The following is a 56,396-nucleotide window of genomic DNA, read 5'->3' on the forward strand; positions in this document are numbered from 1 at the left end:
TGATTTTTCTTCTGGCACATTTTCAAGATATTTTAGAATGCCGCCTTTCAGGTGAAACACTTCTTCAAAGCCCATATCCTTGGCCAAAGCTGTCGATTTTTCACAGCGAATACCACCCGTGCAAAACATCGCCACTTTGGGCTTATTGTGCGTGCGTTGGAATTTCTCAAACCATTCAGGGAATTCGCGGAAAGTCGTCGTTTTCGGGTTCACTGCGCCTTTAAACGTGCCAATCTGCACCTCATAATCATTGCGCGTGTCGATCAAAATCACATCATCTTGTGCGATCAAATCATTCCAGTCTTCTGGATCAACATATGTTCCCACAATATTGCTTGGGTCCGTGCCCGGCACACCCATCGTCACAATCTCGTTTTTCAGGCGCACTTTCATCCGCAAGAAAGGCATCTCTTTGGCAAAGCTTTCTTTGTGCTCAGTGGCTTCAAGCCCAGGAATAGAGCGAATATGCGCAAGCACAGCATCAATACCCTCACGGCTGCCTGCGATAGTTCCGTTAATGCCTTCAGTTGCCAGAAGCAATGTCCCCTTCGTGCCCGCAGCCTCGCACGCGGCCAGCAAGGGCGCCTGCAGCTCTTCATAATTTGGAAGCTTAGCAAAGTGATAAAGTGCGGCGACGATAATCTGGGTCATTGTGTTTGTTTCAGTCTAAAATTGATCAGTTCAAAACATTCGGGCGAGAGCATCACTGCCCTCGCCCAAAACCTATTAGCCTCTATCTAACTTAAAAGCTAGAAAACCGGAATACCCTTATTTGTCACATGGAAATAGTGACAAGGATTAGTCAGTCAATTCTGGCTCTTCTGACTTCTTAGAAGATTTCGGTGTGTCCTCTTCATAAATGAAAGCCAGTTTTTTCGTGTCTTTGATATCCACATCAATGGTCACCACACCGCCTTTTTTCAGCTTACCAAATAGCAGTTCTTCAGCCATAGGCTTCTTTACATGCTCTTGGATAACGCGTGATAGCGGACGGGCTCCATAGTCTTTATCATAACCACGCTCTGCCAACCAAGCACGCGCTTTATCAGTTAGAACGATATCAACATTACGGTCAGACAATTGACCTTCAAGTTGAAGGATAAATTTATCAACAACGCGTGAAATCACTTCCTCACCCAATGGCGAGAATGGCACGATCGCATCCAAACGGTTGCGGAATTCCGGTGTGAAGAGCTTTTTGATTGCCTCTTCATCTTCACCTTCACGTTTGCCGCGCCCAAAACCAATGGCTTCTTTGGCAGCATCCGACGCACCCGCATTGGTTGTCATGATCAAAATCACATTGCGGAAATCAATCTTCTTACCGTTTGAATCTGTCAGCGATCCATTATCCATCACCTGCAAGAGAATGTTGAACAATTCAGGATGCGCTTTCTCAATCTCATCTAGCAGCAACACACAGTGAGGATGTTGATCCACACCATCTGTCAGCAATCCACCTTGATCATATCCAACATATCCCGGAGGTGCACCGATCAAACGCGAAACAGTGTGACGCTCCATATATTCAGACATATCAAAACGTAAAAGCTCGACACCTAGAATGGACGCCAATTGACGCGCAACTTCAGTTTTACCCACACCGGTTGGACCCGAGAATAAGTAAGACCCAATCGGCTTATTGGCTTCACGCAGACCAGCACGCGCCAGCTTAATGGCATCAGACACCGCAGCAATGGCTTCGTCCTGTCCGTAAACAACACGCTTTAAATCAGCCGAGATAGACTTAAGAGCCTGTTCGTCCGTTTTATTGACCTGCTTAGATGGAATACGAGCCATCTTCGCAATCACTTGCTCGATCTCTTTTGTGCCAATTTGCTTACGACGTTTTGATTCAGGTTGCAGCCATTGGCTTGCACCCGCTTCATCAATCACATCGATCGCTTTATCCGGCAATTTCCGGTCAGTGATGTGACGCGCTGCCAACTCCACCGCTGTCTTGATCGCATCATTGGTATATCTAAGGCCGTGGAAATCTTCAAAACGAGATTTCAAACCCTGCAAAATCTTGATGGAATCTGCCACAGTTGGCTCAACAACATCAATCTTCTGGAAACGACGCGCCAAAGCACGATCTTTCTCAATGTGCTGACGATATTCTTTATACGTCGTAGACCCCATACAGCGCAGCTCACCAGATTGAAGCGCTGGCTTTAGCAAATTGGACGCATCCATCGCGCCGCCAGATGTCGCACCCGCACCGATAACCGTGTGAATCTCATCAATAAACAACACAGAACGCGGCTGTTCTTCTAGCTCTTTAACAACCTGTTTTAAACGCTCTTCAAAGTCACCGCGATAGCGCGTACCCGCAAGCAAAGCGCCCATATCAAGAGAGTAAATAATGCTCTCCCCAAGGATTTCAGGGGCTTCACCATCGACGATACGTTTAGCAAGACCTTCGGCAATGGCAGTCTTACCAACACCGGGATCACCAACCAGCAATGGGTTATTTTTACGGCGACGACATAATACCTGAATACAGCGATCCACTTCTAGCTGACGCCCAATCAAAGGGTCCGTTTTGCCAGAACGTGCTTTTTCATTTAAATCAACACAGTAAGCTTGTAGCGCTTCACCGCCAGATTTAACTGTTTCGTCTTTATCTTCGCCAGCGCCATCCACAGGTCTTGAACGAGACATGCCCGGCTTTTTCGCGACACCATGTGAAATGTAATTGACCGCATCATAGCGTGTCATATCCTGAGCTTGCAGGAAGTAAGCAGCGTGGCTTTCACGTTCGGCAAAGATAGACACAAGCACATTGGCACCTGTCACTTCATCTCGACCAGAGCTTTCAACATGCAAAACCGCACGCTGAACAACGCGCTGGAAAGCCGCTGTCGGATGCACATGCTCATCATCGTCAACGACGATAGAATTAAGCTCTTCATCCATATAATCATTTAGGTCGCCGCGTAGCTTGTCTATATCCAGCTTACACGCGCGCATGACCTCCGAAGCATCTTCATCTTCTGTCAGCGCAAACAACAAATGCTCAAGCGTGGCATATTCATGCTTGCGGTCAGACGCAAGATGTAACGCTTTTTCAAGCGCACGTTCTAGGCTGGGGGTCATTGAAGGCATTTGGTAACCTCTACTCTTCGCGTTCCATCGTACATTGCAGAGGATGCTCACTTCTGCGGGCAAGGTCCATCACTTGCGCCACTTTTGTTTCAGCAACCTCATATGTGAACACTCCACACACACCCACGCCTGTATTATGGACATGGAGCATGACTTTTGTCGCTTCTTCACGAGTCTTGTTGAAGAAGTGCTCAAGAATGAGAACAACAAACTCCATGGGGGTGAAGTCGTCGTTCAATATTAAAACACGGTACAAAGACGGACGTTTTGTCTTTGTCTCTGTCCGCGTTGCGACGCCCGTCTCATCGTCGGGGCCTGTTGGGGTATTATCGTCTGACATAAACCTATCGAAATCTAACCAACATCACATTGCTCCAAACAAATAAAAAGCTCAGAGCGCTTTAATCATACACAATAGATATGAAGATACTCTCCCAATGTAAGAGGGAAGCCACAATATTGTGCAATCCCAATCTAAGACTTATTACCAAGTAAATCCAGCCATCGTTCAATTCGTTTGCGATTTACACCAAAATCTTTTCGCCCATATTTAGATCGCGAATAGATTGCGAGGGTTGAGCCGCCCTCATCTGCTTCTAAAAAACAAACGCTTATATAGTCTGGCCAGCCGACCAAAGGTGTTCTCTGGCGCAGCTCCATGCAAAATTCTTCATCCTCCAATACGGACAGCCTTGACTCATTTTCAATTGCGCGCACAAATTCGACCTTGAGCTGGGCAGGTGTTTTTCCAGCATAAACAGGAGCCGCCCCGTTAGGTTGCGCATTCTGACAATAGCCCTCGGGTGCCAATAAATAAGTGTTTGGCGTTTTCGGCAGTGTCATCGTTTTTAGATTTAACATTCAGATAACATTTCTTTGATCAATTTTGGCCTACAAATTATATTCAGTTAACCACACTTCAATGAATGCAGCCTAACATCAATCTTGAAGTACGTCGTTTTCGATAAACAGGATCATAACAGACATGGCATTTTCGTCCGCATTCTCTGGTCTAATCAAAAAGCTCATCACAGCTTTGGCCCTGTCTTTATGTGTTATCGCACCCGCGAGCGCAGAAAAATACGCATCCTATGTGATCGATATCGACACCGCTAAAGTGCTTCACTCTCGCAATGCGGATGATCCACGCTTTCCAGCCTCCATCACCAAAGTGATGACACTTTACATGGTGTTTGATGCGCTAAAAGCAGGCGAATTAATGCTAACGGACGAACTAAAAATTTCACGTGAAGCGTCTAAACAGCCCCCTTCCAAGCTTTATCTAAAGCCGGGCGAAACAATCAGCGTCGAAACAGCCATCAACGCACTCGTCACAAAATCAGCCAATGATGTCGCCGTTGTTATCGCCGAGCGTCTTGGTGGATCAGAAACACGTTTTGCAGCATTGATGACAGCCAAAGCGCGCCAGCTTGGTCTTAAAAACACACGCTTTAAAAACGCATCCGGCCTGCCAAACGCCGCCCAACTCTCAACAGCACATGATCTTGCGATATTGGGAGAAGCCATGTTGCGCGATCACGCTGATTATTATGACTATTTCTCCACGACAGAGTTTAAATACGGCAGAGCTAATTACAAAAACCACAACAAACTTCTTGAATCTGTTCGCGGCGTAGATGGCATCAAAACAGGCTATACCCGCGCATCTGGCTTTAACCTACTCGCATCTGCCGAGCGCGATGGACACCGCGTTATCGCTGTCATGCTAGGCGGCGCAACATCCAAATCACGCAACGCTCACGTCACCGACCTTTTAGAAGCTGCATTTGATGTTATCGCAACTGGCGAAGATGAAAAACCAAGCATCACAACCCGCATTGCTTTTAACGAATTGCGCGGCCTAACAACAGATGACCTCAATCATTATGCGCTTGATGAAATGGACAGCTTCAGCACCGATGAAATCGACCTAGAGCAAGGCTCCGCTGAATAGCATTTAATTCCCAACACTTGCCAAAACGAACAACTCTGAGTTTATGTGTTGTTTGAACCTGCCTAATATGCGATGAACTATGCGTGCAAATTAAGACTGCACGCATATTATGGGTTGGGGCATATGGTAAAGTATAGAAACGCGCTAGATGGCTTGCGGGCTATCTGTATTATTTTCACAATTTTCAATCACATTTCATTCGTACCAAGTTACATAGATGGCTCATTTGGCGTAGATATTTTTTTCGCTCTCAGTGGATGGCTAATCACTTGGCTTCTATTGCGCGACTCATCGCAAGACCAAAAAATCAATCTAAAATCTTTTTATATCAGACGTTTCTTTAGAATTGTCCCTTTATACGCCTTCACAATTTTCATCTATTTTTGTGCTTCCGAACTCTTGGCGCGCATAGGGCAACCAGAAAAACAAAATGAATTTTTCACTGCCCTTCCTTACATTGCCTCTTTCAATAGTGAGTTCAGACCAGTAGAGGCAGGCAACTCCTTTCTACACGCATGGACACTCGGCATAGAAGAAAAATTCTATATTATTTGGCCGTGTATTCTATTTTTCTTGCTCAAAAAACCTCTCTGGGCATTCACGGTATCCGCGCTTATCATTGGCGGCTTGCTCTTTGCGTCCAACGGCGAAAGCTTTTTTGTTCGCGGCTATTTTGGGCTGGCTTTTGGTGCTTTGTTGGCCATCATCGTAAAAAACAAACCACGCCTGATAGACATATTCAAAAAAAGCGAAATTGCTTCCATTTGTGTCGGCCTGATGGTCCTCACATACATAGCGTCACTCATATTTCCGATGGTCAATATCTGGAATTTAGCCATGTCGTTTTGTGGTGCCGGACTTGTTGCTAGTTTGTGGTTTAATGAAGATAGCCCAACTTCCCGAATATTATCCTTTTCTCCGCTTGCATGGGCAGGAAAACTCACATTTGCAATCTATCTCACACATGTGCTCGTCTTAAACGCTGTGGAAATTGGTATTGATAAACTCGGCTTAGAAAACTCAATGATGCTAGAGTTTACTCTCGCCTACCCGCTCTCAATTGCTTTTGCATACATACTGCACATCACAATCGAAAAACCTTGCATAACAATGGGTCGCAAGATTGCCAGCGGCCCTATTTTCCAAGCTGGATTTTCACCTCGCATATAATTAGAAGCATCGGATAACGCAAAACTTATCCCCGCCCCAGAAAACTTGCGCCATATTAAGCGCCTCAATCCTTGAGGGCGGCTCGCGACCGGACGTGTTGGGATTGGCAAAGTGATTTTTCAAATCGGGTGGCAATTACGAAAAGAGAGCCAAAAGCTCCAAGGCTTAAACACCCCAAAAGAAAAACCATGAGACGAGGCATGCTTATTTGCGGCCCAAACTATCGCTGGCATCCCGTGTTTGGATCGGGACCAGCAATTTAGACTAAGACTGCCAAAAATAAGCGTGCCTCGTGCCCTTACTCTGGTTATTTAAAATTCAATATCTGATACCTTCGCATGCTCTGTCATAACGAAGATTTCTGTGCAGCCACTGACAAATCGGCATCTTCCGCCTGCGCATCCAGCCATTCTTGCTTAAGCGTTTCACTTGTGCTGCCAGAGCCATCAGGCTGCCAGCCGGGCGGATTAAACATTCGCCTCACCCATCTATCAGGGCGCAATCCATCAGATATACAGTCTGAAACAAACTCCATCACCCCATGATAAGCCAGATAAAGCGGATTATAGGATTCCACATTCTTCACCAGACCATACACACAAGGATCGCTTTTCAATTCCGGTGTAAATGTACCAAACATCTTGTCCCAAATGATAAACACACCCGCATAATTCATATCCAAATATCGCGGATTGGTCGCATGATGCACACGGTGATGGCTTGGCGTGTTCATTATCGCTTCAAACCATTTGGGCATTTTATCAATCGCTTCTGTATGGATCCAATATTGATAAACCAAATTAAAGCTCATCGCGAATGCCATAAAAGCAGGATGCACACCCAGAAAAATCAATGGCGCACCAATCACAAATAATCCGGTAAATGGTCCCAGCCATGGTTGGCGTAATGCCGTTGTCAGATTGTAATGCTGTGAAGAATGATGCGTGACATGCGACATCCAAAACCAGCGCATGCGATGTCCAAAACGGTGTTTCCAGTAATAGACAAAATCCGTCACCACAAACACAATAATAAAGCTCCACCACGTCACTGGAAGCTCAAAAACTCGATACTCCCACACCACTAAAAGCGCAGCAATCGCCAAGAAACCCGTCACTGTATCAACAATAAGATTGCCAATTCCCAGAGAAACTGACGTGATTGCATCATTAGTTTCATACCGGCCACGCACGCGTTTGCTTCGCACTGCCCACCATTCCAGCACCAATGTCACAAGGAAAAAGGGAATTGCATAAACCGTCGGTGTGAAAAATTCTGGTATGGTTTATCCTCCGCTTGATAAATCGATCCTACAAATTCTTCCAAGGCACTCTGGATATTTGAACATCCTCTTTATTAGTCGCATATCCCACATAAAGATAATCGCCCCAGATCACGCTTTTGGGATAGCTATAGCCAATACTTTTGTATTTTCCCTCATAGCGCAAAGCCTGCAAATCATCGCCGCCGCGCAGCAGCCACGCTCTGTCAAAAACGACACCATCTTTGCTTAAAGATACAACCAAAGGCGACCTTATCTTGGTATTGCGCGGATTATTGACGCGGAACACATCACCATTTGGCAAATTGCCAGCACTCTGTTTCGAGCGAGAATCAGGAAACGCGGCAAGCTCGGGATCTGTCCAGCTCACGCCATCATTTTCACTAACAGAAACAATCGTTTGATAGCTACTGTCTTGATCCCGAAACACCATAACAAGATCCCCATTCGGGCGCAAAAACCAGCTCGGTTCAATTTCGCGGCTAACAGCTTTTGTCGTTGGCAAATTCTCAAATTCACCTTGCGTCCAACCCGTTATTCCCAATGGGTCATCCGTGTAAAACGGCTTCACATGCAGGCCTGGTGATGTGTGAAAAGCCGTTACAATCCGGCCAGTCCTTGTCGTATAAGGGTCCTGTTCAATAACCCCGTTTACCGGCACACCGTCTATATCAAGCACACGCTGCGGAGTGCTCCAGACCACACCATCTTTGCTGTAAATGTATTCAGTATATCCGCTTCTATCTTCATAGGTAAAACTTGGCCAAACATTGATATAAGCGATGAGCGTTTCACCATCTGTCCACCACCCACCACTGGTCACAATCGCATTGTCACGCGCTGGAGCTAAGATTGCAGGCAGAGACCAATTTTTTCCTTCATCTGAAACGCTGAATTTAACTTCTGTTTCAGGCCCATCTTCATCTTTGATAGAAGACTGCCATTGCGCATAAAGCTTGCCCTTAAACGGCAAAAGCACAACGCCATTATTATAGCGATAATCTGTTTCTTTTGGTTCAAAAATAGTAAATATTTCAGTGTCTTGGGCACGAACCAAACCTAGAGTTTCTGTATTTTCTTGATCAAAAAGTTCAGCTTGCACATGGATTAAAGGCGGCGTTGTCACACCCACTTTGGCACAATATGCCAATAAACCAACACAGATCAAACTTAACAAAATTCTAGTTTTCATATCCACCCCTTTAATTTTAGAGGCACATACTAGAGGGCGATTTGCCCAAAAGGCAATTACTTAGCTTATGTAATCAAACATATTTTGCAGGGTCAGAAAGAAATTTCTTCGCCTTCCATACCGGGCAATTTCAGCACGATAAGTAGATCACGAATTTCCTGACGCGCCGCCACATGGCTCATCGTGAAAGCGACATTTGATCCAGCCTCAGTCAGATCAAGCAAAGTTAACCCCATAGGAAACAGCTCACGATAAATCACACGCTCAGATAATCCCGGTGCAATCCGAAATCCAATACGGCGAGCCAAATTGTCCAAAGCCTCACCCACGCGCTGTTTATTACGCGCATCAAGGGGCGACATGCGGTTACGCATCACCACCCAATCAATCGGCTTACGGCTTGTTTTTGCTTTACGTTTGCGACAATCCCACACTTGCTCTGCATAAAAACTTGGGCGCACGACTTCTAGAGTTTGAGGGTCGATATCCCCCAAAAGATCAAAGTCAACAAAACTATCATTTAGCGGTGTAATCAAGGTATCAGCAGATGAATGCGCCATGCGGGACAAAAATGTATCCCCCCCCGGACTATCTACGAGTATAAAGTCACATGTCTGAGACAAACGCTTAATACTGCCTTCAAATCGCTCAGCCTCTTCTAACTCAGCTGCATCAAGGTCACGTGCCTGACTTGCATCAATACGAACAGTCTCGGGCACGGGTAGATTTCCACCCGATGTTTGATTCCAGCGAATACGGTTTTCAAGATAGCGCGAGATGGAACGTTGACGGACATCAAGATCAAGAAATCCGACCTTTTTACCCATACGCATAAGGGCCACAGAAAGATGCATGGCCACAGTCGATTTACCTGCGCCACCCTTTTCATTACCTATGACAATGACGTGCGCCAAACGATTGCCGGCTGATTTGCCAGCGCCCGCTTGTTCGGCCAACTCTGTTGCCATACCTGTTACTCCACAATCCGCATTATACTATTGAAGCGTTCTTCCGTCGTCGGACGGTTCACATGCCCCAGCTACACGGCTTAGATCAACACATACTTCGGTAAGATCTTCTGCATTTGCAAAAGGTCCTGTGGATAAACGTACACCGCCGCCAACTTCGTCATAGAATGGCGTAAGTTCCTCTAGGTCTAGCTCACCTTCAAGGCGGTTCCAATCAGCAGACGCCGCACCCTGTGTTGGGTAAAGTCCAAGATCTGCGTATCTAAACAATGATTGCCCGTTTTCCATTTCAGGTGCTTCATCATACTGAGTTTCCGCTTCGGACACATCAATCATAGGTGTCGAAGCAGAAGGTATATGTTGAGCAGCTTCAGAAACAGGCTCCGGCGCAGCTGAGTAATTTGCATCGCTATAGCTTAGCGCAGCTTCATCCACAGGCTGCATGATCTCAAGCGCACTGCGAAGCGTCTTAAGTTCAACATTCAAAGCCTGAACCTTGGATTCGATTTCATCGACCATAGCCAACTCATCAGTCGGTTGGTAGCTGCGTAGATCTTTGGGGATCAAAACGCCTTCAGGAGGGTCTTGTCGAAGACCATCATCTACATATGAAGTTTCACCAGATCCGGAAATGCGGGTGCACGCTGATAAAGCGATAGCGCCTACAGAGAAAACCGAAACACGAAGAATATGGAGCAAATTTATTTTCATAAGACCAATTTCGCTCAACGTGGTTAACACATCATTGAGAAAGGTAGCAGAAAACCAGCATTTTACGATCACTTCTTGATAATTTTAGCAAAAGAAATTAACGCTTCGCCTCATGAGCAAAAATAACACGATAACTGTCCTTAAGACACCTTCAGAATTACGCGACTGGCGAATTGAACAAATACGCCTTGGTAACACCATTGGATTTGTTCCAACCATGGGCGCTCTACACGCTGGACACATATCATTGGTGGAAGAAGCCAAACGCCATAGCAGCAGCGTCATCGTCTCTATTTTTGTAAACCCGACTCAATTTGCGCCGCACGAAGATTTTGACAGCTATCCACGCACTATGGATGAAGATCTAGAAAAGCTCACTTCAGCAGGCTGTCATGCAGTCTACTGCCCTGTTGCTAAAGATCTTTACCCTGAAGGAAATTGCACACAGGTATATGTTGAAAACCTGTCTAAAATCCTTGAAGGCGAGCACCGCCCGCATTTCTTTGGCGGCGTCACAAACATTGTCTCCAGATTATTTACCCATGTTGCACCAGACATCGCAGTCTTTGGTGAAAAAGACTATCAACAGCTTCAAATCATCAAACGCATGACATTAGATCTGGGTATGCAGATTAAAGTCATTGGTGCTAAAACAATGCGTGAACCAGATGGTTTGGCGATGTCTTCTCGCAATAGATATCTCTCGCCTGAAGACCGCGAAAAAGCTGGAAAATTTGCTCAAGCTCTGCGAAAAGCGGCACAAGCCATTGAAAATGGTAGCCTAATTTCATCCACAATAGATCAAGCTATTCAGGATATATCAGCAGCAGGCCTTGGCCCAATCGACTATGTCGCCGTCAGAGATGCAAGCTCATTGGAAGACCTCGGAACAGATACGCTGAAAAAAGGTGTTGATGCACGCATCCTCACAGCTGCCTGGATGGGCAAGACGCGTTTGATCGACAATCTACCTCTGTCTCGCAATTAATCGCTACCAAACACCCGCTTCTTTTAGCGCTAATTCAAGGTGAATTGGCGTATCTGCAGGTGCAGGCGAGGATGGGCTAATATCTGGTGGCACATCAGAGTCTTTCAAATAGCGCCACCCCTGAAACGGGCGTTTCACCTTCACATGAACAGGCACAAGCTCAGGATCAAAATGGATGAGGCAGAATTTTGGTGCCCCCTCAATCTCAACGCGTTCAATCTCGATAATTCGCTGACGCAAGCAAATTTTATGCTTGATGACCCAATACATCGAGCCACCGTTAATAATCTCAGCACCTCGCTTGGGCATCATCCGCGTTTCATGCACGGGATTGGCAGATAAGCCTGCTGCTCTGCGTTGTTGCATAACGTGTTGTTGCCACTCGGTGAAACTCTCAATAGATTCAGCACCGGCAGCGAGTTTGATCATGTGAAGCGCCATCACATATAAATAGAGCGACTCTTTTTAAAGGCCAGCCCCTCATATAATTAATTTGTGGGGATACGTTTTGACTCTAATTGCTGATTGGCATCGCTAGCGAGAGAAAACGCAACATCCGTCACCTTCACAGAAAATGTCCGCTCACCCTTAACACCAAAACGCCCACCACGCGCGTAAAGATCATATCCAGTGACAAAAGTGACGCCCCATTGCTCAGATCGACCAAAGCTATAGACCTGCCTATAGCTATCCACCCACGCACCTTCTGGTGTTTTGAATGGCTTATTGATCGAATATTCAAGACGAGACAAAAGCCCTGTATTCGCATCCAGATTTAAACCGCCGACCATTTGTTGTGAGACTAACGCATCTACCGGACCGTCATTATTTGAAAGCTTGTGTTGAAATTGCACATTCCAGCCATTTGCCGTTTGAACGATGTTTCCCTGCCCTAAACTAGAACGCAGATCATCAGCAAACAAACGAACATCAGGCTGAACTTCCCGCGCCCAATCATCGACAATTGCGTCCAATTCTTCATCAACCCCAACACGCCGGCTAATGCGAAAGCGTCGGCTCAATGGTTTTAGCGGGTCGTATTCTATTTCTCGCACTGCGCCAGAACTAGATATGGATGCACGAAAAGCAGCCCGCATAGAAGGAACAGGTTCCGCATCAAGCAGCGCGATGTTTAACGCTTCAATAGGTGAGATTTGCGCCCCAGCTAAATAGAAAAATGCACTCACCAACCCCATTTTACGACTTTCTCAGCAAACCGGTTTAGGAAATTTAGGCCTCAGAATAGAAAAAAGCTCCTAAGGAAAGGTTTCCGAAGAAGCTCTTCTCCACACCAGCCTTTGCACGAAATTACGTCCAAAAAAGGTGATTTTCATAACAACACATGGGCAAATTATTCGTCTTCACTTTTAGCCCAGCTAGGAGAGCGATCTTCTACTGCTGCTGTCAGACCTTCTATTCCTTCAGCAGAGGCTCGCTGTTTTGCACTCAAGCGTGCAACTGAATGCATCAATGAAGAATCTATAGGTTCTTCTAAAACGTGCGAGATGAGAGCTTTTGTATTCGCAAGGGCTGAAGGACCAGCTTTAAATGCGAGCGATGCCATATATTCAGCGAGATTTTCCATCTCTGCCTCATCTTCAACAGCATATTGAACAAGGCCGATCTGTTCCGCGAAATCACCATCGAAAGTTTCACCAGTTAGAAATAATGCTTTGGCCCAGCGTGGCCCAATCGCTTCAACGACAAAAGGCGCAATTGTTGCCGGTAGAATACCTCGCGCAACGTCAGGAAAACTAAAACCGACATTTTTACTGGCAATAGCAATATCACAAGCAGCGACAATGCCCACACCACCGCCCCGTGCATCACCATGCACCATAGCCAAGGTCAATTGAGGCATTTCGTATAATTTACGAAGCATATTTGCCATGGCCAGCGCATCTTCTTCGTTTTCTTTTTCGGTGTAGTCGATTGCAGCTTTGGTCCATTCTTTATCGCCGCCAACAGAGAAAACATCTCCCGCTCCCCGGAAAATAACAAAGCGGACTTCTACCGTCTTGGATACAAGATCAATTGCATCACTCAACTCTTCGACAACCAGCGAATTAAAAGCATTGTGCTGCTCAGGACGGTTGATCAGGATAACCGCAACGCCCAATCGCGAAACATCAAGCTCAATATGCTCATAAGTGGACATGGAAGACTCCCTTTCGTGTATATGCATCTTTATGCACCCTATACCCGCCAACAGCATTACCACCAGTGCCATTTGGGCGCAGTTAATTCGCTTTAATAAAAAAGCCGATGAATAATTTGAAATTCTTGGTGTCAATTTGTTTGGGTTTGTCGTGTAAACTTCATTCGACAACAAGACTCTCAAAAGTTAGAGCCGTCTTAAATTGATACGAGCGTGAAATATGGGCCTGTTACCTAGTCGAGAAAACAAACTCAGCCAAACGATATTGGACGGGCTCCCCTTTCTTCAGGATGTGCCCAAATCAACGCTGAAACTTCTTGAAAATGACATGGCGCATTTTTCCGTTCCAGGCGGTCAGCAATTATTCGCCGCCGGTGCGCCCGCCGATGCTATCTATTTTGTTATTTCAGGCTCTTTGGGAGCATTTACCCCCAAGAGTGATGGACGGTCCGAATTTCTTGGTCATATTCGTACAGGCGAGCCTGTTGGTGAAATAGCCCTTGTTGCCGGTGAAAACCATCAAAACGATGTGTACACCCTTCGAGACACAGAGCTTGTTCGTCTCACGCGACAAGGATTTATGAAGCTCATCAAGTCTAATCCCGGACTGCTGGAACGCCTCACGCGCGTATTATTACTGCGCCTCAGAAAATCGCGCCGCAAACAACCAAGACGCGCTGAACCACGCGTCTTTGCTCTCATGGCGACATCACCCACGATTGACGTTGATTTAAGAGCTAAGGCGCTCGCTAAAGAACTGGAAAACCTATCTTTCAAAGTCAAAATCGTCGATGAAAGCGATGCTGACAAAGACTCAAGATATTTTGATGATCTAGAAGCGCGCCACGACATCGTTATTTTCAAAACAGCCATCGGCGACAGCAATTGGTTCCGTATGAGCCTTCGCTATGCAGACAGAATTTGGATTCTTGCCAGAGCAGACGCCCATCCATCGTCACCATTAATGCCTGATGATGAAAGCCCGACACGTCAGTTCAAATTGGTTGATATTATTCTGCTTCATCATGGCAATTCACGAATTGGTGCTGAACCTGCCAAATGGAGAGATGCTGCAAAAGCGTCTCGCATATTCCATTGGGATGGTCTCAATGACGATGATTGTAAACGTCTGGCACGTGTCATGGCTGGGCGATCTGTGGGGCTTGTTATGTCTGGTGGCGGTGCACGTGCATATGCCAGCATTGGCGCAGTGAGAGCTTTAAGAGAAGCAAAATGTCCTATTGATCTTGTAGGCGGCACCTCGATGGGGGCTGTGGTAGCTGCTTGTGTCGCATCTGGCTGGTCGGACGATGAAATTGACAGGCGTATCCGCAAAGCCTTTGTCGAATCAAACCCCTTAGCGGACTACACACTTCCAGTCGTTGGGCTCGTAAAAGGTCACCGTGTTGATGGAAGGCTGGCAGAACACTTTGGGGATATCAATATTGAATCATTAGAAATCCCTTTCTATGCAGTTTCAACCAACTTAACCCATGGCGCTGTTCGTATTCATACCGAAGGTTTGCTTCGTCAGGCATTGCGTGCATCAATTGCACTACCGGGAATTTTGCCTCCAATTGTCGATGGTGAACAAGTTTTAGTTGATGGGGGTGTTCTAAATAACTTCCCTTCAGATGTTATGAGAGAACTACACAGAGGTAAAATTATTGGCGTGGATGTTGCCCAAGCAGACCGAGGTTTAAATCCTCAGGATTTTGTCAATCCACCCGGATTTTTTAGATGGACAATGAAGCATGGCTTCTCAGCGGCTCCGCCAATCGCAGCTCTTTTAATGCGGGCAGCGACAGTCAGTGTGGACCCAAAAGATGGTTCACAATATACGGATGTACTTATCACACCTGATATCGAAGATACGGAATTACGCGACTGGAAAGCTTATGATGACATTGTCGAACGCGGCTATATCGCGACCAAAAAGGCACTTACCCAATTAAACGGCCCGATCGCACGCACATTGATTACGTCAACTTAAGCGAACAATGCCATTAATTACTCGGCATCTTTCTCTACGCCCCGACGCGACACAAGAAAATAAGCAGCCATAAGGAATATGACACCGCCAATAGCGATCATCAAAGGACCGTAAGCAATATCGCTTTGTTTTACAATTTGGCCAGGTTGCGCTTTTTTATAAAAATCAACTATGCCAAATATAATAACGGCAATAGATGCAATAAGTGCACTCAACCACAAACGTTTGCCGGCTTTATTTTCACTGTATTCGCCGACACTGCCAACATCATATGATAGCTCGTCCGTCAGTGAAGTCTCGTTCCCGATTTCATCTCTAATGTCGACTTCTGGCTGCAATGCAGTATCCGCATAACCATACCCATTATCTGTCGTTTTCTTGACTTCATCTTCAACCGAGCGCGTAAGTGGCAATTCTTGTTCTGAGCTATCTCTCGTCAGCGTTTCTGATAAATTCCAAGCGTTCTGTTCTGGTTCTTGGTTAGTTGAAGCATCTCTGTCCAGCTCAACCGGCTTATCATTGATTTCTTCTGACAAAGCTTGAATTTCAGGCTGAAAGATATTTGCAAGACGAGCAGCTACAGCATCAGCAGCCTCTTTCGGGGTTGTCGCCTTGCTAGAAAGTTTAGCAGCATGCGCTTCCTCTCTTGCAGCCTGCTCACCCAATAAACTTGAAATCACCTGTTCTGGTGTTTCTACTTTTTCTTCAGTTTCCAACAACTCGATGTCATTTGCAGCTTCCATTTTGTTTGCAACAAAGGAATCCGACTTACGGCCAATTTCCTGAGTGCTAGAGCCATCTTCAAAAGTGTCATCTAACGCCAAATCATCATTCGCAATCAAACGCTCAACTTTGTTTACAGCCATCGCGATTGAAGTCAGTTCAGTCTTCTCTTCTTCGAGCGAATTGATATTGCCATCTTCATTGCCAGCATCTTGTTCGACGCTTGCCTCTTCAGCAAATTTACGTTCAGCTTGTTGTAAAGCGTCATCGACTTCTACGCCAATTGCATGAAAAACCTCTTCATCGGTTTCTCCAATAAACACAACTTCCTGATCATCTAAATTGGATGTATCAAACTGATCCGTATTCGTGACTTTATTTGCAGGTATTACGCCCTCAGAAAAATCCGATTCGCCATTAAAATTGAAATCTGGCTCAAGGTTTTCTTTTAAATCGACTGAAGGATTGGAAGCCTCAGGAATGGGTGAACCTGTTGCGAGAAGCTGCTCTAAAGCAGACGTCATATTCTCAATATCGTCACTTTGAGTTTCAATTTCGGGTTCTTTTTGAACGTCATAAACACTCACATCTTTTTGAGGAGCAACCAGTGGCGTCGCTGCTGTTGCCCGTCCGTCTGGATGTTCAAGAAATAGAGCTTTTTCAATTGCCCGGCGGCGCACGAGAGCATCCACCACACAAACATGACCATTCAAACGCGCTTTGCGCCAAACTTCCATAGCGTGAGCGGCACGAATATGTTCACCAGAATTCAAGAAACGAAGCACTTCACTGTCCCGAAATAGGCCAAGCGAAATATTGGACGCAAATGAAACAATAGCATCATGTTGGTTTTGATTTAGCGGTGAGAATAAAAGATCCTCCAACGCTTCTTCAATCGGCTTTAAATCATAAATCAACAATGCTTCAGCATCTTCAGGAGAGACACGAACACCTTCTCTTGCTGATTTTACGTGGCCATACCCAACGACCCAACGTCCGTCAGGAAGACGTGTCGCACGCTCACGAAAGCCCTCAAAGCTCTTGATAAGTGCTAGCCCCGAACGAGAAATACGAAGTGAGAAAGTCATATTGGTTTGGCCTGAAGTTTATTACTATACCTGCAATCTAGCTACAGATATGCAATAAGGGCGCCTCTTTTGCGGCGAGTTTAAAGCAGAACAGCAGATGCCAAACCTAGAAACGCGCAAAAACCGACAATATCAACACTTGTTAACACAAACACAGACGAAGCAACTGCTGGATCAGCACCTAATTTTTGTAAACCTAGCGGCACTAACACACCTGCCAGTCCTGCCCATAAGAATGTGAAAAACATAGCAACACTGATGACGCCGCTTAGCTGGGGGTCCTTAAACCAGATCAATGCCATAAGGCCAACACCAAAGGAAAAAACAAGGCCATTTACAAGCGCAGTTAGAAACTCTCTGCGCACGGCCCGTCCTGCACGCGGCCCGAGCAAATCCCGTTCTGCAATTGCGCGAACCGTAACTGCCAAGGCCTGAGATCCTGCATTCCCTCCAAGAGCTGCCACAACCGGCATTAAAACAGCCAATGCGATAATTTGCGAAAGCGTTTCTTCAAAAACTGAAATTGCACCAGAGGCAAGAAAGGCCGTGAACAAATTTACACCCAGCCACGGCGCACGAGATCTCACCGCATCCCAGACAGACTGATAAGAACCACCATCATTCACACCAGAAAGCGCCAAAAGGTCTTCCTTGTTTTCGTCCTGAATAACATCAACCATATCATCAATGGTGATCATACCTGTCAGCCGTCCACCTTCATCAACAACAGGCGCAGAAGCTAGATTGTATTGCTGAAATATGAAAGCAACGTCTTCCTGATCCATTTCAGGTTTAACAGCAGCAGAAATATCAACACCCAATTCTGCCAAAGGCGTATCACGCGTGGCTCGAATAAGGTTGGATAATGGCACGGCACCAACAAACCGAAACCCTGGATCAACGAGATAAACCTCAAAAAATGGCTCGGGCAAATCATCAGCTGACCGCATATGATCAATAGCTTGTCCGACAGTCCAGAATTCAGGCGCAGCAACAAAATCTCTCTGCATGAGACGACCAGCCGTCTCTTCGTCAAAATTCAAGGATGTTTCAATTGCTGCTCGGTCACTCGCATTGATTTGTTCAAAAACCCGTTCTTGACGATCTTCCCCCAAATCAGCAGCCAGCAAAGCAGCGTCATCAGAGTCTAAATTTTCCAAAACATCTGCGAGATGCCGGTCTGACATCAGATCTACAGCATCAGAACGTAGATCTTCTGAAAGCTCCGCGATCATATCTGCCGGTAATTTATCGCGCAGCAAGGATACAGCCTGACGAAAAGTTGGGCGCGGCATTTGCTCAAACACATCAGCCATATCAGCTGGGTGCAAATCACCCATAGCGACAATCAAGCCGTCACGCGCATCAGCATCGACAAGTTCGACAAACAAATCGACGGTTTCTGCATCAACTCCGGCAGTTTCACCAGTCAGTTCGTCATTGCTATTAGGATTGTTTGTTGATTGCTGAGTCATGCCATTGCCTCGCAGACTGATTCCAAACTTTTCTTAGACCAAATGCGTCAACAAAGCGAGCCAGATTAATGCATTGAATCAACCTAAGAGAAAACAATTGGCATAAGCGTGAATAACACCAAAGTAATGAGACAAATGCCCAACAAATTAAGCTTGAAACCAATCATAGCCATTCGCTGCATAGATACTTGTCCAGTCCCAAATACAATCGCATTAGGGCCTGTTGCCATAGGCAGCATGAACGCACAACTGGACGCCATGGCGACAGGTATTGCCAGCACATAAAGATCAAGCGCTGAGCCTTCAGTCATAGCACCCAAAATAGGTAATACGGCTGTGGCTGTCGCGACATTGCTTACAATTTCCGTTGAAAAAATAACAACGGTGATCAACATAACCATCAAGAGCAAACTTGGCGCAGATGTCAGCTCCCCCATCTGCTGGGCCAACCAAACGGCCAAGCCTGATTGAGTTATGCCAAGCGCTAGACTAAGGCCTCCCCCAAATAGTAACACAACATCCCAAGGAATATCTTTTGCCGTCTGCCAGTCCAAAAGCTTTGTATTTTCCGGTTGCGTTTTACCTGCAGGAATAACGAACATCAAAATTGCACCAAAAACTGCAATAATATGGTCAGTGATATGACTAAAAGGCGTGACACCGAATATTTCAAATGAATTTAAGGGTCGCCGGAATATCCAAGCACACGCAATAACAGAAAAAGCAATCAATGTGCGCAATTCAGGCTGTGATATTTGACCCAGATTTTTTAGTTTTTCTCGAACAAATGATCGCCCTTCATCGCCTGTTTCAGATTCAATATGCGTGCCCCAATGCGTCAACACAAACCATGCCGCCGGCAACATCACACAAACCACTGGAATCCCTATGGACATCCATTGTGCAAAATCAATCGTAGTGCCCGCATATTCATGCAAATACCCAAGAACGATCAGATTGGTAGGGGTTCCTATGGGTGTTCCCAAACCTCCAATAGAAGCGCCATAGGCAATAGCCAATAATATTGCGACAGTGAGTGGATTATTTATCTGCCTTTTGCCAGTTATCGCATATGCAACAGATACACCGATGGGTGCTAACATTATCGTGGTTGCGGTATTGGATATCCACATTGAAAGCAAAGCCGAAGACAGCATAAAGCCAGCAACCATTGCTTTGGGATGCGCTCCAACTCGAACAACAATATTGAGTGCTAAACGGGTATGCAAATTCCACTTCTCAATGGATTTTGCGGCAATAAAACCACCCAACAACAATATTACAACAGGACTAGAATAAGGAACCGCGACCTCTTTAATAGGCAACACACCAAAACTTGGCATTATCACCAGAGGCAATAGTGATGTTATGCCAATAGGTACGGCTTCAGTGACCCACCAAACCGCCATCAATGCAGCAAGTGAAACGACAACCCAAGCGTTATGCGATAAGTTTTCCGGGCGTTCAATAAACTGTATGGCGATTGCAAGAAACAATCCGCCCCACAAACCGCCACCATTCTTCAGGCTCGCATGCAAAGCATGAGTATTTTTTTGCCGCCCCATCAGTTTACCTCCCCTCATATTTTTTCAGCACCATACAATACGTCACAGGAAAAATCACAAGAAGCGAGAAATAAATTCAACTTTTTCAACAGAAACAATGAAGTATGCAAGCTTTCCTATACCTGTGCACAACACAATAACTATCGTTCATTCAAGCCTTTTAAAAAAGGCGTAGCATTCTACATTCACTTCCACTACACACTCCCTAAACACCAGATAGTTTTTGGTTAAAAATTCGATTGATTTGAATACGAGGTCTCAACATGAGCAACACTCCTTTGAAGCTTGGTTGGGAAGAATGGCTAAGCCTGCCAGATCTGGGCCTTCCGGCAATCCGCGCGAAGGTCGACACAGGGGCCAAAACCTCAGCCTTACACGCCACCGCGCTCGAACCATTTGGCCCAATAGATAAACCTCAAATCAGATTTACGCTGCGACCAAATCCAGATGATCCAGACCTTGAAGTTGTTTGTGCTGCTCCTGTGGTGGACAGACGTGAAGTCACGTCTTCAAATGGAGAAACCGAACTTCGGTATGTTATCTTCACAACAGTCCAATTTGGTACAGAAAAATGGCCTATTCAGGTTACTCTCACCAATAGAGAGACAATGGCATACCGTATGCTATTTGGACGTACCTCAGTGACCGAAGAAATGATGGTTCTTCCAACTGAAAGCTGCTTACAGCCAGTCTTATCCTATGATTTGTACAAAGGCTTTCCGCGTCGCAAGGCCACAAAACGTCCGCTCCGTATTGTATTGCTGACACGTGAACCAAACAATTATTCTAGCCAACGTCTAAAGCAAGTCGCAGAAGAGCGCGGGCATGTGTTAGAAATGGTCGACACGCGTCGCTGTTATATGGCCATAAATGCAACACAGCCTGAAGTGCACTATGACGGCAAAGCTCTACCTCAATATGATGCAGTCATCCCGCGCATTGGGGCCAGCATGACATTTTATGGAATGGCTGTTTTACGCCAGTTTGAAATGATGGGTGCGTATTGCCTAAACTCGGCTCAAGCCATCGGTGCTTCGCGAGACAAATTATACGCCCACCAACTCCTCGCGCGGCATCGTTTGGGAATGCCAGCAACAGCTTTTGCCTCCAGCCCAAAAGACACCAAAGATTTAATCTCATTGGCGGGAAATAGCGCAGTCGTCGTGAAATTACTTGAATCGACACAAGGCAAAGGCGTAGTTCTTGCTGAAACGAACAAGGCTGCTGAAAGCTTGGTGGATGCATTTCGTGGTCTGGAAGCAAACTTCTTGGTTCAAGAATTTGTCAAAGAAGCTGGTGGTGCTGACATAAGGTGTTTTGTTGTAGGCAATAAAGTTGTTGGAGCGATAAAAAGACAAGGTGCTGACGGAGAATTTCGTTCCAACCTTCACAGAGGCGGATCAGCTCATGTGGTTAAACTTACGCCTGAAGAGCGAAAAGTTGCCATCAAAGCAACGAAAGTTATGGGCCTTTCTGTTGCTGGTGTAGATCTTCTTAGATCAGATACCGGACCCAAAATTCTTGAGGTCAATTCATCTCCAGGTCTAGAAGGAATTGAAAAAACTTCCAAGAAAGATGTCGCGGCAAAAATGATCGAACATATCGAAATTCATGCGCCGATCATTAATACAGCGATCCGAACCAAATCTCAAAAATTCTAGCACGCAAATTCAAACAAAATACCTCAAAAACCAAATTTCTTGGTTTTATCCCGCTATCTAGACGCCAAACCTTGCTGTCATGGCTTGGCTTCTTAACGTCATGCGCCATAGGATACCCTATCTTCCAATCTCAACCGATCCTCAAAACTCAATTGGGAACACAAAATGACCCTACCCCTTCAGGAAGAAGAACCAAACTCCACACTACCAAATATTCCTGAGCGGTCATTGCGATCACTTCTAACGGATGAAGACCTAGACGGTCTGATCGCGTTTTTTGATCTCTTATCTGCAAGTGAAAGCCTTAGAGCAGTCACTCAACTTTCAGCAAAAGAACGCGATCATCTAATCACCATACTGCCGTCAGAAATTGCGGCTGAATTAGTTGAAGAAGCACCCAATGAAGTTGCGGTGGATCTTGTCGAACGCCTAGAGGCCGACAAAGCCGCCGAGATTATGGATACTCTTGGGTCTGACCTTCAAGCCGATGTGATCGGTGAAATGGATCAGGAAGAAGCTGAAGCAATCCTTGCCGAAATGACCTCAGAACATGCCCAAGATGTTCGGCGGCTGGCGGCCTATGATGATGACACTGCCGGCGGTCTTATGATTGCTGAGGTTTTCACCTTTAGACAGAGCGATTCAATTTCTCAAGTTCTGCTGCAGCTCGCGTCAGAGGAAGAAGAAGACGAACGATTACGCGGCCAGCATCCATATGTCATTGATGAAGACAACAAACCTATAGGTGTGGTCTCGCTGAGGAGCCTGATTACATCTCGACGATCGGCATCTCTGTCCTCGATAATGGTGCCAGCTGTAACTGTCCTCGTATCAACGCCTCTAGATGATCTCGTCGACCTTTTTGATAAGCATTCATTTCTAGGTCTACCCGTTGTCGAGGCAGATGGCTCACTTGCAGGTGTCGTCTCTCGCAGTGCCGTTGAAGAAGCGCTGCATGAACGTTCAGAAATGCAAAGCCTAAAACGCCAAGGTATTGTCGGGGATGAATTGCGCTCAATGCCGCTTCTTCTTCGCTCCAGAAGACGCCTTTCTTGGCTATCTGCAAACATCGTTTTGAACATTATCGCTGCAAGTGTTATTTCAGCTTATGAAGAGACCCTAGCCGCTGTCATCGCGATAGCTATCTTTCTACCCATGGTATCGGATATGAGTGGTTGTTCAGGAAATCAGGCCGTTGGTGTAAGCATGCGCGAGCTAACTCTAGGCCTCGTTACCTCTAGAGACGTTTTTCGCGTTTGGTTAAAGGAAGCCTCCATAGGCATCGTGAACGGTATCGTTCTTGGCCTCCTCATAGGCATGGTCGCCTGGATATGGAAAGGCAATGCTTATTTAGGCCTTGTGATCGGACTGGCACTCGCAATCAATACAGTAATTGCTGTATCCATTGGGGGTATCGTACCTATCCTCCTGAAACGTTTCGGACAAGATCCAGCAGTTGCAAGTGGCCCCCTTCTCACAACAGTGACCGACATGGCGGGCTTCTTTTTGGTGCTAAGTCTAGCAGCTTTTTTCATGCCCCAATTACTTGGTGCTTAGCTCAATATTTTTCTTTGGAGACCCAAAGCCATGACTGAAACAATTGTGACTCTACGGGCATTAGAGAAAAGTGACCTGCAATTCGTCCACAAGCTAAACAATAATCGGCGCGTTATGAATTATTGGTTTGAAGAACCTTATGAATCATTTGTCGAACTTGAAGAACTTTATCTAAAACACATACACGACCTCTCAGAACGCCGTTTCATCGCAGAAGATGAAGCAGGAGACATGCTAGGTCTGGTTGAGCTTGTGGAAATAAACTACATACACCGCCGTGCAGAGTTTCAAATCATTGTTGCCCCTAGTCATCAAGGTGAAGGTTTTGGAAGACAAATCACTCGACTGGCTCTGGATTACGCTTTCTGCATCCTCAACTTGAACAAAGTCTACCTCATAGTCTCTACAGAAAATGAAGGTGCACTTCACATCTACAAAAGCACAGGCTTCATAGAAGAAGGTCATCTCATCAAAGAATTCTTTGTTGATGGTGCCTATCAGGATGCCCTTCGAATGTACCAACTTCAGGGTGACTTTTTAAACCAACGCAATAAAGATGATTAGGAAGGTCTATCTTAAGCACCCTTATCTGTTTTGATATGTAAATCCCGTTGCGGGAATGGGATTTCAATACCAGCTTCTTTCAGCTTTTTGAATATCGCAACCCGAAGCTCAGACCTGATTTTCAATCCCGTTTTGATATCGCTGATAAATCCTCGAAATTCAAAGTTAAGTGAGCTATCTGCAAAATCGGCAAAATATATCATAGGAACAGGATAACTTAGAATTTGTGGATGTTCATCTGCAATAGTGCCCAATAGCGCGATGACTTCTTCAGGGTCCGCATCATAAGACACACCCACATTAATGATGACCCGGCCAATTTTATCCTTATGGGTCCAATTGGTAACAGCCCCCGATATCAGTTCTGAATTGGGAATAATAACTGTTGCTTTATCGAAGGTCTCAATCTCAGTGGACCTCACGCTGATCTTCTGGACAAACCCTTCTCCTGAAGTGGTAACAATCCAGTCACCAACTTTAATTGGACGCTCAAATAGAAGAATAAGGCCAGATACGAAATTGCTGACAATACTTTGAAGTCCAAAACCGATACCAATAGACAGCGCACCAGCAATAATAGCTAGATTTGCCAGATTAAACCCAACAGCGCTAATCGCCAAAAGCAATGCTATCGTTAAACCAACATATCCAATCAGTGTTTTTAAAGAATTTTGAACACCAGAATCGATACGAGACTGAGGAAAAACGCGTGTTTCAGCAGTACGTTGCAACATACGCGTCAAAGACAAAACGACCAAGAAGAGCGCAATGGCAGTTAGAATTTTTAAAATCGAAAAATTGAAACTTCCAACTTGAATACCAACAAACGCATCGCTTATGCCATCGCGCACATCTGCCCATTCGGCACCAAGTAACAACAACGCCGGAGGAATAAACAGCAAAACCGAAACAGCATCAATTCCAAACCCGATCCAATAAAAAAGCACACTATCGTGTTCACTTTCTGCATTATCAGGATTGGTAAATCGCACATCAAACAATCGCACGATTTCCCTAAACAGAGAGCGCACAACCCATGTAACAGCAGCCAGCGCTGCAAGATAGAATGTGCTTGTTGTGAGGTAATGTCCAAAATTCACATACCCACTCAACACCATCAAGACAGATGCAATCGCCAACATCTTCCCAACAAAACGAGTACGCGGCCAAGGTTTCTCAATTGGTTCCTCAAGAGCTCTTGCTTTATTCGTCCAAAGAGAAGATTGGCAAAGCAAATACAAAATCACAGCCAATATAATAGTTGTGATACTCGTCAGAAGCGTGTGCACACTTCCCAACCCACCCGATAAATGCATGCCTTCAATTAGGATGCGTTCAAAAATAATGGTGAAGGCCGCAATGAACACTAATGCCCGCAACTTGAAAGCAGAGACATCTTTCAGTGATGAAATCCGCCAATTAGGCGCGTAAGGTGCGATAATTCCTGTTGCAGCACCATCCACCATCACAAGACCAACAAACCCCAACCATATTGTCTGAGATAGAGTATTTGCAGCAGATGGAATTGCATTTAGTGAATGCAATGTTTGATAAAATATCCAGCCACCAATAAGAGCAGGAAGCATTCGTGCTAAAGTATAAGCCGCCAACACAAGCACTTTGCGGGAACCATGTGGTTCTACCCCCTCCAGTCGCTTAGATATAAAATTGCGCAATTGTTTTCGTAGCGGCAAAAAGCACACCAACATTACCAGTACTGAAAAGCCAAGCACGAGCAAAGTCGTTAGTCCCTGACCTTTTTCAAGTTGGGCCGTGCTCCAGCTTCTCAACCCGTTATTTAATGCAGCCGCATCTTCTTGTACCGCGCCAAATGTTTCTTTCCATAATGTCGGATTCAGAATGGTTTCATCCTGCTCGAAAATATTAGATGAAAATTGATCTCTTCGAGTTTTAGAAATTTCCTGAAGCAATCTATCGGCTTCAGCCATGTTCAAATCTGATTTACGCAAAATACCATTCAGCTGGGATAGCTCAGTATTCAATCTGATGCGTTCTTCTGAAATAGCAGACGCCTCAGTAGGCATATCATCAGCTGGTGCTGGCCCCAATCTTTCTAGATCGGACGTAACTTCAGCGAGTTTGGTTCTAAAAGGTGCCGTCTGATTTTCTGCTTCGCGTTTTAAGTCTCGTATAAGGTCGCGAAGAGAAAGCAGATCTGGATTCTCGGTTTGCAAATCCACAGAAATTGTATTTAGCCGTTTTGCACGCGCATCAATACTATCAAGCGACGCTTGGTCGATTTGAGCAAAAGAGGCGCAACTAAAAAATGTCGCTGCAAGCAATATCAACAAAAAACGCATACAGTCTTATATCCACTTCTTTTTACGAAACCACCACAAGAGCCCCAATGAAATCATTAAGAGAGCAAAGCAAAACAGACCAAAAGCTAGCGGGTAATCCGCCCCAGGAATGCCTGCGATATTCACTCCCAACAACCCCGTCAAAAACCCAAGGGGCAAGAAAATAGCTGCTACCACTGAGAGCACCAGCATATTCCGGTTCATTTCTTCAGCTCGCTGATCAGACAATTGATCATATAGAATCGCACTACGCTCACGCACTGCATCCATCTCTTCAACCATCCGCGTTATACGATCAACCACTTCTCGTAGAATGTGATTTCCTTCATCCGTAAAAAACGCCGTATTCGTAACACCAAGGTGGCTGATAGCTTCTCTTTGTGGTCCGATATAGCGCCTCAACATAATCGTTGTACGGCGCAAATGTGCTAATTCGGATCGCAGCCCATCAGTTCTTTCAAGGCTGATCTCCTCTAATTCATCAACTTTATCGCTAAGACCGCTGATAATAGGATCCATTCTAGAAATCAGTTGAGCTGAAAGCTCTGTCAAAAACTCACCGACATTTCGTGGTGGATTGCCTGCCTCAATGGATTCTCGAATCCCCACTACCGCCATGAGCCGCCGCGCCCGAACAGAAACAATAAACCCCTCTTCAATCCACATTCGAATAGAGACCATATCCTCAGGATCGGAAGCAGGATTCAAGTTCACCCCCCTGAGATTCAACAATACACCATTTTGATGCTGAACTGCACGTGGACGCGTATCTTCTAAGGTAAGCGAAAGAGATGCTATTTCGTCGACATTGTCACTTATCCATTTTCGAATGCCGGTATCTTCTAAATTTAAATGTACCCAACGATAAGAAAGGCTTTCATCTCTCGGGGATGAAAGCTCATCGTTTGATAATTTATGAACCCGCCCGTCCTTATAGACATCAAAGGCATAAAGTGGCTCAATTGAAGGTGTATGAGGCATAGTGGTCTTCTTGCTATTAGCCGTTTTTCTGACTGTTAAGGCTTCACCGGTAAGCGACAAGCTTTATTTGAAACCTTCACACAGAAAAATTTACAGTAATTTGTAAATATATACGGTAGGCAAAAAAACTATCAAAACAATAGCTGGCTTTGGTCAGTCGTATCCGCTGGTTCAGGAATATCTTCATATGTTGCTGGAGTGTATTTAACATCCTCCGACTCAACTTCACCGCAAACAGGAATGGCATCTAGTTCTTTTTCCGATACGATCCAAGCAGAAGAAAAATCTCCCTGTCCGCGACTATCAGGTATCGCATATCGCCCTGACAAGCTCCCATCATCAAACACGACAGGAATGATGTTTTCTGGATCTACACATTGATCGGCCATTTGAATATCAGCTGACGCAAATTGCGCTCCAGCTAAACTAGAAACCACGGCGAGAATTGTAAATTTTTGTTTGGACCACGAAAACATTGGATTTCCTGACTGTTTGTTTACGTTTGATTAACGTCTAACAATCAGTCGGGTTCCCAAGAAAGTTGCTTTTTTTCGCAACAAAATAAAAGCCGCCCCTGAGGGCGGCTAATATCCGTCTATTCAATGCCTATATTTAATAGATGCTAAGCATTCTCTGACCATCGGTCAGCAAAGGCCTCACCTTCACGTGCAGACAACATAGCTTTGTTTAAAAGCTGTATCGCAGATGGTGTCAGCTCATCATCTTTGATTTTTGACTTAATCGTATCAAAGAGCTTTTCTTCACCATCATCAATGGCCTCTAATGCAGCTTTTTCGTTATCCTGAAACAGGCTAGAAATATCTGTACCAGCACGATGCATTGCACCCACTACTCCACCTTTTGTCTCAAAATCACCGCCAAGACGCTGAACTTCTGCCTGAAATTCCAACACTAAGTTACCTCGCTGTTTTGCGCGGCGCTCAAACTCAGTTTTATAGAACACTTTATCTGAAACAATGTCGGCTGACTTTTCGTAACCTTTTTGGCTGTCGATCAACATTTTTGTTACATCATTCAGTGTGTCAATTGTGTTGTTAATCATCTTCAATATCCTCCATGGTTGCTATATAAATAAAACGTGTCAGAGCAGTTTTAGTTGCAATCTAATTCAACAAATTCTGACTTCTTTTATTAGGCGTATTGCGCGTCAGAGCGTTAGATATCTCTTTCCAAACCGGGGCACTTAATGGCATTCCCATGTGTGATGATGTCACTTCAATATTGCGAGCCTGTGCATTGTAAATATCGCGTGCCGCTCTCCAATCAATAAAGCCATCTTCACGACTATAGATTGCTGTAATTGGACATCTAATGCCCTCACTATTTCTACGGTGTACTTCTTCTTCAAGTTCTTCGATATTAATGCCATGTGTCGCAGCATATTGCTCAGCCAAAATAGTATATTTAGCCCCTCCAACAATTGGGGTTCCAAGGGTAATAACCTCTTGAACATATTCTCCGTGCTGACGCGCGACTTCCCGTGCTATCGCACCACCTAAACTGTGACCGACCAAAGTGATTTTTTGACCATCTTCGTAGAATTCGCGCTTTAAGTTTTCGCCGATGACACATGCATAGCTATCAAAATCACCATCATTGCGCCCTAAGCCCCACTCAAAAGCGTCATACCCTTTCCAATTTAGATATTTTTCAAGAGGCGCTAAATAAGCTGGCCCGACAGTATAGCCAGGCAAAAGCATAATTTTACGCCCATCCCCAGACCGAAGATTTTTTAATTCATCAATTGCCCCAAAGACTCCCAGAAAATCCAAAGGTGCTCTAAACTCTTTCAAAAGAGTTTCAGGTTTTGGTGTACGACAATATACGGGAAATGCACTTAACATGTGACAGCGTCCTAATTAAAAATCTATAACAATTAGAACGAATTAAGTCGCTTTTAGTTCCACAAAAAAAAGGTCTCTTCCGCATGGAAGAGACCTTTTAAAAAATAAATGTTATCATTTATTCCGGCTTGTTTGCATCAGCCGTTTCAGAGACTTTCTCTCCAACTGCTTCAACATCTTTACCAACACCCTCGACGGTGTTGCAGGCTGTTGTCAAAGCCAATGTAAATGCAGCTAGCAAACATGTTTTGATTGTCGTGTTCATGATATCATCCTTATTCATGCTATTCTTAAATAAGCCCCATCAAAATGCGTTGAAGGTGGCGTGTTGTACCCGAAGGGTTGGTGACCAAAGAATAACCGGCAAGCACCGCGATCGAAGTCATTGCGATTGGGTGTTTACGGATCATGCTCTTTGCAGCATCAACAGGTAAGTCGGCCAGAAGGTCCGCAGCCTCTTCCTCAATATCGCTCATTTCTTCTTCAGAAGACTTGCTCGGTTGGAGGAACAGATAAAGGCCGCCAAAACTTATGGACAAACAAATTGCGCTTACGATCAAACTAGCAGGTAGCAGTCCGACATAAACCTGCAAGGCTATGATGCTGGCGGCTAACAATCCGCATAAACCGACGAAGCCAAACAAGGCTCCGAAGGCTGCAGCGAGCAAGCGTTTCTTTGCTTGATCCATCATTATTATTTCCTGCTAAGCGCAGCTATTAGAGCACCGGCACCAGCTGCTAGAGCAATGGCTGTTAGAGGGCGCTGTCTAACGCGACCTTTCACATCTTCTGAGGCTGTTTCAACACCTTCACGTGCATGGTTAAACAATTGCTCACCCTTTTCACCAACATTCTCAGATGATGCTGAAGCTAGATCACCAATGTGAGAAACAAGTTTAGCGAAGTCATCCCGCAAAGAAGAAACATCCGAACTCAACTCAGATAAGTATGGGTCAAGAGATTTTTCATCTTTTACTTCTGACATGACTTTATCTTTCATTTTAGTGACTGACATATCTATTTCCTTTTGCTTGATTGTTAACTACTAACTAAACGATCTAATCAGTAAACGGTTCCAATATTTATTTAAAAAATAAGAAGAGACACACTTAACAGGCTCATTATCCCGACGAAAAAGCCTCCCAACATGAAAACTCCATCTGACGCGACCAAAGCCAGTCCAATTAGAACGAGACCAGCAGCCGGAATCGCAACTGCGAACGGAACAATTTCAAGAGGGATCATGAGTAGTGATAGTAAGATACAAAAAGCCGCAGCTAGTTTCACAGCCGTATTACCGACGGCCCACTTCAAACGCGGTTGCAATAAACTATCAAGAAAGTCAGGAATTCTTCCAATTTTCTTATCGGCTTTATTTATTGTACCTGCTTTCAATTTCATAGAATTGATAAAATCAGGTAGCCACAAATGGTCCCGTCCTAAAATTATTTGACCAGCAATTAAAATGGTAACAATCGCCAGCCCAACGGGAACACCAGGAATAGCTCCAAACGGAGAAAGGGCCAGCAAACCAATCAAGGTTAAAACCGGCCCGAAACTCTTTGCCCCAAAAGCCTCAATGAGGCTTTTCAGGTTTGTGTCAGATTTATCTGACTTGTTTTCTATGTCATCTAAGACAGAACGGAATGGTTTATCATTTTGCATGCTCTATCAACGATTGAGCCGCAATTTTGTTCCACTCTATTGTGTTTAGTTTTGCTTATTTGCAGGGTGAAAAAACAACGCCTGTCCAATCGTCGCGATAAGCGTATTTTCCTGAAATGGTTTCGACACAAGATAAGTTGGTTCTGGTTTCTCACCAGTAAGCAATCGTTCTGGGAATGCCGTTACAAAAATAACTGGCACATCAATTTCTCCCAAAATATCATGAACAGCATCAATTCCAGAAGAGTCATCAGCTAGCTGGATATCACACAAAATAAGGCCGGGTGTTTGCTTTTTAGCAAGCTCAATAGCTTCACTACGCGTTGTTGCAATTCCGGTTACTTCATGCCCCATGCTTTCTACGAGGCTTTCAATATCAGCTGCGATGATCGGTTCATCTTCTACAATCATAACCGACGTTTTAAGGCCAGCCTCAATAGAGGCTTGAGCCGCATGTATGAGAGATGAGATTTCATCTCCAGTTGCACCTAATATGATCGCTGCTTCATCAACCGAGAACCCTTCTACGGCCGTCAACAAAAAGGCTTGACGTTCAACGGGCGCAAGAGCCTGAAGTTTCAAATCAGGCGTATCTGATGCAAGTTCATCATCCCCCTGAAGCTTGGCACCTGTTTCTGACCATATGACATGGAAATACTTATACAGTGCCAATTTTGCGTTTGTATATTCCCCTACTTGGCTGGGATCACCCGCGAGCGCCATAAGAGATGCTTTAATGTAAGCGTCGCCGCTTGTTTGAGATCCGGTCAGTGCGCGTGCATACCGTCTAAGAAACGGCAAATGCGGTCCGAAATCATTGGTAAAGCTCATATTCAAAACTCTCTTTTTGCTTATGCTTTGGTAGTTATACGCACCAGAAAAAAAATAGTTCCATATTTTTGATATTTTTTTGGAACTATTTTCAAAATCACACGTTCAACTCATAACAGTGAATACAAAGTCACCTGAAACGGTAGGTAATATGAAAAAATCCGAAAATGAAAAACCGGGCCTCACTAACGAAGAAGAAGTCAGGCAAAAAAAAATCGGCGCAAGACTTAAGCGTATGTATGATGAAGTCGTTGAGGAAGATATCCCCGATGATTTTCTATCCCTTTTAGAATCCATAGATAACGCAAAGGATGAGCATAATAATGACTAGTTCCATAGCGAACTTATCTGATGCAGAGTTCAAGAAAGAACTTGCATCACTCATCCCCCATTTGCGCGCATTCGCACGCAACCTAACACGTAATGCCGCTGCAAGTGATGATCTGGCGCAGGAAGCCATGCTGAAAGCTTGGAAAGCAAGAGATCGCTTTGAAGCGGGCTCAAATCTAAAGGCGTGGGTGTTCACGATTTTACGCAATCAATTCTATTCTGACAAACGCCGTGATTGGCGCTCGCAGCCGCTAGATAGCGAAGTTGCCGAACAAACTATTCCTTCCGCCGACAATCCTGAAGATAACATGGAATTGCTAACTCTGCGCAATGCGATGCAATGCCTCCCAGATGATCAACGCGAAGCCATTATTCTCGTCGGCGCTGGTGGATTATCATATGAAGAAGCTGCTGAAATCTGTAATTGTGCGACAGGGACAATCAAAAGCCGTGTTAGCCGAGGGCGCATCGCATTAATCGAAATTATTGAATCTAATAGTGCCAGCTATACCGATGATGATAAACTAAATGGCTCTAAAGCATTTGAAGAAATCGTAAATCAAGCAGATGAGCTTATAAATGCCGCACAGCCAACTAGCACAAACTGATGAATTAAAGCGCTCAATACGCGTAAAAATATTATTCATTCTTTCATTGGCTTTATCTCCAATTTTGCTCATCGCTCTTGTGCAGACATTGTTTGATACAAACAATGCAAAAAAAGCTAGAATATCAGAATTGGTTACCATCTCTGATCGCGCTACTGACAGTGTCGAGCAAGCTATCAAACAGGCTGAATCATTACTTCTTGTATTCCAGCCAGAGATAGAAAAAAACCAATGTGAGAAGACATTTGAAAAGGTGATAATTGGCACATCACTTGTTTCAAATGTCGTTCAGTTTGACGCTGACGGGAAAGCCTTATGTAACGCTAGAGGCAAACCTGGATTTGAAGTATATGACACAAACTGGATTGACGAAGTTCAGCACAATTCAGGCGTGTTAAGAACGGAAGCTTTCTGGGGAAGTGAAAGTAAGGACTGGTTATTTTCTATATTACTCGCGAGTCGAGATGAAGAAAACAATTTTATCGGGGCTTCAACTTTTGGTCTCAACACAACTGCCATTGTAAATCTCATTAAAAACACATCCCTACCAAAAGACACGGATATCGGTGTTTTTGATAATAATGGCCAAATTTTCGGCTCCACACGCTTCAAGGAAATACGCGAAGAGTGGCAAGAAGCCATTGACGAAACCGAAGCTCAAAGTTTGCTCTTCAAAGATGACACCTTCAGCGAAGGCTTGGACATTGTCGTAACCAAGCTAGGAGGTCAAAATCTATATGCGATCATTTCTGCCCCCTCTCCTGGATTATTAAGCCAGTTTACATTAAGGCCGGCCGCTATAATCGGTATCCCCTTAATGGCATTCTCACTGACTCTTCTTGTCACATGGTTGGCGTTAGACCGAATTTTATTGCGTTGGCTCACACGGTTGCGCGCTCTAGCCCTCGCCTATGGTCGCGGAGCTTACGATATGGAAGCGACCCGCTTCGAACAGGCACCAAGTGAATTGGAAGATCTTGCCATTTCAATGGAAGCGATGGCCCGTAAAATATCAGTCCGAGATGAATCTCTGAAACAGGCTATTGAAACAAGAGATGCCGCTGTTAAAGAAATTCATCATCGTGTGAAAAACAATCTACAGATTGTGACAAGCTACTTGAATCTACAGAGCCGGCAGGTCAAAGAAAATAGTGCTAAAGAGGCACTTAAGGCTGCACGCCACCGTATTGATGCTCTCTCCATAGTGCACCAAACCCTCTATCAGAATGAACGCTTGTCAGATGTAGACTTACATCCGTTTTTAACCGGATTGATCTCCCATCTTCAAGAAGCTTTGGGCGCGAACACCGCAAATGTAACTATAACCAGTGACATTGACAGTTTCACCAGAAATTCAGATGACGCCATCCCTTTGGCTCTCCTTATTGTAGAAGCCATCACAAACAGCATGAAATATGCTTTTGATAGTAAGGGGGGCAAAATCCATATTGCGCTCAAACACATTGGAAAAACAGGTCTTACCCTTCAAATCGAAGATAATGGTATTGGTAGCGAAATAGATAAAAACACAACACCTTCTGGCACAGGTCTAGGACAAAAACTAATGCTCGCATTCGCAAGACAGATGGGCGGCAGTTTTGAGGAGGAAGCGACTAAAGACGGATTTCTAGTACGCGTAACTGTGCAAGATTCATCTAAGATCTAATTCAGTCCCAGACACAGAGCCTGCTTTATAATCTTAGCAACAACTAAGTCTTGTTTTATACACATAAACATAAGGCTTGAATATCTTGGAAGCGCCCATCAGCGTATGATCTTAGGTCTTACGTGTTCATCAGAAAAAAACCCAACATGGCTTTGCGCTATGTTGGGTTTTTTTATATTGGATCATAAAACCAGACCGACTGGTTTAATGTTTATGCAGATAATACTAGCTCTGACGTATGGACTTTAACATCCAAACAGCCTGCTCATGCCATGCCATACGGGCAATAATCATGTCTGCTGTAACATAATCCTTTTTACCTTCACACCACTCAATGGCAGCGCGCATATTGGTGATCGTGGTCTCATGATCTCTTGCTAGCATTTCTAGCATCTCATCAGCACTTTTGTTCTCATCTTCGCTTTCGATGGCAGAAAGCTCACCATATTTTGCGTAACTCGCTGGTGCCTTGAAACCCAATGCACGAATTCGTTCTGCAATTTCATCAATTGCTTCGTATAAGTTTCCATACTGAGCTTCGGTTAGCTCATGGATGCTTACAAAAGCTGGCCCCGTCACATTCCAGTGCACGCCCTGTGTTTTTATAAACAACATGAAGGTGTCGGATAGTACAACACCCAACGCTTCAGCTAGTTTTTCTCTATTTTCATCACTAATTCCGGTATTTCTATCGAACTCAGAATTAGCAACTTTCAATACTGTGTTTGTCATAATACCCTCTATTTGTTATTGTCGTCGATCTGCTCTTCGAGCTCATCACCAACTTCATCAAATTCTGACGCAACCTCATCAGCGGCTTCTTCTGCATTGTCCTGCAGATCATCACCAGCATCATTTAGTTCGTCCATTTTTTCGTCGATTTCAGACTTGGTATCTTCGATTTGAGAATCTAGTTTTTCACCGTAATTCTCCATAGTCCCATCATTGTCACCACACGCTGCTAGCAAACCAACAGCGGCAACTGAAATTGAAAGAGTCTTGATATTCATAATATTTCTCCTCTTTAGTATCCTGTATAATTAACGGCTGACGCGATTTAAGGTTCCAAAGAAAACCGAATTAATTGATGTGAACTCACTTTAAGTTCATCAATTGAAATGGCTTGCACCTCGACCTCAGCATCAGAGATATTGATAATGTTAAAACTTGGAGGCGCATTGCGCGTGCGCGTAGAAAGCGTCCCGCAAGTGACGCCATAATAATGTCCATCGCCATGTTCAAATCGGTGCGCAGCTGGTGTGTGAACATGCCCGTAAAGCATCAAACTCCTGCCGTTTCGAGCAGCTATCTTTTCACTGGATTTTCTACCCCGAATTGTCCGCGTTCGCATCGGCACATGAGGAATAGGTAGAAACGGATGATGACATGCAATGATATTCAATTTTTGATCTGCAACTTTCTGCAAATCTAGAATTTCATTCAAATCTTCTGAGTTCACAGAACCTTCCGCCCAGTTGGACCGAACTTGCCAACCTCTCGCTGTGTTCAATCCAGCAATATGAGTATCATCAATTTGTAGATTGGAATGCCGCGCGAACAATCTATCAAAACGTCCAAATGGACGCACAACACGTGAAAACATATTTATCAAAGGTGTGTCGTGATTTCCCGGTACAATTGTTTTTGGTATCAAAAATTGCGACAACCATTCAGATGCAAGTATGAATTCGCTCTTTTTTCCAGACTGAGTTAAATCTCCCGCAACAATTATCGCATCTGGATTTAACTGCTTAATCTCTCGACTGGCAATTTCCATCGCACGCACATCTTCAGTACCTAGATGCAAATCTGCCATATGGACTAAAACTGTCATTTTGATCTCCGCATAACAAATCCGGCATCCCTCTGAAGATCAAATTCAAAACCTGACGGTAATTCTACGAGTTCACCATCAATATTTGCAGATATTGGTTTTCCATCCTCTGATTTAAAGCTACCCTTTTTTAGAGAATGAACATGCGTTCCAACAGCATCACGAACGCCATTAACCCAAGCGGTTATTCCAGTCGCCGCAGCGTCGATAAAATTATCAGGATCTACACTGATCACCTGAAACAGGTCACCAGCACTTTTTGGTACAAACACACCAAAAGCATTTGCTTTAGTCACAAAATCCAAATTTTTGTTACGAAGAGTGATACCTTCTTCAAAATTTCCGACATCACTTTCTATCAAACTCTTCACTGCTTCAACAATTTCTCCCTCCCGAATGCACTCTCGGGCAGCAGAAAGTTCACTCAGAGGGCCCACATTCGCAGCAATATAAAAGAAATGTTCTTCAATTCTACCGGCACTTAACGATACAATCTCGTGCGGATGAGCAAGCGTAGCAAGACAATCTTCCCATTGGCAATCATCTCCATACACCCTTTTAGGAAGGAGATTCATCGTCCCGCCAGGAAGCGGCATAACAGGAATTTTTAGGCTCGATGTTGTTTTTAAACTCATTGCATGTGTGCCATCTCCGCCCCAAACAATCAGCAAATCAGGAGATGCTTGCATTATTTTCTCAAGCGCATTTTCTAGTTCCGCACCAGTAACGGCCAAGATTTCAGCGTCTTTTCCCAAATTCTTTAATTGGGCAGACAAAGCATCTTCAGCGTTATGTGGAACACTACCAGACTGAGTATTTATAAGAGCATATATTTTCATGTATAATATACGCTCAATACTAAATTCAGTTCCAATATATCTTACCAAACATTCGATAAATAAAGATGGAACGTAATTCAATATAGTGCGTTTATTATTTACACGGCCACTTTAGAGCCGACAATAATGGAGATAGACATGTTAAATTGGGCACTCGTATTCTTCGTATTTGCTTTGATCGCAGGCTTATTCGGATTTGGTGGAATTGCTGGCGCAGCAGCTGGAATAGCACAAATATTATTCTTCATCTTCCTTGCTCTGCTGGTACTAAGTTTTGTTGCAAAAGCAGTTCGAGGAAAAGGCGTTTCATAGCCAATTCCAATATATATTAAAAAGAAACCGACCTTTCACAGGTCGGTTTTTTTGTGCCCAAAGGAAGCAAAAGCCCGTCCCCAAAAGTTATAGCTAAACAATGCAAACCTAATAAAATTGCCAAATAAGACGCACCTCAATTCACCGTCGACCTGAGATAGTGAATTGTTTTGATACATAATTTTAAATTCTGTGCCAGTCATTAAAACCCAAAATCAATCTCACTAACCCCGGCTCCCCATTTGGATGCTTTCACAAACAGCCCCAAGCAATCCCCCACCTTATTCAAGACAACCCAAAATGAGACAGCCACGAAAAAAGCGGCCCTTTAAAAAGGGCCGCTCAATTCTAATCATTCAAATATGTAAAGCGAAATTAAGCTTCACCAAGTTTTGCTTCTAGTTTTTCAACAGAGGAATTCACATCCATCTTAATCATCTGAAGCAAGTGCAATGCTTCGGGCGACATAATGTCTTCATCCTCAAGGCGAGCATTGATTTCATCTACGATGTACTTCTCGCCGCGCAATACTTCTTCCAGCGCAACAACAGAGTCCTCAGAAACTGCAGTTCTTAGCTGCGCAAAAGCTCTGTGCGCCGTACCTAGCGCTTCACCATAAGTGTCTGGCTCTGCACCTTTATCGATGACAAGCTGCTGAATTTCTTCACGTTGTTCAGCTCTTTCAGCAGAAAGCGCAATAAGGTGATCGCGAACTTCGTCATCGCCATCTGGCAGGTTAGCCGCGTCGCTGTATAATTCTTCAGCGTCAATTAAAATTGAAGCGATCTCGTTTAATTCATCAACTTCATCTTCAACGGCTTCTTTGTATTCATGCTTAGCTTCTTCTACAGCCTCATCATTAGTCAACATTCCATGCTGAGCTTGAATTTCTTCTACTTGTTTATTGTTCAAGTCCTCAGTCGGAGATACGGGCTGCGCTAAAGCAGGCACGGATAATACAATCGCGGTCATGGCGGATGATGTAATAAGAGTCTTAAGCATAACTTTTTCTCCTTTTTGTTATAAGCTCGATTGAGCTATAAAGAGACAACGGAAGGCTGATCCAAAAGTTCCAAAATTAAATACGAATTTAAGAAAACTATATTCAATTACCCGCTTCAATCTCGAGCAAAAATTTCGAGCCGGCAACTATCTTGACATGTTTTGAAAAATTCCTGGTGCGGCCGAGAAGACTCGAACGAAATAAATTTTACAATAAAATCAAGGCCAAACAAATAAGCAGAGCAATTTTGTAGCACAATTTGTAGCACAATTTGTAGCACAAATTGTAGCACAGCCTGATGTTTGGCTTCTTTACTCCCATGCCGGCGCTCAAATTGTTAGCACCATGTCACGTTCTCAGACGCGCGCGGAATGGCAATCAAGACATTCCCTCTCAACAGCCGCGATATTATCAATGAATCACAATACCCAAATGAGGTGAATTAACACCAAATCCCTTTAATAATTACAGTGCAACTTAACAAAAGTGTGCACCACAATTTCTAACAACAGGTTCCAAAATTTAGATGTGAAGACAAAGATTTATATGCACCTTGGTGCAAATCCTTTTATCTTGCCCATTCGGTGGCTCATACACCTTCTATCGCGTATTATTGCTTTAAATTTTCAGACATTGCCTATGGAACCGATCAAATGAGTTTGACGCGAATGCGTATCATTTAAATCACAACCAAATAAATCAGCCGCTAATGCAAATCGTCAGTATGTAATTGTGTTATGTCTTCGGCTCTCAGAATACGTGCAATCTCAACGCTTTTGTCATCTAGGATATGATAATAGATAGAATGAACGCCAAAAACAGAACGGCGATAGCCCTGCCGAATATGATCTACACCTTGCCACATCATGGGTGTTCGTCCAATCTGATGAAAACGCTCAACAATTCCATCAAAATAGCTGTTGGCTTTTTCTAAACCATGATTGTCCAAGCCCCACTCATACAGACGTTGAAGGTCTGCGTCGGCTTTGTTCGTAAGCTTGTAACCCATTATCCGTTCAGGCCACGATTTTTAAGAACGTCTTGGCGAATGTCTTCGGGTGTACGGTCACTTACGCCGCTTTGCTCGGCTTCAATCAATTTAGCGCGTATCGCTTCAATTTCAGCATGTTCAGCTTGCGCTTTGCGAATAAGATCGCGCATAACTTCACTATCATTTGTGTAAGCGCCACTTTCGATTTGCGCTTTGATCCAATCATTCTGCGTATCCGTCAGAGTGATGGTTTTTCTAATCGTAGACACAATCAATCCTCCATAAAATCATACTATTGGTGTAGTATAGCACACTTTTGGAGTAAGCGTCATTTCATTTATTGTAATTGGGTTGCTTGCACCCCTTGGCACCAAAATAATTATGGGCCGAGAAGCGGTGTGCAAACGGAATGAAAAATCGACGGCGGGCGCAGGCATATGCATCAAGCCTTGGGAACCTTCAATTTTTCATGAAGTGCTCTGAGGCGCAGCCTAAGATGAAGTCATGAAAATGTTTCATTTTTCACAAAAAAAGTATAAAAGATCGAACAGTTCTGGTAACACAATCAAAAGTGGTAATGGTTCTCATTAGGTACATGAATGGCTATTTCAGATAAAACAGCAAAAATTCTATGGTCTTCTGCAGCTGGATTATGTTCATTTGAAGGTTGTGGTGAAAAATTGTTTTTTGGTGGATCAGCCCCTTCATCCTCTTTTACTATTGGCGAAATGGCTCATATCACCGGTAAAAAAGCGGGATCTAATAGGCATATTGAAGAGTTAGGCGATACCGAAGATGACTATTCAAATCTAATACTTCTCTGTCCCAATCATCACACTGAAATAGATGCTAAAGAGAACGAAAAAAAATACTCAATCGATGTGCTTGTTGGCATGAAGGAAAAGCACGAGAAGTCCGTTGCAATGCGTTTAAGTAGTGCCAATGACAAGCACAGCATTTGCAATCAGATCATGCCACTTTTAAAAGATAATTTTGTAGGGTGGTCAAATTATGGACCTCAGTCAGAGCGTGCAAGAAAAAACCCCCACAGCGATGGAGTTTATGACTTGTGGTTAACAATTAGGCTCTCAACAATTGTCCCGAATAATAGGAAAATCGAAAGAATTATTAATGATGGACGTAATTTGTTTTCAGCAGATGAAAACTCTATAATTTCACGCTTTTTTCATCATGTTCAAAGTTATGAACTTTGGGTAATGAATGAGATAAATTACGATGCTGTAGTTCGTTTTCCGACGGAATTTGAAGAGATGATCAGGAGGGGAGCAAATGCCCGCTCATAATGAAAACTTTCCTTGGATGAGTTACTACGGAAACTATAATTTTTTTGCATCTAGGATGAAAGAACATCACAAAGTTTCTGAAATACGCAAGGTAAACGAATGTGTTTATGAGATTGTTCGAGGAAATAAAGACCTCATCAAAGTATTTGCATGTGAATGTTATATTTTTGGTCTGGCTGAACTTTATGAGACTCAGCAGAATATAGAAGCACTCAACGCTATAGTTATAAACGGTAACTGGTGTAGCTATACGGATGAAGCAAAACTTCATGGCAGAAGAGAGAAAATAGGCATCTTTAACATCGCAGGCTTTATGGCTTCTATACAGATGCAAGACTTCTGGAATTACCTTACAACTGAGGAAAGAAAACTTTACGAAGCAAAAGGCCTGCTTTAATGCTTACGGTAAGTGTGTATGGTTTTGGCTCCTATTTTAGTGCACCAACTACCGCAAACGATATTGACATATTGATCGTGCATGAAAGTCTTGATCGTACTTCATGCGAATTTGCAATTTTTTGTAAATCAAGACTTCACAAACTGTTGGCGCACCTTCACGTTACAATGCTGTCCGCAAAAGAAGAACAAGACGCCTATTTTATAGCAACAGCACAAGCTTACTTGCTTGGTGCAGTTTCCAAGAATGATGCAGAAAATAATCTTTTAAGAATTGCCAATATTATTAAAAATTTTGATAAAAAACCAGCTCTGCAGGGTGTATCCAATAGGACGCGGCACGCTCCCTTTGGCTAGGTGTTGAGTATTACCCACCGACACCTTGCACTTAGACCAAAACCAACCAATTGCCCTATACTACCTAAATTTCACTCAAGCCTTGAAACGCATACCCGCGCAATAAAACCGAAGCGAATACACCACAGAGAGAAGACCTACTCAACTGGATTATCACGCACACTCGAACTCCCCTCTCCACAATATTAGAACTCGTCATTGCGGTTTATCTTTGTAAATCATTGCAAATAATGGTCGCCATTCTCACTTCATTGACAACGTCTCTTGCGTCAATCTCAACCCTATATAGCGAAAGGAGAGCTATAGCACTGGGTTTGCGATGGGAGACATCCTCGTGAGAAATCGTGTGATTGTTGAGATAAAATGACTGTCAGTGATCAAGACTTGAAGCAAGCCATGACGATCGCCGCAAAGATCATCAATCTTTACGGAGATAAGTATTGGCCGCTATTTGATCGCTTAGAAAGTGAACTTGAAAAAAGAAAAAACAGAAAAAGCAAACTAAGAGCAGCACTCAAATCATTGCAGAAGGAAAAGCAACACGAGTCAACGAACTACCATTAAATTGGACATTTTTATCAACGCACAAGCCGTTTGGCTAAACTCTTCTTGTAGGTTCCACGTATATTGACAACTAGTTCCAATAACCACTGAATCTCGATTCCGGTGGGTAATGGAGAATTCGAGAACCTGACAGATGGTTTGTGATGAGACAGAATATGGCCCTGTATTGTCCCATATTGCTTTTAGCATGAATGACTGGATTAATTCACAAATCAGCCTGATTTCATGCGTTGGCGAGTTGCCATTAATGGCTCTAGTAGCCATTCCATCAATTTGCGTTCTTCTAGGATGATATCTGCTGATAATTCCATACCCGACTGCAGGGCTAGCTCTTTGCCAAAGGCTGGCATTGATTGTTCATTCAGGTTCACCTGTACGCGATAGACGGCCTCTTCCGTTTGCATACCATTACGCAATTCATGCGGAGATAAAGTCGTCGCCGAGACACTTTCCACCAAGCCAAATGCTGCACCAAATTTCTGATATGGTAGCGCGTCATATTGTAAGCGAACTTCTTGACCAGGCTCCACAAAAGCAATGGCGCGCGTCGGCACAAACAATTCGGCAATTAATTGTCCACCTTCTGGAAGGATTGTGAGCAGAGGCTGTTGTGGATCAGCACGCTCTCCTTCAGAGATTTGTAAGGCAGCGACTCTGCCTGAGATAGGTGCTTTAATCACATATCCAATTTGAGATTGAGCAGTCGCCAATTGGGACTGTATCTGCAAAAGTCGTTCATCAATGCTGGCACTCTCTCGCTTTAAATTCTCTTTGCTAGAAGCACGTTCCAATGCTAATTCAGATAATCTAGAAGATGCTCTGTTAATTGCGCCGTTAAGATCAATAACAGCTTGCTCGGTTTGAAGCTTTAATTCTTCACGCCGACGGAATTCTTCCTTAGGCAGTAATCCTTTTTCCATGAGCGGAAGAGCAGACTCTACGCGTTCTAAAGCTATCTCATAGCGGCGCTCAATAATTTGCAAATTTGCTCTAGCATCAAGTTGTTCGCGTTCTGCTTTTTCCTCTTCAAGGACGATTTGATCTGCTGAAATCTTTGCACTCCGCAACAAACCAGCTTGACGGTCTTTCAAGCTATCAGCTTCTTCTGCAAGGGCTTGCACCGCCTGCTCCCCAAGGCTTTCACCTGATTCAATTTGACGGTCTGTGCTCACAAGTCCGATCGGCATCCCTTTTTCGATAGGTTCTCCGATCGTAACATCCAAAGACTTCAAAACACCGGGTTGAGAGACATACACACGCGCTTCAGCTTCAGTTGGACGCAATCGCCCACGCACTGTTTCTTTACGTGAGAAGTTGACTGTCGATAGAAAGACGATAATCACAACGATAAAGAGCAATAGTAGTAATGTGATGCGTGACCATGCCATAGGCAAAAGACCAACAGGCCGTCCCCAACGGTCCGTTGAATTTGCTTCTAGGGTTTCGGGGCGGAAAAGATCATGATTATTAGTCATACTCATTAAGCATCTATGTTTATATTTTGAGTTATTCTGCTTCCTTCTTAAAAGCTAACGGGGCAATATATGAATATACATCAATAACTTCCCTGCATATTAAAGGGGTTTTCCCGTTATTTGTTAGCTTTAACTATTGTCTTTATACGAAATTCACTTCAAAATTTTAGCAAAGTAGTATTCCCACAGGAAGTAGAAAAAATACAAGATAAGAAATTCAATTATCAGAAAGAACATTGCCCCTTCATGATTTCTTACTATATACCATGATGATATCATGGTAACCAAAATCATTGGTAAACCTCGTAAAATTACTTTGCCAATAGAACGATTTTCTTGCATTTGGATTTCCTTAAGCGCCAATAGAAAAAATGTAAATTCTTCTATTGGCTCTCGACCATTAGATCAATTATCTTTATTTACATACCATCCAGTGAGGACAGCTCCGAGCACGGCAACAACAAAGCCACTAGCTGCCCCTGTCGCCGCCCCAGGCACTCCCCCCACTTTATATCCGTTATAAGTTCCTGAGGCTGTACCAGTAATTATACCTACGAGTATCGCAAAAGTAGCTTGATCCAAATCTTCTACATGCTCCCTATAAGCAGGATCATTGAGGGGGTAATCAGGGTTTTCTATCATAAATTGTTTAACATTCTCTGCGTCATCACCAAATTTGTTCCAAAAGGAATCACTATCATCTGGAGGCCCCCAGTCTTCTTGTGGTTCAGGTGAGTATTGTACTATAATCGGTGCCATCACCAATTCATCTTGGTCAAAAGATAAGTTATCTTCTGTAAATTGACTTGCTGCCCAAGCGTCGGCTGCATCAGCCAATGCTTTATGTGCCTGCAAATCTAGTCCTCCAACAGCACTTGCTGTTACAACAATAGTCGGTTGCCTGCTTCCACCACTCACGGCTTCCAGCTCATGCATTTTTAAATCACGCATAATTTTCTCCTAATAGTTTATGCACTCTACTCCCCCTTTTCAGTCTCGCGCGGGATTGCGTTTGATCCGAACAGGATTTCTTGAAGATCCGGATTGGCGGTTATTGCCGATGGGATCTGTTGCTCTTTTGGAGGTGGAGATGTCATGGATGGCGGCTTTCTCAATTCACCTGCCTGTCCATTCATCACACCAATCACACGGTCAGCTGCTCCAATTGTCTCTTTTCTATGAGCTGCTGCAATTCGTGTCATTTTGAGCTGATTGAGATTTTCATTGATTTTTTTCTCTGTCGCTTCGTCCAAATGCGCAGTACCTTCATCCATCACGAGAATTCTCGGCTGACGATAAAGCGCTCGCGCCAACATGATGCGTTGCTGCTGGCCACCCGAAAGGGTTGTGCCCATATCCCCGACAAGGGAACGATATGCCATTGGCATTTGTTCAATGTCATCATGGATACATGCTATTTGGGCTGCCCAGCGCACACGCTCCATATCTGTCTTCTCATCAAATAGAGCGATGTTTTCGGTAATAGAACCTGCCAGCAAAGTGTCATCCTGCATGACCACACCAATCTGGGCACGGATAGACGAAGGCCCCCAAGTCGACAGCGGCAATCCATCAAAATAAACTTGTCCACCTGTGGATGGATATAAACCCATCAACACGCGTAAGAGTGTTGATTTTCCAGAACCTGATGGCCCTGTCAAAGCAATAAATTCACCTGCCTGAATGTCCAAATTCACATTGGTCAGGATTAAAGGCTCATTTGGGGCATAGCGAAACGATACACCTTGAAGCTGGATATTGCCCCTCAATTCCCGTTCTACGCTAGGCGCATCAATTCCTTTTTCGCGATCTTGCAAAGCAATATCTGCCACGCGCTCTAAATGCACATCCAGGAGCTTAAAATTTATCCATTGTTCGACAAGCGCCATGAGACGTTGCTCAAGTTGGCCTTTATAAGCGATAAATGCTGTGATCATCCCAACGGTCATTTGCGTGGCGATAACGGATTTTGCCGCGATATAGACAATCAGGATTGTGGTAAGCCCCAATATAGCCTGACTGATCGCTCCATAGCCAATATTCACATTGCCAACACGAATAGTGGCATTAATGGAATTGGCCGCGAGGTTACGCCATAGGCTGGCTCTGTTATTTTCTGCACCTGCAATTTTGATTGTTTGCATAGCGCGTAGGTTTTCAAGGAATTTAGTATTCTCTTTAGCCTCGGCAACCAGCAAATCACCTGCCAAGCGCTTAGAAAGCTCCAAGAAGATCAATCGCAAGACGACATAGAGTAAAATGCCTGCAATCGTAATGAATGCGAGTTGCATATTATAAAGGAACAATATCGCGCCAACGAAGATGGCGAGCACACCATCAATCAAAACCATTATAGCGCCATTGACCACGAGATCGCGGATGGGCTGCAAGGATTGAAAACGTTGCTGTATATCACCCACATGCCGTCTGTGAAAATATGGCAATGGCAGACGCATCATGTGATGCAAAAGACTGGCCTCCATATCAAAAGAAACAACATTGGAGAGGAATTGAAACACCAAGCCGCGAAGGATGATGGTAGCTACTTCAAACACTTTGAGGAGTGCAAACCCTGCTGCCACCGCGCCCAGCAGACTTAAATCTCCTTTAAGCACGGCTTCATCAATCACGATTTGCATAAAATATGGGCTCATCAAGACAAAGACCTGCATGATGAGGGACAAAACCAACCCTTGGCCCAACGCCTTCCATGTAGAGCCGTCCAACTTGACCAGACTGGATAAACGTACTGGCTTCTTAACCTTGGCTTTTTGAAATTTAGGTGTGGGAGCAAGTTCTAAGGCAACGCCAGTGAAACTCTCATCTGCATCAACGAGCTTGACTACTTTCTGACCACTGGCTGGATCAAGTAAAACTAGTTTATCTTTTTGTACGTCTTTAAGGACAACAAAGTGATCCATATTCCAGTGCAAAATGGCTGGACGACGTAAATCTTTAAGTTCTTCCAGTTCACACCGAACAGCACGTGAGCCAAGACCTAACTGTGCTGCAATATCAATAACATCTTTGAGTGAAGACCCTTTAAGAGAAATGGGATGTTCGCGACGCAGAGTTGAAATGTCAGATTGATAGCCAAAATAAGAAGCAACCATCCCTACGCAAGCAAGACCGCATTCAGCAGCCTCTGCCTGGCGCAGCAGTTCTATCTTGCGAAAACCGCTTAAATTAAGAATGGATTGTCCAATATCCACTCGTCTCCCCCCCCTGAACGACTTCTAAACACGCAAGCTGAAAACATTGCGGTCAAGTTGCTGTTCAAAGTGAGAATAAGATGAGCAGTTCGTCAATTAGGGATTTCCCTAGTTGAGTTAGGAAATATTGATCTTAAAATTTAATCCAATGAGTTTCTGCAGCTCTACGTGCGGCAGTTAAATGCCACACACACCAATTGCCAGAAAAATGCACCCAATCTGTGGGTAAACAACTTAAAGAAAAGCTGGGAATAAAAAATTCATGAGACCGGAGTGATGAAAATGGACTTACGGCGATTGTTTGATTCATATGAGGGAATGTCTGTTCTGGTTCTGATTGCAGCCCCATGAACAGAACCGCAATGAGTCAACTTTTGGCGAAACCCAGCCACCTTACCAACTGGTATAATTGGCCCAATGCTGCCGTTAAACATATTTTTTTGAGTGACCTTTATTGGGCTATTTTCCGACGGTATATTTAATAGCTGACGTTAAGCTTAAATCAGTATATTCTTTCGCTAATGATCCAAACGTTTCGAACAGTTTTCATTTTATTGAGCATGCTGGTGCTATTTGCGCAGCAGAGCGTTTGTGCGTGCGTGTCTCACTTGAGTCTCCAAGTTCAATCAGAGCGCCACGCATCCTCGGACATGCACCATTCTATGGATTGCGATGGTGATGAAACCCCAACTAATCATGACGAAGACTGTCCACACTGTGAATACAATCATGTGCTAAAATCAGATACTTCCTTTGAAGCTGCCCAATTACCTTCAATGGCTAAAACCGTAGCTTTGACCGCGGTTTCGGCACTTCCCTCTGCACCCATTGTAAAACCTATTAAGGAAACGCGTTTCCAACACCTTGCGCAAGGTCCACCTACTCCAACGCCTGTCACCTTAAAAATTCGTCTTTTGAATTGAGTTGCACCGAACATGCGCTTGTTTGCGCGTGTTGTCTCACCTGCAATTAACTCAATTTATTAGGATGAAAGATGATTTCTCGAAGACAATTTATTCAGACAACTGCTCAAGGCGCTGCCCTTGCTGGGTTGTCCACTTTACTGCCCAGTTGGGCGCTTGGGGCTAGTCATGGCAATATGGGGTTGCCACAGCTTACAGGCACACGTTTTGATCTCAATGTTGGTAAATTCCCAGTGTCTATCAACGCAAAGCAAGGGCAAGCTATTGGTGTAAATGGCACCATGCCAGCACCGCTTATTCGCTTTCGCGAAGGTGATGACATTACGATAAATGTCACCAATACTTTAGATGAAGATACCAGCATTCACTGGCATGGCTTGCTTGTACCATTCGAAATGGATGGTGTTCCGGGTGTGACGTTTCCCGGCATTCGTCCCAAAGAGACCTTCACTTATAAATTCTCTGTGCCGCAATCAGGCACATATTGGTATCACTCTCATTCAGGCTTACAGGAACCTTTGGGACATTATGGGCCTCTAATCATTGATCCAAAACATCATGATCCGGTTGAATATGACCGCGAATATGTATTGGTTTTATCAGATTGGAGTTTTGAAAGCCCATATCGAATTTTCTCAAAACTTAAGAAGGTCAGTCACACTTACAACTTCCAGCAAAGGACAATCCCTGACTTTCTGCAAGATGCTAAAGAGCGCGGTCTTGGCCCAGCATGGTCAGAGCGAGAAATGGGGGGGCAAATGCGTATGTCTCCAAGGGATATATCTGACGTAACAGGTGCAACCTTCCACTATCTCATTAACGGGCACGGCACTGCTGATAACTGGAATGGTGTGTTTAATGTAGGTGAGCGCGTTCGCTTACGCATCATCAATGCATCATCAATGACAATGTTCAATGTTCGTATACCCGGGCTACCAATAACCATAGTAAATTCTGATGGGCTAAATGTTCAGCCTGTTGAGGTTGATGAATTTCAAATGGGCGTGGCAGAAACATATGATGTGATCGTTCAGCCAACAGAAGATAAAGCCTATGCCTTTGTTGCTGAAAGCATAGATCGCTCCGGGCAAGTTGTTGCAACGCTTGGGCCGCGTGCGGGTATGCGTGCACAAGAACCTAAAATGCGCGCTGTACCAACTCTGACCATGAAAGACATGGGGATGGACCATAGCGCTATCGGGCATGGAGACATGCACCCAGAGGCAATGGATCATTCTCAACACAATATGCCAGACAATTCGCACTCAGGGCATGATATGGGCAAAATGGATCACAGCATGCACAAAATGCATGGTGACAGTGCTTGGCCCGTTGAAAAGAAAGACATCAAACAAGGTGTGGGGGTCGTCAATGTAAATACAAGCCCTTTAAGTCGTTTAGATGAACCGGGTATCGGACTGGAAAATGTGCCTCACCGCGTATTGCGCTACACGCAACTTAGAAGCTTGGATAAGAACCCCGATACACGGCAGCCGGAGCGAGAAATTGAAATCCATCTGACTTCAAATATGGAGCGCTATATGTGGTCCTTTGATGGCGTGAAGTTTTCTGAAGTCAAAGAAGCCATTAAATTCCACGAAGGCGAACGCGTAAGAGTGACGCTCATCAATAATACGATGATGCCACATCCTATCCATTTACACGGCATGTTCTTTGACCTTGTAAATGGCGCAGATGATCACAAACCGCGCAAGCACACAGTGATTGTCAAACCTGCAGAAAAACTCTCATTCGATGTATCAGCAGAACATATTGGCGATTGGGCGTTCCACTGCCATCTCCTCTATCACATGCATGCAGGTATGATGCATGTTGTCTCGGTTTTACCTTCAGACAAGCCGGTTCATAAACATGAGGAACACGAACATATGCAGCATGAACCCGAAAAAACGATGGACCATTCAACAATGGATCACTCGCAAATGGATCATGGCACTATGAACCACCACCAGCACGGAAAGGAGAAATAATCATGAAACGTTTTTCTCTATTCCTCACAACTAGTGTCTTGTCATGTTTAGCATTTACACCTTTAGCCAATGCGCAAGAGCACTCCCATCCGGCTAATGATGAAAAGCCGTGGTCTATGGCGGATGAATATTTTGATCCCGAAGAAATGGCACATACTCGGGCGCATGTTCTCCATCATAATGGCGGGCAATCCTTTGGAATGCTGATGGTCGACCGTCTTGAGGTGCAATCAGGCGAAGATGAAGATGTTGGCGTTTGGGACGCGAGCTATCGTTATGGCGGCGATATCGACAAACTTTATATTACCACCGAAGGAGAATACTCGCTTGAGCATGATGAATTTGAAGAGGTTGAAGTGCAAGCTCTTTGGTCACATGCAGTCTCTCGCTTTTTTGATGTGCAAACAGGTGTACGATATGATTTTGAGCCTGATGGACTTGCCCATGCTGTCTTTGGTTTTCAGGGATTAGCGCCATATTGGTTTGAAGTTGATGGGGCAGCTTATTTGAGCGAAAAAGGTGATGTGACAGCGGACTTTGAAGCAGAATATGAACTTCTTCTCACACAGCGGCTTATTCTTCAACCACGCCTTGAGATAGGCATATCCGCCCAAGATATACCAGAACTTGAGGTAGCTTCCGGTATTACAGATATCGAAGCTGGATTACGCTTGCGCTATGAATTTAAACGTGAAATTGCGCCTTATATCGGCATAGAGCACAAAGCGCTGATCGGAGAAACAGCAAATTTGGCTGAAGCTCATGGTGAAGAGGCCAATAGTACATTCTTTGTGTTAGGTGTGCGTGGCTGGTTCTAAGCTAAATTAGGGGATCATTGTTCCAGATAGTCAATAATTGGACAATCGGGACGATGATCTCCGCCGCAGTTTTTGATAAGATGAGAAATCGCAGTGTGCAGGGATTGTAACTCTCTTTGCTTTTGCTCAATCTCATCTAGACGGGTTTGGGCCAACGCCTTTACCTCAGAGCTGCTACGCTCTCTGTCTTCATAGAGGCTCAATAGTGAGCGACATTCTTCTATCGAAAAACCAAATTCACGCGCCCTGCGAACAAAGCAAAGTTTACGGGCATCTTGCTCACTGTAATCGCGATACCCCGCTTTAGTACGACCACTAGCAGCCACAAGACCGATTTCAGAATAATAGCGTACAGTTTTGGTAGGTAATTGTGCGATTTTAGCGACTTTACTGATATTCATTTTAAACGTTGACCTTCCAGTTACTGGAAACCTTAGCATGTCTTCACATTATAGAATACATGACTGAGAGACATAAATGACATCACTTGCAAATGGGCTGAATTTAAATTGGACTAAATGGAAAAGCTGGAAGAAAGCCTCCCAAAATACGCTATGGTGCTTACTGGGGTGTTCTATTGGTGATTTGGGAACAATCGCGTTTTTTCAATTCACGGGTATTCCTTGGCCCGCCTGGGCTATTATGACTTTAGCCATCACAAACGGATTGCTAACGTCCATCATTCTTGAAACCATTATTCTCTCGAGGCAGATGGCTTTCAAACTTGCATTTCAGACGGCTATTGGCATGTCGTTCATATCCATGATCGCCATGGAGGCAGCAATGAATTTAGTCGATGTCTGGGTCACAGGCGGAGCTAAGCTTACATGGTATGTGATCCCGCTCATGCTTCTGGCCGGCTTCTTAGCACCATTACCCTATAATTACTGGAGGTTGGTTGCATTGAAGAAATCATGTCATTGAAAAATGAACGGCTGAAATTTGCTTCAACTGGCCATGTAATCGCTAGGTGGTAAATGTCTGTTTTGGGCGATTTTCTCACCAATGCGAAAATCAAAATTGTTGGCAGTTTACATAAAACTGTGAGTCACTTCGCCTTAGAAACTCAATTCATTCATGGCGGGACCAACAGTCTTCTTATCAAAATTGATGTGATCAAAGATGGACACATCAAACGGGTGCATAATTTTCAGCAACTCCTCTCTTCGATAAGCCATTCCGCCTCCGTCTCCGTATGCAGGCCGGTCTGTTTGATGTCCCATCATTAAACAACGCAAGCCGTAATCTATATTTGCCTCCTGCATGCGTTTTTCAAACGAATGACGGAATGAGTAAATTATATGATCAGGACTAGGGAATAACTCCCTAACCCGAAAGGCTTTCAGCATATTTGCCGAGAATAACTCATTTCTATCGTGATAATGCTTAAACCCTTCCGGCGCTCTCTTAGCGGCTTCAAGGGCAACACCGACCAGTGGAATTTCTCTGATAGAGCTTGTTGTTTTGATTTCCCGGTTTGGCTGAGGCCGAATACGTATGTGAGGAATTTCATCTCCAAGACGAATATCATCTGGCTGAAGGTTTATAATTTCACTTGGCCGACATCCAGTCTCTATCAACATATATGTTATTAACTGTAATTCCCATTTTAAGCCAGAAAGTGCCCCAGGTTTTAAAATTTTTGATCTAACCCACGCGTCAGGAAAAGCGGGAACTTCTTTTATAGCCTTCTTCTTCAAAAATAGATTTCGGAATGGATTAGGCCGCTCTTCATCACCAACGTATTTGAAATAAGCCGAATACAATTGACGAACATTTCCTAGATGCCGGTTCGCAGTACTCGGGGACACTTGTGTCATTCCCTTGGTTGGCGACTGGATACGCTGCAGCCACCATCTATGGAATTCTAAAGCGTGATCTCGCGTTATATCTACGAGTGGCATATCGCCTATGACTTTTACAAAATAGTTTATGGAAAGTGTTTTCACTTTCCGCCACTGATACTTTTGGTTTTCGGATTTATTATATTGATCATCAATCGCGATTTCGTCGAAATACACCTTCAACGCCTGCGTCATTTGTACTTTAGGCTCCTGAACGCCTCCTAAAATCGCTTCTGTCTGTAATTTATCTGTTTCAGTGTTTTCATTAGCAGAAGGCTCTACAGCTTTGAGCCGCGCTACGATATCCTCAATATCCTCCTGTCGCACCAGTGAATCAAGAGGCATGTATTTGAAGCCGGAAGCCATGGCATGAGCCCGAGCAGCCCTATAGCGTTGTTCAGCTATAGCACTATCAACTTGACTACCTTGCTTACCAATCGCCTCAGAGAGCTCTACTAGAGCCCAATACTCATCATCCGCCTGAGCCAATTCATCTCTACGCATCCTAGCGATCTCTAAAGATGATGTACGCATAGCAACGCGAATAGTCCCTCGCTTATCTATTCCGCTGAATTTCTTAGGCACTCTTCTATAATAGTGCCAGCGACCGCCTCTTAATCTGAGGTATTTTTCATCGAGGATTGATGTGCTCATTGGTGTTTTGTAGCACAAAATGTGCGCAATTTGTAGCACAATTTTGTCGATACACTAAAAACGCAAGAGTAGAACACAAAAAAATTTGTGTTCTTTCAAGGCACTATAAGAATTTCTAGAAAAATTCCTGGTGCGGCCGAGAAGACTCGAACTTCCACGGGTTTTACCCCACAGCGACCTCAACGCTGCGCGTCTACCAATTCCGCCACGGCCGCAAACCGAAACGAACAGCGAGATATACAGACACCTGCGCTTCTGTGAACCCCGAAAATGACTTGGATCTAAAATTTTTTAAGTTTACCTGTTGAAAAATAGAGGCTCCAAAATCAATCAGGCTTATTTTATTGCTCTGTCGCGTAATAGTCTTCAACTTGTGCTGCACCTGTGACGGATACCGACACACGCTCACCATCAATAACCAATTCACCGCGAGCAATTGGATGATTGTTTGCAAGAATCCAAACTTCATCGTATTCGCTAGCATCCAATGGAATCACAGCACCACGTCCCATACGCAATAATTGCTGCATAGGAATTTTAGAGCGCCCTAAAAGCACTGTGATCTCAATTTCGACGGCGTCCATTTGCGAAGTCAAGAACAAAACCCCATTCTTAGGTTATAAAAGCCAGCCTAGAATTTGGACTATCTAAGTGAGTAAGGAGTTAACATCTTCCATGAGTGGTGAAATTCTCGAAAATAAACTTTCCCAAATTGAATGGGCGGTCTCCGATAATCTGGTAGATTATAATGATGCAGTTCGCTTCATGGAAGAAAGAGTGGCGGCTATTTCAAAGGGTGAGGCCAATGAATTAATCTGGCTGCTGGAGCATCCGGCCATATATACCGCTGGAACAAGCGCCAAGCCATCAGACCTTGCCGCTCCAGATCGTTTTCCCGTTATTCAAGCGGGTCGTGGTGGACAATATACCTATCATGGACCGGGGCAGAGAGTTGCTTACGTCATGCTGAATGTGGGTAAACGCGGAAAGGATGTTCGCGCCTTTGTGTATGGGCTTGAACAATGGATTATCAATTCACTCAAAACGCTAAACGTAACGGCCGAACGCCGCGAAGGTCGAGTCGGTGTCTGGGTGGACCGAACAGCTTCCGGTGGCCCTTTAAAGGAGGATAAAATCGCGGCTATAGGTGTTCGTCTTAGAAAATGGGTGTCATTTCACGGCATAAGCCTGAATGTCGAACCAAATCTGGAACATTTTAGCGGGATTATACCTTGCGGCATCTCAGAGGATGGACTTGGTGTTACAAGCCTTTTTGATTTGGGCAATCCGATCACAATGCCTGAAGTGGATGCCCTTCTCAGGCAGGAATTTACAAGTATTTTTGGAGACACAATTATTGTGCCTCCACCTTTTGAATAGAATGAATTTGATCAATACAAAGAAGACTTCTGAAGATGTCTCTATTCAAACTCAACAAGCACAGCATCAGCTGCAACGGAATCTCCGGCTGCTGCATTAATGGATTGAACTTTACCATCAGCTTCAGCGCGGATAATGTTTTGCATCTTCATAGCTTCAACGACACAAACCGCTTCCCCTGCTTTGACGTCTTGTCCCAATTCGACAGCCATAGACACAATAAGGCCCGGCATTGGACTGAGGATTAGTTTTGAAAGATCAGGCGCTTCTTTTTCTGGCAGCTTGGCATAAAGCTCCGCAGTGGTAGGAGACAATACCAAGATTTTGGCTGTGACACCTCTGTGTCGCAAGACATAGCCTTCACTTGTGTCCTCAAACCGCACAGCAAATGGCGTGTTGTCTATTAAGCCTTCGACAACGCCCATGCCGGGCTTCCAGTTTGTAGACAAGCCAATAGCAGCTTTTTTACCCTTAAATTTGATTTCAGCCTCACTATTGGAGGACGCGATTGAAACCGAAATGGGTTTGCGATCGATTGAAACAACCCATTCTTTTCGAATTGCCCTGCCCGGATCCATTTGGTTGGATATTTTATCAGCCCTACTGACAAAGACATCATGAATATAGGCCGCAACCGAAGCTAACAAAACTTCTTGCTGTTTGGATGGTTCAACACCGCTAAATCCATCAGGAAACTCGTCGGGAATATAATTGGTCGTTAATTTTCCACTTTTAAACCGCTCCTGAGCTATGACAGCTTGCAAGAATGGTGAGTTATCCTGAATCCCTTCAATGCGGAGACGATCTAAAGCCATTTCATGGACATCAATCGCGTCATCACGGGTTTTTCCATGCGTGATCAATTTAGCGATCATCGGATCATAAAACATGGAGATTTCATCTCCTTCACGCACACCCGTATCAATGCGCACCTCACCTTTGCCCAACTTTCCTTCAGGTGGGAACTGACAGCGTTTCAAGCGACCAATAGATGGTAGAAAACTACGATATGGATCTTCAGCGTAAATGCGTGTCTCAACGGCCCACCCTTTAATGCCGATATCATTTTGCTGATGATTTAAGGTCTCTCCATACGCCACGAGCAACATTTGTTCGACCAGATCAATTCCTGTCGTCATCTCCGTAACAGGGTGCTCCACCTGCAAGCGAGTGTTCATTTCTAGAAAATAGAAATTTTTGTCTTTATCGACAATGAACTCCACCGTTCCGGCTGAATCATAATTTACAGCTTTTGCCAAAGCGATGGATTGTTTACCCATTGCAGCACGGGTTTTCGCGTCAATGAAGGGAGAAGGTGCTTCCTCAACAACCTTTTGATTACGACGCTGAATAGAACATTCTCGCTCATTCAAGTGGATACAATGGCCATGCTTGTCACCCAATACCTGTATTTCGATATGGCGTGGCTCGGTGATAAATTTCTCAATAAATATACGGTCATCACCAAAAGAGCCTTTTGCTTCGGCTTTTGAATCACGGAAGCCTTCGCGGGCTTCGTCATCATTCCAAGCAATTCGCATCCCCTTACCGCCGCCCCCAGCAGATGCTTTAATCATCACTGGATAACCAACTTTTTGAGATATTTTGACCGCTTCCTCTGCGTCTTCAATCAATCCCATGTGGCCGGGAACTGTGCTCACGCCAGCTTCTGCAGCGAATTTCTTCGATGTAATCTTGTCACCCATAGCTTCAATCGCGATAGGGTTGGGACCGATAAAGGTGATTTTTTCTTTTTCAAGACGGCGCGCAAACTCTGCATTCTCAGACAGAAAACCAAAACCTGGGTGAACAGCTTCAGCGCCTGTTTCTTTTACAGCCGCGATGATTTTATCTTGCACCAAATAGCTTTCCGAAGATGCTGAACCACCGATAAACACTGTTTCATCTGCTAATTCGACAGCAAGAGAGCCTGCATCTGCTTCAGAATAAACGACAACGGTTTTAACCCCTAACCGCTTACATGTTTTGATGACACGGCAGGCGATTTCACCGCGATTTGCTATCAGAATTTTCGAAAACATAAGTCGTATTTGCCCCGTATTTTATCGGATTAA

At 44.3% G+C, this 56,396-nt stretch carries 58 protein-coding genes and 1 tRNA gene; 20 read left to right on the forward strand and 39 right to left on the reverse strand.

Features of this window, described 5'->3' with window-relative positions:
• The 4 genes from trhO to AC5EF3_RS11020 form a co-directional block, all read right to left on the reverse strand.
• The coding region (gene trhO, locus AC5EF3_RS11005) for an oxygen-dependent tRNA uridine(34) hydroxylase TrhO (RefSeq protein ID WP_493548082.1) at window positions 1-651 on the reverse strand (651 nt) is incomplete at its 3' end.
• A 147-nt stretch (window positions 652-798) separates the two neighbouring features.
• The gene (gene clpA / locus AC5EF3_RS11010; RefSeq protein ID WP_493548083.1) at window positions 799-3,108 is read right to left on the reverse strand and encodes an ATP-dependent Clp protease ATP-binding subunit ClpA; all 2,310 of its coding nucleotides are present in this window, start codon (window positions 3,106-3,108) and stop codon (window positions 799-801) included.
• A gap of 10 nt (window positions 3,109-3,118) precedes the next feature.
• A complete protein-coding gene (clpS, locus tag AC5EF3_RS11015; RefSeq protein ID WP_015827836.1) occupies window positions 3,119-3,448 on the reverse strand; it encodes an ATP-dependent Clp protease adapter ClpS in 330 nt (109 codons plus the stop codon).
• Window positions 3,449-3,582: 134 nt separating this feature from the next.
• Window positions 3,583-3,969, reverse strand: coding sequence for a DUF1499 domain-containing protein (locus AC5EF3_RS11020; RefSeq protein WP_015827837.1), 387 nt, complete (start codon window positions 3,967-3,969; stop codon window positions 3,583-3,585).
• A gap of 124 nt (window positions 3,970-4,093) precedes the next feature.
• Here AC5EF3_RS11020 and AC5EF3_RS11025 point away from each other — a divergent pair, with 124 nt between their 5' ends.
• Window positions 4,094-5,062 carry a D-alanyl-D-alanine carboxypeptidase family protein gene (locus tag AC5EF3_RS11025; protein WP_015827838.1) on the forward strand — a complete coding sequence of 323 codons (969 nt, stop codon included), beginning with the start codon at window positions 4,094-4,096 and terminating at the stop codon, window positions 5,060-5,062.
• 123 nt (window positions 5,063-5,185) lie between these two features.
• Window positions 5,186-6,232 carry an acyltransferase family protein gene (locus tag AC5EF3_RS11030; RefSeq protein WP_493548084.1) on the forward strand — a complete coding sequence of 349 codons (1,047 nt, stop codon included), beginning with the start codon at window positions 5,186-5,188 and terminating at the stop codon, window positions 6,230-6,232.
• 346 nt (window positions 6,233-6,578) lie between these two features.
• Here AC5EF3_RS11030 and AC5EF3_RS11035 read toward each other — a convergent pair whose 3' ends face one another.
• The 4 genes from AC5EF3_RS11035 to AC5EF3_RS11050 all read right to left on the reverse strand — a co-directional run bounded on the left by AC5EF3_RS11035 (window position 6,579) and on the right by AC5EF3_RS11050 (window position 10,385).
• A complete protein-coding gene (locus AC5EF3_RS11035) occupies window positions 6,579-7,439 on the reverse strand; it encodes a sterol desaturase family protein (RefSeq protein WP_493548085.1) in 861 nt (286 codons plus the stop codon).
• A 103-nt stretch (window positions 7,440-7,542) separates the two neighbouring features.
• Complete coding sequence (locus AC5EF3_RS11040) at window positions 7,543-8,706, reverse strand: sialidase family protein (protein WP_493548086.1); 1,164 nt, start codon at window positions 8,704-8,706, stop codon at window positions 7,543-7,545.
• Window positions 8,707-8,798: 92 nt separating this feature from the next.
• Window positions 8,799-9,674, reverse strand: coding sequence for a division plane positioning ATPase MipZ (locus AC5EF3_RS11045; protein ID WP_015827843.1), 876 nt, complete (start codon window positions 9,672-9,674; stop codon window positions 8,799-8,801).
• 27 nt (window positions 9,675-9,701) lie between these two features.
• Window positions 9,702-10,385: a hypothetical protein gene (locus AC5EF3_RS11050; protein ID WP_493548087.1), complete on the reverse strand. Its 684-nt coding sequence runs from the start codon at window positions 10,383-10,385 to the stop codon at window positions 9,702-9,704.
• A 112-nt stretch (window positions 10,386-10,497) separates the two neighbouring features.
• Between AC5EF3_RS11050 and panC the strand changes: the two genes are divergently transcribed.
• Window positions 10,498-11,373 carry a pantoate--beta-alanine ligase gene (gene panC, locus AC5EF3_RS11055; RefSeq protein WP_493548088.1) on the forward strand — a complete coding sequence of 292 codons (876 nt, stop codon included), beginning with the start codon at window positions 10,498-10,500 and terminating at the stop codon, window positions 11,371-11,373.
• Between the two features lie 3 nt (window positions 11,374-11,376).
• On the opposite strand, the gene AC5EF3_RS11060 is transcribed toward panC, so the two are convergent.
• The 3 genes from AC5EF3_RS11060 to AC5EF3_RS11070 form a co-directional block, all read right to left on the reverse strand.
• A complete protein-coding gene (locus tag AC5EF3_RS11060; RefSeq protein ID WP_233356666.1) occupies window positions 11,377-11,802 on the reverse strand; it encodes a DUF1489 family protein in 426 nt (141 codons plus the stop codon).
• Between the two features lie 59 nt (window positions 11,803-11,861).
• On the reverse strand, window positions 11,862-12,569 hold the full coding sequence (locus tag AC5EF3_RS11065) for a hypothetical protein (RefSeq protein ID WP_493548089.1): 708 nt from the start codon (window positions 12,567-12,569) through the stop codon (window positions 11,862-11,864).
• 155 nt (window positions 12,570-12,724) lie between these two features.
• Window positions 12,725-13,531, reverse strand: a complete 807-nt coding sequence (locus AC5EF3_RS11070) for an enoyl-CoA hydratase-related protein (protein WP_015827848.1) — start codon at window positions 13,529-13,531, stop codon at window positions 12,725-12,727.
• A 220-nt stretch (window positions 13,532-13,751) separates the two neighbouring features.
• Between AC5EF3_RS11070 and AC5EF3_RS11075 the strand changes: the two genes are divergently transcribed.
• Window positions 13,752-15,524 (forward strand): patatin-like phospholipase family protein, encoded by a 1,773-nt coding sequence (locus tag AC5EF3_RS11075; RefSeq protein WP_015827849.1) that lies wholly within the window; start codon window positions 13,752-13,754, stop codon window positions 15,522-15,524.
• Window positions 15,525-15,541: 17 nt separating this feature from the next.
• Here the strand turns inward: AC5EF3_RS11075 and AC5EF3_RS11080 are convergent, their stop codons facing one another.
• The 3 genes from AC5EF3_RS11080 to AC5EF3_RS11090 all read right to left on the reverse strand — a co-directional run bounded on the left by AC5EF3_RS11080 (window position 15,542) and on the right by AC5EF3_RS11090 (window position 20,375).
• Window positions 15,542-17,335: a lysozyme gene (locus AC5EF3_RS11080; RefSeq protein ID WP_493548090.1), complete on the reverse strand. Its 1,794-nt coding sequence runs from the start codon at window positions 17,333-17,335 to the stop codon at window positions 15,542-15,544.
• An 80-nt stretch (window positions 17,336-17,415) separates the two neighbouring features.
• Window positions 17,416-18,810 (reverse strand): magnesium transporter, encoded by a 1,395-nt coding sequence (mgtE, locus tag AC5EF3_RS11085; RefSeq protein WP_493548091.1) that lies wholly within the window; start codon window positions 18,808-18,810, stop codon window positions 17,416-17,418.
• Between the two features lie 83 nt (window positions 18,811-18,893).
• Window positions 18,894-20,375 carry an SLC13 family permease gene (locus AC5EF3_RS11090; protein WP_493548092.1) on the reverse strand — a complete coding sequence of 494 codons (1,482 nt, stop codon included), beginning with the start codon at window positions 20,373-20,375 and terminating at the stop codon, window positions 18,894-18,896.
• Between the two features lie 263 nt (window positions 20,376-20,638).
• Between AC5EF3_RS11090 and rimK the strand changes: the two genes are divergently transcribed.
• The 3 genes from rimK to speG all read left to right on the forward strand — a co-directional run bounded on the left by rimK (window position 20,639) and on the right by speG (window position 24,157).
• Window positions 20,639-22,036 carry a 30S ribosomal protein S6--L-glutamate ligase gene (gene rimK, locus AC5EF3_RS11095; RefSeq protein WP_493548093.1) on the forward strand — a complete coding sequence of 466 codons (1,398 nt, stop codon included), beginning with the start codon at window positions 20,639-20,641 and terminating at the stop codon, window positions 22,034-22,036.
• A 165-nt stretch (window positions 22,037-22,201) separates the two neighbouring features.
• Window positions 22,202-23,593, forward strand: a complete 1,392-nt coding sequence (gene mgtE, locus AC5EF3_RS11100; protein ID WP_015827854.1) for a magnesium transporter — start codon at window positions 22,202-22,204, stop codon at window positions 23,591-23,593.
• Window positions 23,594-23,623: 30 nt separating this feature from the next.
• The gene (gene speG / locus AC5EF3_RS11105) at window positions 23,624-24,157 is read left to right on the forward strand and encodes a spermidine N1-acetyltransferase (protein ID WP_015827855.1); all 534 of its coding nucleotides are present in this window, start codon (window positions 23,624-23,626) and stop codon (window positions 24,155-24,157) included.
• Between the two features lie 11 nt (window positions 24,158-24,168).
• On the opposite strand, the gene AC5EF3_RS11110 is transcribed toward speG, so the two are convergent.
• From AC5EF3_RS11110 to AC5EF3_RS11155, 10 genes are all read right to left on the reverse strand, one after another.
• Window positions 24,169-26,478, reverse strand: coding sequence for a DUF3772 domain-containing protein (locus tag AC5EF3_RS11110; protein WP_493548094.1), 2,310 nt, complete (start codon window positions 26,476-26,478; stop codon window positions 24,169-24,171).
• 6 nt (window positions 26,479-26,484) lie between these two features.
• Window positions 26,485-27,459: a zinc transporter ZntB gene (locus tag AC5EF3_RS11115; protein WP_493548095.1), complete on the reverse strand. Its 975-nt coding sequence runs from the start codon at window positions 27,457-27,459 to the stop codon at window positions 26,485-26,487.
• A gap of 131 nt (window positions 27,460-27,590) precedes the next feature.
• Window positions 27,591-27,935 carry a hypothetical protein gene (locus tag AC5EF3_RS11120; RefSeq protein WP_493548096.1) on the reverse strand — a complete coding sequence of 115 codons (345 nt, stop codon included), beginning with the start codon at window positions 27,933-27,935 and terminating at the stop codon, window positions 27,591-27,593.
• 146 nt (window positions 27,936-28,081) lie between these two features.
• A complete protein-coding gene (locus AC5EF3_RS11125; protein ID WP_015827859.1) occupies window positions 28,082-28,522 on the reverse strand; it encodes a PA2169 family four-helix-bundle protein in 441 nt (146 codons plus the stop codon).
• A gap of 61 nt (window positions 28,523-28,583) precedes the next feature.
• Window positions 28,584-29,324, reverse strand: coding sequence for an alpha/beta hydrolase family protein (locus AC5EF3_RS11130; protein WP_015827860.1), 741 nt, complete (start codon window positions 29,322-29,324; stop codon window positions 28,584-28,586).
• A 118-nt stretch (window positions 29,325-29,442) separates the two neighbouring features.
• Complete coding sequence (locus tag AC5EF3_RS11135) at window positions 29,443-29,589, reverse strand: entericidin A/B family lipoprotein (RefSeq protein WP_015827861.1); 147 nt, start codon at window positions 29,587-29,589, stop codon at window positions 29,443-29,445.
• Window positions 29,590-29,614: 25 nt separating this feature from the next.
• Window positions 29,615-30,016, reverse strand: coding sequence for a hypothetical protein (locus AC5EF3_RS11140; RefSeq protein WP_015827862.1), 402 nt, complete (start codon window positions 30,014-30,016; stop codon window positions 29,615-29,617).
• A gap of 2 nt (window positions 30,017-30,018) precedes the next feature.
• Window positions 30,019-30,339, reverse strand: coding sequence for a hypothetical protein (locus AC5EF3_RS11145; RefSeq protein ID WP_015827863.1), 321 nt, complete (start codon window positions 30,337-30,339; stop codon window positions 30,019-30,021).
• A gap of 71 nt (window positions 30,340-30,410) precedes the next feature.
• Window positions 30,411-30,989 (reverse strand): exopolysaccharide biosynthesis protein, encoded by a 579-nt coding sequence (locus AC5EF3_RS11150; RefSeq protein WP_015827864.1) that lies wholly within the window; start codon window positions 30,987-30,989, stop codon window positions 30,411-30,413.
• 45 nt (window positions 30,990-31,034) lie between these two features.
• On the reverse strand, window positions 31,035-31,820 hold the full coding sequence (locus AC5EF3_RS11155; protein WP_015827865.1) for a response regulator: 786 nt from the start codon (window positions 31,818-31,820) through the stop codon (window positions 31,035-31,037).
• 151 nt (window positions 31,821-31,971) lie between these two features.
• Here AC5EF3_RS11155 and AC5EF3_RS11160 point away from each other — a divergent pair, with 151 nt between their 5' ends.
• From AC5EF3_RS11160 to AC5EF3_RS11170, 3 genes are read left to right on the forward strand one after another with little or no spacing between them, the layout of a single operon-like run.
• Window positions 31,972-32,151 (forward strand): NepR family anti-sigma factor, encoded by a 180-nt coding sequence (locus AC5EF3_RS11160; protein ID WP_015827866.1) that lies wholly within the window; start codon window positions 31,972-31,974, stop codon window positions 32,149-32,151.
• Window positions 32,144-32,758, forward strand: coding sequence for a sigma-70 family RNA polymerase sigma factor (locus AC5EF3_RS11165; protein WP_015827867.1), 615 nt, complete (start codon window positions 32,144-32,146; stop codon window positions 32,756-32,758). The genes AC5EF3_RS11160 and AC5EF3_RS11165 overlap by 8 nt, the downstream gene beginning before the upstream one ends.
• On the forward strand, window positions 32,730-34,424 hold the full coding sequence (locus AC5EF3_RS11170; protein WP_493548097.1) for a sensor histidine kinase: 1,695 nt from the start codon (window positions 32,730-32,732) through the stop codon (window positions 34,422-34,424). The genes AC5EF3_RS11165 and AC5EF3_RS11170 overlap by 29 nt, the downstream gene beginning before the upstream one ends.
• A gap of 225 nt (window positions 34,425-34,649) precedes the next feature.
• On the opposite strand, the gene AC5EF3_RS11175 is transcribed toward AC5EF3_RS11170, so the two are convergent.
• The 4 genes from AC5EF3_RS11175 to AC5EF3_RS11190 are packed head-to-tail and all read right to left on the reverse strand — an operon-like array spanning window position 34,650 to window position 37,097.
• Complete coding sequence (locus tag AC5EF3_RS11175) at window positions 34,650-35,156, reverse strand: Dps family protein (RefSeq protein WP_015827869.1); 507 nt, start codon at window positions 35,154-35,156, stop codon at window positions 34,650-34,652.
• Window positions 35,157-35,164: 8 nt separating this feature from the next.
• A complete protein-coding gene (locus tag AC5EF3_RS11180) occupies window positions 35,165-35,434 on the reverse strand; it encodes a YtxH domain-containing protein (protein ID WP_015827870.1) in 270 nt (89 codons plus the stop codon).
• A 47-nt stretch (window positions 35,435-35,481) separates the two neighbouring features.
• Window positions 35,482-36,258 carry a metallophosphoesterase family protein gene (locus AC5EF3_RS11185; protein WP_015827871.1) on the reverse strand — a complete coding sequence of 259 codons (777 nt, stop codon included), beginning with the start codon at window positions 36,256-36,258 and terminating at the stop codon, window positions 35,482-35,484.
• Window positions 36,255-37,097, reverse strand: a complete 843-nt coding sequence (locus AC5EF3_RS11190) for a diacylglycerol/lipid kinase family protein (RefSeq protein ID WP_493548098.1) — start codon at window positions 37,095-37,097, stop codon at window positions 36,255-36,257. Before AC5EF3_RS11190 ends, AC5EF3_RS11185 begins: the two co-directional genes overlap by 4 nt.
• A gap of 138 nt (window positions 37,098-37,235) precedes the next feature.
• Here AC5EF3_RS11190 and AC5EF3_RS11195 point away from each other — a divergent pair, with 138 nt between their 5' ends.
• Complete coding sequence (locus tag AC5EF3_RS11195) at window positions 37,236-37,409, forward strand: DUF1328 domain-containing protein (protein ID WP_015827873.1); 174 nt, start codon at window positions 37,236-37,238, stop codon at window positions 37,407-37,409.
• A gap of 375 nt (window positions 37,410-37,784) precedes the next feature.
• On the opposite strand, the gene AC5EF3_RS11200 is transcribed toward AC5EF3_RS11195, so the two are convergent.
• The 3 genes from AC5EF3_RS11200 to AC5EF3_RS11210 form a co-directional block, all read right to left on the reverse strand.
• Window positions 37,785-38,411, reverse strand: a complete 627-nt coding sequence (locus tag AC5EF3_RS11200) for a PA2169 family four-helix-bundle protein (protein ID WP_493548099.1) — start codon at window positions 38,409-38,411, stop codon at window positions 37,785-37,787.
• Between the two features lie 707 nt (window positions 38,412-39,118).
• On the reverse strand, window positions 39,119-39,421 hold the full coding sequence (locus AC5EF3_RS11205) for a type II toxin-antitoxin system RelE/ParE family toxin (protein WP_493548100.1): 303 nt from the start codon (window positions 39,419-39,421) through the stop codon (window positions 39,119-39,121).
• Entirely contained in the window at window positions 39,421-39,672 is a 252-nt protein-coding gene (locus tag AC5EF3_RS11210; protein ID WP_493548101.1) for a type II toxin-antitoxin system ParD family antitoxin, read from the reverse strand. Before AC5EF3_RS11210 ends, AC5EF3_RS11205 begins: the two co-directional genes overlap by 1 nt.
• Before the next feature lie 330 nt (window positions 39,673-40,002).
• Here AC5EF3_RS11210 and AC5EF3_RS11215 point away from each other — a divergent pair, with 330 nt between their 5' ends.
• The 4 genes from AC5EF3_RS11215 (at window position 40,003) to AC5EF3_RS11230 (ending at window position 42,024) form a co-directional block, all read left to right on the forward strand.
• A complete protein-coding gene (locus AC5EF3_RS11215; protein WP_493548102.1) occupies window positions 40,003-40,707 on the forward strand; it encodes an HNH endonuclease in 705 nt (234 codons plus the stop codon).
• Complete coding sequence (locus AC5EF3_RS11220) at window positions 40,694-41,104, forward strand: hypothetical protein (protein ID WP_493548103.1); 411 nt, start codon at window positions 40,694-40,696, stop codon at window positions 41,102-41,104. Before AC5EF3_RS11215 ends, AC5EF3_RS11220 begins: the two co-directional genes overlap by 14 nt.
• A complete protein-coding gene (locus tag AC5EF3_RS11225; protein ID WP_493548104.1) occupies window positions 41,104-41,460 on the forward strand; it encodes a hypothetical protein in 357 nt (118 codons plus the stop codon). Before AC5EF3_RS11220 ends, AC5EF3_RS11225 begins: the two co-directional genes overlap by 1 nt.
• Window positions 41,461-41,823: 363 nt before the next feature.
• The gene (locus tag AC5EF3_RS11230; RefSeq protein ID WP_493548105.1) at window positions 41,824-42,024 is read left to right on the forward strand and encodes a hypothetical protein; all 201 of its coding nucleotides are present in this window, start codon (window positions 41,824-41,826) and stop codon (window positions 42,022-42,024) included.
• A 212-nt stretch (window positions 42,025-42,236) separates the two neighbouring features.
• On the opposite strand, the gene AC5EF3_RS11235 is transcribed toward AC5EF3_RS11230, so the two are convergent.
• The 3 genes from AC5EF3_RS11235 to AC5EF3_RS11245 all read right to left on the reverse strand — a co-directional run bounded on the left by AC5EF3_RS11235 (window position 42,237) and on the right by AC5EF3_RS11245 (window position 46,711).
• A complete protein-coding gene (locus tag AC5EF3_RS11235) occupies window positions 42,237-43,505 on the reverse strand; it encodes a beta-barrel domain-containing protein (protein ID WP_493548106.1) in 1,269 nt (422 codons plus the stop codon).
• 399 nt (window positions 43,506-43,904) lie between these two features.
• On the reverse strand, window positions 43,905-44,450 hold the full coding sequence (locus AC5EF3_RS11240) for a hypothetical protein (RefSeq protein WP_493548107.1): 546 nt from the start codon (window positions 44,448-44,450) through the stop codon (window positions 43,905-43,907).
• A 26-nt stretch (window positions 44,451-44,476) separates the two neighbouring features.
• Window positions 44,477-46,711: a peptidase domain-containing ABC transporter gene (locus AC5EF3_RS11245; RefSeq protein ID WP_493548108.1), complete on the reverse strand. Its 2,235-nt coding sequence runs from the start codon at window positions 46,709-46,711 to the stop codon at window positions 44,477-44,479.
• A 608-nt stretch (window positions 46,712-47,319) separates the two neighbouring features.
• Here AC5EF3_RS11245 and AC5EF3_RS11250 point away from each other — a divergent pair.
• The 3 genes from AC5EF3_RS11250 (at window position 47,320) to AC5EF3_RS11260 (ending at window position 50,443) form a co-directional block, all read left to right on the forward strand.
• Window positions 47,320-47,634: a hypothetical protein gene (locus AC5EF3_RS11250; RefSeq protein WP_493548109.1), complete on the forward strand. Its 315-nt coding sequence runs from the start codon at window positions 47,320-47,322 to the stop codon at window positions 47,632-47,634.
• A 71-nt stretch (window positions 47,635-47,705) separates the two neighbouring features.
• Window positions 47,706-49,625: a copper resistance system multicopper oxidase gene (locus tag AC5EF3_RS11255; RefSeq protein WP_493548110.1), complete on the forward strand. Its 1,920-nt coding sequence runs from the start codon at window positions 47,706-47,708 to the stop codon at window positions 49,623-49,625.
• 2 nt (window positions 49,626-49,627) lie between these two features.
• Window positions 49,628-50,443, forward strand: a complete 816-nt coding sequence (locus AC5EF3_RS11260) for a copper resistance protein B (protein ID WP_493548111.1) — start codon at window positions 49,628-49,630, stop codon at window positions 50,441-50,443.
• A gap of 14 nt (window positions 50,444-50,457) precedes the next feature.
• On the opposite strand, the gene cueR is transcribed toward AC5EF3_RS11260, so the two are convergent.
• On the reverse strand, window positions 50,458-50,844 hold the full coding sequence (cueR, locus tag AC5EF3_RS11265; protein ID WP_493548112.1) for a Cu(I)-responsive transcriptional regulator: 387 nt from the start codon (window positions 50,842-50,844) through the stop codon (window positions 50,458-50,460).
• Window positions 50,845-50,920: 76 nt separating this feature from the next.
• Here cueR and AC5EF3_RS11270 point away from each other — a divergent pair, with 76 nt between their 5' ends.
• A complete protein-coding gene (locus AC5EF3_RS11270) occupies window positions 50,921-51,367 on the forward strand; it encodes a DUF4396 domain-containing protein (protein WP_493548113.1) in 447 nt (148 codons plus the stop codon).
• A 134-nt stretch (window positions 51,368-51,501) separates the two neighbouring features.
• Here the strand turns inward: AC5EF3_RS11270 and AC5EF3_RS11275 are convergent, their stop codons facing one another.
• From AC5EF3_RS11275 to AC5EF3_RS11285, 3 genes are all read right to left on the reverse strand, one after another.
• Complete coding sequence (locus tag AC5EF3_RS11275) at window positions 51,502-52,941, reverse strand: DUF6538 domain-containing protein (protein WP_493548114.1); 1,440 nt, start codon at window positions 52,939-52,941, stop codon at window positions 51,502-51,504.
• Window positions 52,942-53,069: 128 nt separating this feature from the next.
• Window positions 53,070-53,156 (reverse strand) — tRNA-Leu (locus AC5EF3_RS11280).
• 126 nt (window positions 53,157-53,282) lie between these two features.
• Complete coding sequence (locus AC5EF3_RS11285) at window positions 53,283-53,525, reverse strand: FliM/FliN family flagellar motor switch protein (protein WP_015827875.1); 243 nt, start codon at window positions 53,523-53,525, stop codon at window positions 53,283-53,285.
• Between the two features lie 91 nt (window positions 53,526-53,616).
• On the opposite strand from AC5EF3_RS11285, the gene lipB reads away from it, so the two are divergent.
• Window positions 53,617-54,321, forward strand: a complete 705-nt coding sequence (gene lipB / locus AC5EF3_RS11290; protein WP_493548124.1) for a lipoyl(octanoyl) transferase LipB — start codon at window positions 53,617-53,619, stop codon at window positions 54,319-54,321.
• Between the two features lie 41 nt (window positions 54,322-54,362).
• On the opposite strand, the gene AC5EF3_RS11295 is transcribed toward lipB, so the two are convergent.
• A complete protein-coding gene (locus AC5EF3_RS11295; RefSeq protein WP_493548115.1) occupies window positions 54,363-56,363 on the reverse strand; it encodes an acetyl-CoA carboxylase biotin carboxylase subunit in 2,001 nt (666 codons plus the stop codon).
• Between the last annotated feature and the right edge of the window lie 33 nt (window positions 56,364-56,396).

The organism is Hirschia sp., assembly GCF_058892565.1.

Excerpts from the sequence above, each read along its gene's own strand:
- AC5EF3_RS11185 (WP_015827871.1), bottom strand. The coding sequence starts at position 36,258 with ATGACAGTTTTAGTCCATATGGCAGATTTGCATCTAGGTACTGAAGAT.
- AC5EF3_RS11285 (WP_015827875.1), bottom strand. The coding sequence starts at position 53,525 with ATGGACGCCGTCGAAATTGAGATCACAGTGCTTTTAGGGCGCTCTAAA.
- AC5EF3_RS11090 (WP_493548092.1), bottom strand. The coding sequence starts at position 20,375 with ATGGGGCGGCAAAAAAATACTCATGCTTTGCATGCGAGCCTGAAGAAT.
- speG (WP_015827855.1), top strand. The coding sequence starts at position 23,624 with ATGACTGAAACAATTGTGACTCTACGGGCATTAGAGAAAAGTGACCTG.
- AC5EF3_RS11270 (WP_493548113.1), top strand. The coding sequence starts at position 50,921 with ATGACATCACTTGCAAATGGGCTGAATTTAAATTGGACTAAATGGAAA.
- AC5EF3_RS11260 (WP_493548111.1), top strand. The coding sequence starts at position 49,628 with ATGAAACGTTTTTCTCTATTCCTCACAACTAGTGTCTTGTCATGTTTA.
- rimK (WP_493548093.1), top strand. The coding sequence starts at position 20,639 with ATGAGCAACACTCCTTTGAAGCTTGGTTGGGAAGAATGGCTAAGCCTG.
- AC5EF3_RS11030 (WP_493548084.1), top strand. The coding sequence starts at position 5,186 with ATGGTAAAGTATAGAAACGCGCTAGATGGCTTGCGGGCTATCTGTATT.
- AC5EF3_RS11165 (WP_015827867.1), top strand. The coding sequence starts at position 32,144 with ATGACTAGTTCCATAGCGAACTTATCTGATGCAGAGTTCAAGAAAGAA.
- AC5EF3_RS11110 (WP_493548094.1), bottom strand. The coding sequence starts at position 26,478 with ATGCGTTTTTTGTTGATATTGCTTGCAGCGACATTTTTTAGTTGCGCC.
- AC5EF3_RS11080 (WP_493548090.1), bottom strand. The coding sequence starts at position 17,335 with ATGACTTTCTCACTTCGTATTTCTCGTTCGGGGCTAGCACTTATCAAG.
- lipB (WP_493548124.1), top strand. The coding sequence starts at position 53,617 with ATGAGTGGTGAAATTCTCGAAAATAAACTTTCCCAAATTGAATGGGCG.
- AC5EF3_RS11180 (WP_015827870.1), bottom strand. The coding sequence starts at position 35,434 with ATGAATATCAAGACTCTTTCAATTTCAGTTGCCGCTGTTGGTTTGCTA.
- AC5EF3_RS11255 (WP_493548110.1), top strand. The coding sequence starts at position 47,706 with ATGATTTCTCGAAGACAATTTATTCAGACAACTGCTCAAGGCGCTGCC.
- AC5EF3_RS11200 (WP_493548099.1), bottom strand. The coding sequence starts at position 38,411 with ATGCTTAAGACTCTTATTACATCATCCGCCATGACCGCGATTGTATTA.
- AC5EF3_RS11135 (WP_015827861.1), bottom strand. The coding sequence starts at position 29,589 with ATGAACACGACAATCAAAACATGTTTGCTAGCTGCATTTACATTGGCT.
- mgtE (WP_493548091.1), bottom strand. The coding sequence starts at position 18,810 with ATGACTCAGCAATCAACAAACAATCCTAATAGCAATGACGAACTGACT.
- AC5EF3_RS11045 (WP_015827843.1), bottom strand. The coding sequence starts at position 9,674 with ATGGCAACAGAGTTGGCCGAACAAGCGGGCGCTGGCAAATCAGCCGGC.
- AC5EF3_RS11040 (WP_493548086.1), bottom strand. The coding sequence starts at position 8,706 with ATGAAAACTAGAATTTTGTTAAGTTTGATCTGTGTTGGTTTATTGGCA.
- AC5EF3_RS11225 (WP_493548104.1), top strand. The coding sequence starts at position 41,104 with ATGCTTACGGTAAGTGTGTATGGTTTTGGCTCCTATTTTAGTGCACCA.
- AC5EF3_RS11220 (WP_493548103.1), top strand. The coding sequence starts at position 40,694 with ATGCCCGCTCATAATGAAAACTTTCCTTGGATGAGTTACTACGGAAAC.
- AC5EF3_RS11140 (WP_015827862.1), bottom strand. The coding sequence starts at position 30,016 with ATGATGGATCAAGCAAAGAAACGCTTGCTCGCTGCAGCCTTCGGAGCC.
- AC5EF3_RS11065 (WP_493548089.1), bottom strand. The coding sequence starts at position 12,569 with ATGGGGTTGGTGAGTGCATTTTTCTATTTAGCTGGGGCGCAAATCTCA.
- AC5EF3_RS11205 (WP_493548100.1), bottom strand. The coding sequence starts at position 39,421 with ATGGGTTACAAGCTTACGAACAAAGCCGACGCAGACCTTCAACGTCTG.
- clpA (WP_493548083.1), bottom strand. The coding sequence starts at position 3,108 with ATGCCTTCAATGACCCCCAGCCTAGAACGTGCGCTTGAAAAAGCGTTA.
- AC5EF3_RS11050 (WP_493548087.1), bottom strand. The coding sequence starts at position 10,385 with ATGAAAATAAATTTGCTCCATATTCTTCGTGTTTCGGTTTTCTCTGTA.
- AC5EF3_RS11170 (WP_493548097.1), top strand. The coding sequence starts at position 32,730 with ATGCCGCACAGCCAACTAGCACAAACTGATGAATTAAAGCGCTCAATA.
- AC5EF3_RS11025 (WP_015827838.1), top strand. The coding sequence starts at position 4,094 with ATGGCATTTTCGTCCGCATTCTCTGGTCTAATCAAAAAGCTCATCACA.
- AC5EF3_RS11215 (WP_493548102.1), top strand. The coding sequence starts at position 40,003 with ATGGCTATTTCAGATAAAACAGCAAAAATTCTATGGTCTTCTGCAGCT.
- AC5EF3_RS11145 (WP_015827863.1), bottom strand. The coding sequence starts at position 30,339 with ATGTCAGTCACTAAAATGAAAGATAAAGTCATGTCAGAAGTAAAAGAT.
- AC5EF3_RS11160 (WP_015827866.1), top strand. The coding sequence starts at position 31,972 with ATGAAAAAATCCGAAAATGAAAAACCGGGCCTCACTAACGAAGAAGAA.
- AC5EF3_RS11195 (WP_015827873.1), top strand. The coding sequence starts at position 37,236 with ATGTTAAATTGGGCACTCGTATTCTTCGTATTTGCTTTGATCGCAGGC.
- panC (WP_493548088.1), top strand. The coding sequence starts at position 10,498 with ATGAGCAAAAATAACACGATAACTGTCCTTAAGACACCTTCAGAATTA.
- AC5EF3_RS11275 (WP_493548114.1), bottom strand. The coding sequence starts at position 52,941 with ATGAGCACATCAATCCTCGATGAAAAATACCTCAGATTAAGAGGCGGT.
- AC5EF3_RS11295 (WP_493548115.1), bottom strand. The coding sequence starts at position 56,363 with ATGTTTTCGAAAATTCTGATAGCAAATCGCGGTGAAATCGCCTGCCGT.
- cueR (WP_493548112.1), bottom strand. The coding sequence starts at position 50,844 with ATGAATATCAGTAAAGTCGCTAAAATCGCACAATTACCTACCAAAACT.
- AC5EF3_RS11120 (WP_493548096.1), bottom strand. The coding sequence starts at position 27,935 with ATGTTTTCGTGGTCCAAACAAAAATTTACAATTCTCGCCGTGGTTTCT.
- AC5EF3_RS11190 (WP_493548098.1), bottom strand. The coding sequence starts at position 37,097 with ATGAAAATATATGCTCTTATAAATACTCAGTCTGGTAGTGTTCCACAT.
- AC5EF3_RS11230 (WP_493548105.1), top strand. The coding sequence starts at position 41,824 with ATGACTGTCAGTGATCAAGACTTGAAGCAAGCCATGACGATCGCCGCA.
- mgtE (WP_015827854.1), top strand. The coding sequence starts at position 22,202 with ATGACCCTACCCCTTCAGGAAGAAGAACCAAACTCCACACTACCAAAT.
- clpS (WP_015827836.1), bottom strand. The coding sequence starts at position 3,448 with ATGTCAGACGATAATACCCCAACAGGCCCCGACGATGAGACGGGCGTC.
- AC5EF3_RS11020 (WP_015827837.1), bottom strand. The coding sequence starts at position 3,969 with ATGTTAAATCTAAAAACGATGACACTGCCGAAAACGCCAAACACTTAT.
- AC5EF3_RS11240 (WP_493548107.1), bottom strand. The coding sequence starts at position 44,450 with ATGCGTGATTTAAAAATGCATGAGCTGGAAGCCGTGAGTGGTGGAAGC.
- AC5EF3_RS11235 (WP_493548106.1), bottom strand. The coding sequence starts at position 43,505 with ATGAGTATGACTAATAATCATGATCTTTTCCGCCCCGAAACCCTAGAA.
- AC5EF3_RS11150 (WP_015827864.1), bottom strand. The coding sequence starts at position 30,989 with ATGCAAAATGATAAACCATTCCGTTCTGTCTTAGATGACATAGAAAAC.
- AC5EF3_RS11075 (WP_015827849.1), top strand. The coding sequence starts at position 13,752 with ATGGGCCTGTTACCTAGTCGAGAAAACAAACTCAGCCAAACGATATTG.
- AC5EF3_RS11070 (WP_015827848.1), bottom strand. The coding sequence starts at position 13,531 with ATGTCCACTTATGAGCATATTGAGCTTGATGTTTCGCGATTGGGCGTT.
- AC5EF3_RS11125 (WP_015827859.1), bottom strand. The coding sequence starts at position 28,522 with ATGATTAACAACACAATTGACACACTGAATGATGTAACAAAAATGTTG.
- AC5EF3_RS11130 (WP_015827860.1), bottom strand. The coding sequence starts at position 29,324 with ATGTTAAGTGCATTTCCCGTATATTGTCGTACACCAAAACCTGAAACT.
- AC5EF3_RS11060 (WP_233356666.1), bottom strand. The coding sequence starts at position 11,802 with ATGATCAAACTCGCTGCCGGTGCTGAATCTATTGAGAGTTTCACCGAG.
- AC5EF3_RS11175 (WP_015827869.1), bottom strand. The coding sequence starts at position 35,156 with ATGACAAACACAGTATTGAAAGTTGCTAATTCTGAGTTCGATAGAAAT.
- AC5EF3_RS11115 (WP_493548095.1), bottom strand. The coding sequence starts at position 27,459 with ATGCCTCATACACCTTCAATTGAGCCACTTTATGCCTTTGATGTCTAT.
- AC5EF3_RS11155 (WP_015827865.1), bottom strand. The coding sequence starts at position 31,820 with ATGAGCTTTACCAATGATTTCGGACCGCATTTGCCGTTTCTTAGACGG.